Consider the following 57,671-nt stretch of genomic DNA (forward strand, 5'->3'; position numbering starts at 1 on the left):
ACAGCTGAAAAGTTAATGGAACTGTTCGAAGAGGTTATTTTAGTAACGAATGATAGTCAAAAATTTCCTAAGGCGTTTAGAAAATGCACAATCATTCAAGATATGTATCTTGGAAAGGGGCCATTAGGTGGGATTGTGACAGCAATGAACTATACTCAGAAAGCTGAAGTGTTTGTAATTGCCTGTGATATACCAACTTTTTCTCCTAAACTTGTGTATCAGTTAGCCTCTAAGCGTGGACAAAATCAAGTAACAATCTTTGATTTTGAAGGTCGTCAAGAACCATTATTTGGCTTTTATCGATGTTCTTGTTTACCAACATTTCAAAAACAGCTTGCGCAAAATAACTATCAGATTCGGCAAGAATTTGAGCATCTATCTGTAAAAACGGTGCAACTATCAAAAGAGAATCAACTTAAAAATGTCAATCGAAAAGAAGAATTGTCTCAGTGGTATCGATAAAAAGGAGGAATCGTAATGGATTTTTTCAGTAGTGAAGAAATAGTTGCAAGCTTAGGTGATAAGGCAAAAATGAAAGGGAAATTATCGTTTGTTCGACTCTGTATTTTAGGTATCATGGCTGGTTTTTGTATTGCACTAGGTTACTTGGCGTTTATTCGTATCACTGGAACTGCCCCCACAGAATGGGGAAGTTTTAACAACTTTCTGGGTGGAGCTTTATTTCCAATTGGATTGATAGCGCTTACTTTTGTTGGTGGTGAGTTAGCAACAGGCAATATGATGGTAATGACATTAGGCGTATTGCAGAAAAAGGTTGGAGTGGGCGCTCTTTGTTATAACTGGATAGTTGTTTTATTGACCAATTGTCTAGGCGGATTTCTTGTGGCGTATTTATTTGGCCATATTGTTGGGTTAACTGAAGGTGCGTTTCTGGATAAAACAGTCGCAGTTGCTCAGGCGAAAATTGCTGATCCACCGATAGTTGCTTTTGTTTCAGGGATTGGCTGTAATATTTTTGTTTGTTTAGCGGTTTATCTCGGAGCGTTGGCAAAATCATATTTAGGTAAAATGTTTGGCTTATGGTTTCCTGTCATGGTTTTCGTTGTTTGTGGGTTTCAACACGTGGTCGCCAATGCGTTTATTATTCCAGCGGCAATTTTTTCACAAAGTACCACAATCAGTTGGTGGGATTATTTGCAGAATACATTATGGGTATTTTTAGGCAATGCAGTAGGTGGCAGTCTTTTTATGGCCGTACCATTGATCTTTATGACAAAACCAGCAACTGTCAAACCAAGAGTTGAGAAAACGATTCAGACGGAGGAGCTCTATGGCAATTGAGATACCAAACATGATTCAAATTGGTTCTACTGGTCGGAATAGTGGCAAAACGACATTAGCCGAAGCCCTTATTAAACAGTACCAAGAAGTCTATCCAATTTATGGCTTGAAGATTATTACGATTAGTGGTCAACGAGGGGTGTGTCAACGAGGCACAAAAGGATGCGGAATTTGTACCAGTATTACAGCTGGTTATGAATTAGTAGAAGAGCAAGAGACGATTGGCAATAAAGATACCATGAAATTATTAGCTGCAGGTTGTCAAAAAGTTTTTCTATTGAAAGTTTTTCAAGAAAATTTGGCGGAAGCCATTCAGCAATTTCTGAAAGCTGTGCCGGCCCAAGCATTAATCATTTGTGAATCAAATTCATTACGTAATGTTGTGCAGCCAGGACTATTTCTTATGATGAATAACCAGAATCGCCAAAAAGAATCAGCAAAAAAAGTCATAGATAAAGCCGATTTTTGTTTACTATCTGCTGAAATACCAAAAGAATTGCGTATCTATTATCAAGGAGAACAACTTCAAGTTTCACTAAAAAGGGGGAATAAAAAGGAATGTGTGCATTAAGCTTAATTGAAAAAGAAGCGATTATTCTAGAAAACGATGCTGATCCACAACGAATTTTAAATATTTTAATTGAATTACAATTTGCTTCAGAGGAAGGGTATATCGATCAGGAGACAGCTCAATTAGTTGCAGAGCATCTACATTTAACGGAAGCGCGAGTCTATGAAATCGTCAGTTTTTATGCCATTTTAAAGACGGAACCGCAAGCGAAGTATGTCTTGAAGATTTGTAACAGCACACCGTGTCATTATACTGGTGGGGCGATGGTTGCCGAAGTTTTAGAAACCATTTTAGAAGTGCCAGAGAATCAGCCGACACCAGATGGCTTATTTATGTATCACAGTATTCCTTGTATCGGGGCTTGTGATTTAGGTCCAGTAATTAAAATTAAGGACACCGTTTTTAGTCAACTAACAGAAGAGAAAATTTATCAATTAATTCAACATTTACAAAATGATTGCTATGAAGGACTGTAGGAGGTGAGTCAATGCTTAAGAGAAACCAACCAATGTTATTAGAGAGAATGGGAAAAATGCAATCTGCGACCGATGTTGCTGAATATTGTAAATACGATGGATTTGATGGTTTAAAAAGAGCAATTTCACTATCGGATGAAGAAATTTTAAACGAACTGGATGTTGCTCACTTAAGAGGTCGCGGTGGAGCAGCCTATCCTTTAGGAAAAAAATGGCGCCATCTTTATCATGCAAAAGGAACCACAAAGTACATTGTTTGTAATGCTGATGAAGGGGAACCAGGGACCTTTAAGGATAAAGTACTTTTATCTGAAGATCCATTGAGTGTGATTGAAGGAATGATTATTGCTGGCTATTTATTTTCAGCAAAAGCAGGTTATATTTATATGCGAGGAGAATATCGCAGAATCCAAAAAACATTTCAAGAAGCACTCGATAATGCACGACAAGCTGGCTTTTTAGGGGAAAACATTTTAGGAATTGAAGGATTCAATTATGATATTACGATTATTTCTGGTGCTGGCGCCTATATTTGTGGGGAAAATTCAGCACTTTTAAATTCAATTGAAGGAAAAACGGGGCGGCCGCGTGTCAAACCACCACACTTAGCAGATGTTGGTTTATATTTGCAACCAACATTAGTAAATAATGTTGAATCATTTGCAAGTGTTCCTGTAATTTTAAGAGAAGGTGGACAAGCCTTTTTAGAGATGGGTACTGCCGATGGTGGCGGAACAAAGCTAATTTGTTTGTCTGGACATATTAAAAATCGGGGCTTATACGAGGTCAACCTTGGAACACCATTAGAAGAAATAATTTATGGCGAGCAATACGGCGGAGGCTCTGCAACTGGTCGAGCATTGAAATTTATTCACTTCGGTGGACAATCCGGTCCAATTGGTGCTGTCGCAACGTTAAGGGATTGTTTGTATTCCTACGAAGATTTATGGGCCCATGACTTATCTGTAGGCTCTGGTGCAATTGTAGTAATGGATGATTCAGTCAATGTTGTGGACTATTTAGTACACGTGGCGGCCTTTTTTGCTCATGAGTCCTGTGGTAAATGCACCCCTTGCCGATTGGGAACAACTAGGATTTTGGAATTATTGAGTAAATTCAATCGGAAAGAGGCAACAGCTAGTGATTTGCCACGATTGGAAAAGATGCTCACGCATGTCACGCGATTATCAGCTTGTGGTTTGGGCCAATCCGTCGCAAATCCAATGAAGAGTGCATTGGCTTTGTTTCCAGAAGAATTTGAAACGACTGCTGAAACAGAAATCTATGCCACCAGCAAAGGAGGTTGGTAAAAATGAAAACAAAGTTGCATACGCAAACAGTTACATTGTCTATTGATAACCAAGAAGTAACTGTGTCTAAAGGGACTACCATTCTCGAAGCAGCGAAAGGGCTAGGTGTTGAAATCCCAACGCTCTGTCATTTAAAGGAATTAGCGCCTGATGGTTCTTGTCGGATGTGCGTGGTTGAGGTGGAAGGCGGCCGACGTGGTGGCTTAACAACTGCTTGTACGGCACATTGTCAAGAGGACATGGTTGTGTCAACACATTCTGAAAAAGTTGCTGATTCCAGACGTTTTATTCTTGATTTATTATTGAGTAATCATAAATTAGAATGTTTTTCTTGTGGAAAAAACGGGGATTGTCAATTACAACAGTATGCGCTAGATTATGGGATTGATGCCACTAGCTTTACCGAGGGAAAAAGAATGCCTTACCATCAAGAAGATACCAGTAATCCATTTTTCTCTTATGATCCAGAAAAGTGTATCATGTGTCGTCGTTGTGCCCGTGTCTGTCAATTGCGGCAGGGAAGAGATGTACTTAGTATTGCTAATCGTGGCTTTGAAACAAAAATGATGCCAAGTTATGGGCAGGCGTTTGATCAATCTATCTGTGAATCATGTGGCAATTGCGTCTCTTCCTGTCCCACAGGTGCGTTAACAGCAAAAGATACGAAAGAGTACCGCAAATGGGAAACCCAGAAAATCCCTACAACTTGTCCGCATTGTGGGACAGGCTGTCAGATGAATTTACTCGTTAAAAACAATCGTTTGGTGGGTGTTGAACCCCTAGATGGACCAGCTAATAAAAATTTACTTTGTGTGAAAGGAAAATTTGCTTCATATAAATTTGTTGGGTCAGGAGATCGCTTAACGGAGCCATTAATTAAACGGAATGGCATTTTTGAACCTGCTTCTTGGGAAGAAGCCTTAACGCTTGTTTCGTCAAAATTTAACGAAATTAAAGCAGAAAACGGCGCGGATGCTCTTGCTGGTTTTTCGTGCTCTAGAGCAACAAATGAAGATAATTATGTCTTTCAAAAAATGGTGCGTGCTGCTTTTGGTACCAATAATGTTGATAACTGTGCCCGTGTTTGTCATTCGGCTTCGGTCCATGGTTTAGCCCAAACCTTAGGCTCTGGTGCGATGACTAATCCTATTGCTGATATCACTGAAGATGTCGACATGATTTTATTAGTAGGTTCCAATCCAGAAGAAGCTCATCCAGTTATTGGTGCGCAAATTCGCCAAGCCATCCAAAGAGGAACGCAAGTTGTTGTTGTTGATCCGCGGAAAATTAACTTAGTGAAGGATAGTGCGCTGCATTTACAAGTTCAGGCGGGAACGAATGTCGCATTTGCTAATGGCATGATGCATGTGATTTTGAAAGAAGGTTTAGCAGATCGCCACTTTATTGAAGAACGGACAGAAGGATTTTCAGATTTAGAAAAAATGGTGGCTGATTATACGCCGGAAAAAGTCGCAGAAATTTGTCATATTCATCCAGAAGATTTAATTCAAGCAGCACGCATGTATGCAAAAGCAGAGAAAGCACCAATCATTTATTGCTTAGGCGTAACGGAACATTCGACAGGAACTGAGGGTGTTATGAGTATGTCTAATTTGGCAATGTTGGTTGGTAAAGTTGGAAAACCAGGCTGTGGTGTCAATCCTTTGCGAGGTCAAAATAATGTTCAAGGTGCTTGCGATATGGGCTGTATGCCTTATGATTTCCCAGGCTATCAAAAAGTCAATAATCCAGAAGTGATCGACAAATTTGAAAAAGCTTGGCATGTGCCGTTAAATCGAAACACAGGTTTAACTTCTACTAAAGTCTTGCCAGCAGCAACGGCAGGAAATGTCAAAGGCCTTTATATTTTTGGAGAAGATCCAATTGTTACGGATCCAGACACAGGACATGTTCGTCAAGCTTTAGAAAGTTTAGACTTTTTAGTTGTTCAAGAATTATTTATGACAGAAACGGCTGCTTATGCAGATGTCGTTTTACCAGGCATCAGTTATGCAGAAAAAGACGGGACATTTACAAATACAGAACGGCGCGTGCAAAGAGTCCGTAAAGCTGTTGAACCAAGAGGACAAGCGCGAGAAGACTATGAAATTTTTTGTGAAGTCATGACACGAATGGGCTATCCTTGTGCGTATGAATCTGCAAAAGAAATTATGAAAGAAATTTCAGCTGTGACGCCTTCGTTTGGTGGAATTAATTATGAACGATTAGAGAAGGAGAGCTTACAATGGCCTTGTCGGAGCTTGACAGATCCAGGTACGCCGATTATGCATGTGGGCAGTTTTGCTCGTGGGAAAGGTTTATTTAAAGCAATTCCGTATAAGCAAGCACAAGAATTACCAGATGAAGAGTACCCGTATTTAATGTCGACAGGCCGAATGCTTTACCATTACAATACCCGAGCAATGACAGGACGAACGGAAGGGATTAACCAAATAGCGAATCACTCTTATATTGAGATAAATGCAGTCGATGCACAAGCTCTGGGAATCCAAGAAGGTGACAAAGTTGAAGTTCATTCTCGACGTGGCAAAATTGAAACCTATGCGGCTGTCGGAAATCGAGTATTTCCGCAAGAAGTCTTTATGACATTCCATTTTCCAGATGGGAATGTTAACGAAATCACCAATGCTGTATTTGATGATATCGCCACAATTCCTGAATATAAAGTTTGTGCCGTTGTGATTAAACCAGTGAATAAATAAAAAAGGATGGTTAAAACATGATCGAGTTGGAAGAAGCACGAGAGAAAATGACCCAACATATGAAGAGTCAATGTGAAACAGAAGAAGTGGCGCTGCTTGATTCCTTGGGACGGATTAGCGGAGAAACCATTTTTGCAGAGACAGCGATTCCTCATTTTCCTCGTGCCGGGATGGATGGGTATGCCGTTCGTGCAGTAGAAACACGAGGTGCGACTGCTGAAAGCCCAAGTTGTTTAAAAGTCGTCGGTTCTTTAGTGGCAGGGGATTCCATGTTTTATTGTAATCAGACGAATAACTGTGCGATTAAAATAACAACAGGTGCTTTTATTCCAACCGATTTTGATGCTGTAGTGCCACAAGAATGGACGGATTTTGGGCAAGACCATGTTAAAATTTTTCGCTCTGTCACTGCGGGCCAAAACTATGCGGAAATTGGAGAAGATATTGCTTTTCAGCAAAAAATTTTAGCAAAACATCAACAGATTAATAGTCGCATGATTGGTTTGTTGGCAATGCAAGGGATTGATAAAGTTGTTGTTTTGAAGCGCATGAAGATGGGGATTTTAGCGACCGGTAGTGAGTTAGTTTCTTTGGAAGAACCACTGTCAGTTGGGAAAATTTATAATAGTAATCTCTACATGTTAGCAGCTTTTGTCAAAGCGAGTGGCAATGAAGTAATCCACCTAGACCATTGTTCAGATGACCCTGAAGAATTAGCGAAGAGGCTGATTGAGATTTCACCAAAACTTGATGTATTAATTACTTGTGGTGGTGTTTCGGTAGGTGAAAAGGACAATTTACCTTTAGCGATTAAACGTATCGGAGGAACAGAGTTGTTTCATTTTGTAAATATGAAACCTGGAACCCCAGTTATGGGAAGTCAATTTCAAGAAACACTCATTTTAAGCGTTTCAGGCAATCCGTTTGCGGCAATGGTTAATTTACATCTTTTTTACTGGACATTATTAGCTACTTTTTTTAATTGTGTCGAGTTAAATCTCAAGGAACGAACAGTAATTTTAGCGCATGAATTAGCCCCCAGCAGACTACGTCGATTTTACCGAGCGAAAGAAATAGATGGCAAAGTAAATTTAGTGACAAAAAGTCATCTTTCATCCAATTTATCAAATACTTTAGAAACAAATTGCCTGCTAGAACAACCAGCTGGTGTACTACTCAAAAAAGGCGCGCTTGTAAAAGTCTATTATTGGCAAACTTGATGACAACCTGACCTAAGATTAGTATGAAAGTAAGAGCCTGGAACAAAAATCACTTTGGATTTTTGTTCCAGGCTTAAAAATTGATAAACGGCGGGAACAGAAGCAACACTACGCGTTGCTCCGATCTCAACAACTTCTAAGAGCTAAAGCTCTAAGAGTTGAAGGTCCTTCGGAAATAAGCCGAAATTCTCCAAAAATTAAAGAACACCGGGTAGGTATCATGCAACATCAACTCGTTCCTCGTTGTGTTTTATGACAATTTTCGGAAATTTCTTCTTATTGCTGAGAAACACTATTTGCAAAGCAAATAGATGTTGAACAGTACCTACTTGGTTCTCGGAGTTAAGCACTTCTGTCCCGACCTCTTATTGCTTATCAAGTTTTAAGACTTAGACAAAAGTCTGGTCAGGCTAAGCGAAGCACGTAATTTTTGTCGCTTAACTTTTTTAACTTCGATTTCTCGCTAAAAAAAATTATGGATGCCAGATTGTTTTTTTGATGCAAGAGTGATACACTTGAAAAAGAAGCATTGTGTAAACGTTAACAAATGTCAAATGTGAGGTGGAGAAATGGTTCAAAGTAAGGAATTTACGCACTTGAATACACAAGGAGAAGTGCATATGGTTGATATTTCGGAAAAAAATGACACTCAAAGAACAGCCCTCGCTTATGGAGAAATTCACATGTTGGAAGCGACAGCAGAAGCGATCCAGACCCAAATGATTAAAAAAGGTGAAGTATTACAGGTAGCAAGAGTAGCTGGGATTACCGCCGCAAAACGAACGTTTGAATGGATTCCTTTGTGTCATTTGGTTGCTTTGACAAAGTGTGAAATTCAGTTTGATTGGCGCAATCAAACTTGTTTAGAAGTACGTTGCTTTACAAAAACAGTGGGTTCAACTGGCGTTGAAATGGAAGCGTTAACAGGTGTGCAGGCAGCACTCTTAACAATTTATGACATGTGTAAAGCAATTGATCGAGGAATGACAATGACAAACATTGGTTTATTAGAGAAAAATGGTGGACGTAGTGGTCATTTCATTCGTTCTTCAATTAAATCAAAGGAAAGTGATGAGTGAACAGCATGAAAGATGCATTTAACCGTGAAATTGATTATGTTCGTTTGTCTTTAACAGATCGTTGTGACTTACGTTGCACGTATTGCATGCCAGCAACAGGTCTTTGCTTTTTAAAAAAAGAGCAGCTTCTAACAGATGATGAGATTATTTTTTTACTGAGGATATTAGCGAAAGAAGGCATCAAAAAAGTTAAATTAACAGGTGGTGAACCGCTTGTTAGACCGAATTTACTCTCTTTAATTAAAAGGATAAAGCAAATCTCAGGAATCGAAAAAGTAACCCTAACAACTAATGGCATGAAGTTAGCTCGTGAGGCTCAAGGGTTAAAAGAGGCGGGCTTGGACGGCATTAATATTAGCTTAGACACTTTGGATCCAGAAGAATTTCGAGAAATAACAAGAGTTGGTCAGTTAAGGAATGTTCTGGCGGGCTTAGAACAAGCGATTGATGTGGGATTACCTAATATCAAAATTAATACTGTAGCTAGGAAAGAGCTAAGTGAAGCAACAATTGTAGAACTGGCTGAAATCGCTAAGAAAGAGACTGTGCATCTTCGTTTCATTGAAATGATGCCAATTGGATTAGGGAAGGGGAATCCAGGTAAGCAACAAGAAGAAGTAGAAGACATTTTAACCAAACATTATGGAACGTTACAACCATACCAAAAACCATTGGGCAATGGCCCTGCTAGTTATTACGCCTTAAAAGATTTTAAAGGGAAAATAGGTTTTATTAGTGCATTAGGGCATTGTTTTTGCGAGACGTGCAATCGAATTCGAATTACTGCAGACGGCCATTTAAAAACGTGCCTGCATTCTGCAGACGGCTACTCGTTAAAGGAAGCTTTAGCTATGGAACAAACAGCAGAATTGTTAGGGATTATCAAGAGTGGCATTGCCTGTAAGCCTGAAAAACATCTTTTCTTGGAACGACAAGGAGAACAACGATTTATGTCACAAATAGGAGGGTAAGTATGAAAACAGGAGAAATTATTGCAATAAATATTAGCCCGCGAAGAGGCACACAGAAAAAGGAAATTCCTGAAGTCAACTTAATTAAAGGTTTCGGATTAGAAAATGATGCGCACGGCGGTAATTGGCATCGACAAGTCAGTTTGTTATCTTTTGAAGAAATAACGGCTTTCAATGAAAAAGGAGCTCGGGTTGGCAATGGTGCTTTTGGGGAAAATATAATCGTATCAGGGATTGATTTACGTCAATTACCTGTTGGAACGAAAATGAAAATAGGCGATTCCGAATTGGTGGTTACTCAAATTGGGAAAGAGTGCCATAAACACTGTCAGATTTACGCGCGAGTGGGCGATTGCATCATGCCTAGAGAAGGAATCTTTGCAGTCGTTGTGACAGAAGGTCATATTAAAAAAGGAGACCAGTTAGACGTTGTTTAAAGTGGGCATTGTAACATTAAGTGATCGTTGCTTTCAAGGGCTTGCTGTCGACCAATCGGGTCCCTTGATTCGTGAACAGTTACCTGCGCTCTACCAGGTAACCAAACAAACCATTTTACCAGATGAAGAAAATCAATTAGTAGAGCTATTGCAAGAGTGGTCTAAGACCTGTGATTTGATTTTAACGACAGGCGGCACAGGGTTGAGTGAACGGGATCGGACCCCAGAAGCTACCTTACGTGTAGCAGAGCGAATCATTCCTGGGATCAGTGAGGGCTTGCGTCAACTTAGCTTGAAAAAAACGCCATTTGCTATGTTAAGTCGAGGCGTTTCTGTTCAAAGAGGACGCACGCTCATTGTTAATTTGCCTGGTAGCCCGAAAAGTGTAACAGAACATTTGCATTTTTTGTTGCCTGTTTTGCCCCACGCTTTGGATTTAATCACAAACAAAAAAATCATACATGATGAGGAATAAACTATGAAAACAATTCGAACAGAAGAGGCAGTTGGCCTTCCGTTGAGTCATGATATTACGCGAATTGACTATGGAAAGACCAAGGAAGTGTGTTTTAAAAAAGGACATATAGTTGTTCAAGAAGATATTCCAATTCTTTTATCATTAGGGAAAAAACATCTATTTGTTGCCTTAGATCCAGCGGAAATACATGAAGAAGAGGCAGCGATATTTTTGTATAACCTGTTAACAGATGACTCATGTCAGCCGAGTGAAGTCCATGAAGGAAAAATTGTTGCTAAAGCTAGCACGAGAGGTCTTTTAAAAGTCAATAGAGAAAAATTAATTGCTTTAAATGAAATTGAAGGTCTCGCCTTGTCAACTAAAGTTACCAATATAGAAGTTCAGAAAGATGAAAAAGTTGCAGCCTTTCGAGTGATTCCACTAACAATTTCTAGAGGGCAATTAGAAAAGGCACGCCAGCTCAGCACGTCTGAGCCACTAATCTCTGTGAAACCTTTCAAAAAAATACGGGTCGGGATTGTAACTACTGGCAGTGAAGTTTACACAGGATTGGTTGAAGATGCTTTTTACCCTGTGTTAAAAGCCAAGTTCTCCGCGTATCCTTTAGTTACGATTGTCAAGCAAGAAATTGTCGATGATCAGCCGCAAAAAATTACTGTTGCGATCAAAAAGATGTTAGCACAAGGGCTTGATCTGATTGTTTGTACAGGTGGTATGAGTGTAGATCCTGATGATTTGACCCCGTTAGCAATTAAGCAGACAGGTGCTGAAATCGTAACCCATGGGACACCAGTCTTACCAGGCTCAATGTTTTTGCTGGCTTATAAAGGAGAGCAAACGATCATTGGCTTACCAGGTGGTGTTTTATTTTCAGAAAAAACTGTTTTTGATTTGTTGTTACCAAGATTAATGGCCAAAGAAGTGATTAAAAAATCTGAAATTATTGATTTGAGTTATGGCGGGTATTTATAAAAGAAAAGAGGCGTTCAAATGTCTAAACAAAAAAAGGCTGTGTTCCTGCTTAGTTTATTCAGTTTAGTTGCCCTAATTGCTGCATGTACAAATCAGCCGCAAAAAGAAACAGTTTCAACAAAAAAAGAAGAAATAACCCTTGCGGCAGCAGCTAGCTTAGAGTCAGTCATGGAGAATAAAATTATTCCAGCCTTTGAAAAAGAGCATCCAGATATTCAGGTAACTGGAACCTATGATAGTTCTGGAAAATTACAGATGCAAATTGAAAAAGGCCTAAAAGCCGATGTATTTTTCTCGGCTTCGACAAAACAAATGAATGCATTGGTTGCAGAAAAACTAATTAATAAGAAAAGTGTCGTTCCTTTATTGGAAAACCAGCTCGTTCTAATTGTACCTAACCAAGATCAAGCAAAATGGCACGATTTTTCTGATTTAAAAAAAGCCCAAATGATAGCAATTGGTGATCCTGCAAGTGTTCCAGCTGGTCAATATGCCGAAGAAGGCTTAAAAGCTTTAGGCGCTTGGTCTTATGTAGAAAAACACGCAAGCTTTGGCACGAATGTAACAGAAGTCCTTGAATGGGTAGCTAATGCAAGTGCAGAAGCTGGCTTGGTTTATGCGACAGATGCAGCAACCAATTCAAAAGTAGCGATTGTTGCGGCCATGCCTGAAGCTGCTTTGAAAAAGCCGATTATCTATCCAGTTGGTAAAGTTGCCGCCTCTAAGAAACAAAAATCAGCAGATGCTTTTTTAAATTTTTTACAGAGTCAACAATGCAGAAAATATTTTGAAAATATTGGCTTTAAGTTAACAAAGTAGGTGGGAAAATGGATGTTCGACCAATTCTTTTATCTTTTCAGACAGCAATAATCGCCATTTTATTTACTTTTGTTTTAGGAACAGGCGTTGCGTATATTGTTTTTCGTTTGAAAAATCGTAAATTAAAAATTCTTTTGAATAGTTTATTTACGTTGCCATTAGTTTTACCGCCGACTGTTTTTGGTTTTTTTCTCTTAACTATTTTTGGTGTTCAGCAACCAGTGGGTCAGTTTTTACTTGATTTTTTTGCCATTCAAGTTGTTTTTTCATGGCCAGCTACGGTTATTGCTGCCGTTGCTGTTTCATTTCCTTTAATGTATCGTTCAGCCTTAACGGCGTTTGAACAAATGGATAGTGAATTGTTGGCGGTAGCCCAGACACTCGGGTTTTCGGAAAGTCGATATTTTAGAAAAATTGCGCTACCTTTGTCGATGAACGGTCTCTTGGCCGGTGGCGTGTTAGCCTTTGCCCGTGGGTTAGGCGAATTTGGAGCGACGACAATGTTAGCAGGGAATATTGCTGGCAAAACAAGAACGCTTCCTTTAGCTATCTACTCTGCTGTAGCAAGTGGGGATTGGCGCTTAGCCAATCAATATGTTGTGATTATGTTATTACTTTGCCTGATTATTTTATTTTTTACGGAATTTTTTAGTCAGCGCGCTTGGAGAAGATCGGAATGAGATTAATTGTTGATATTCAAAAAGAATTGAAAAGTCATACTTTGCAAATTCAGTTTGAAACAAAGACGCAAACAACAGGAATTTTAGGTGCTTCTGGTTGTGGCAAGAGTATGTTATTAAAATGTATTGCGGGTGTTGAGAGTGCGGATAAAGGTCAGATTGTTTTAAATGATCAAGTCTTATTCGATGCTGAACAAAAGATCAATTTGTCGCCGCAACAACGAAAAATTGGTCTTTTGTTTCAACAGTATGCGTTGTTTCCTCATTTGTCGGTAGTAGAAAATCTGACGTGCGTGACAAAAGATTTACAATTGGTCACTCAATTGCTTGCATCTTTTCACTTAACTAAAGTCCAACAACAATATCCTAGTCAACTTTCTGGAGGACAAAGACAGCGAGTGGCTTTTGCGCGAATGCTAGCGGCTCAGCCGGCTTACCTGTTATTAGATGAGCCATTTTCCGCATTAGATGCACCCTTAAAGGAAGAGCTGCAAATTGAACTTCAACAGCGATTAAGTAATTTAAATCAACATGCCTTAATTGTGAGTCATAGTTTAGATGAACTGTATAAGTTATGTCAGAGTTTAGTGATAATCACAAAAAACCAAACACTTTTTGGTGCAACAAATCAATTATTTAACCAACCTCAAACGATTGAAGCAGCTAAACTCACTGGTTGTAAAAATATTTGGCCTGTCAAACGCATAGATGCGCACAGAGTCCAAGTGATTGGCTGGCAACAAACACTAACGGTTACACAAGAAGTTCCTATTTCTTGTCATTCTATTGGAATTCGGGCCCATGATTTCACAACAGAACCGCAGGCAACCAATCAGATCGAAGTGCATCACTTACAAACATTGTCAGCACCTTTTGAACAAAGTGCTTGGTTTCAACACCAACAAACCAAAATTTGGTGGAAAGGCAGCAATAGACTCAATCCGAAAGTTATTACTCAGTTATCCATTCCACCTACAGCAATTATGCCATTATGTCTATAAAATAGAAAAAGATTACGTGAAGCGGTTGACATATGATTGCATCTTCATTTATAATAGATTCATGAAAGGTTATTCATGTAAACGGAATAATCGCTATTATATAGGGAGTGAAGGTGTTTAAATGCAAAAGAGTTATAAACTAGAAGGACTTGATTGTGCAAGTTGTGCAGACAAAATTGAAAAATCTGTCCAAAAAATTCACGGAGTAGAAAAAGCGCGTGTGGACTTCATGGCTGAAAAAATGACACTGGAAGTTGAATCAGGACATGATTTAGAAGTCGAAAATGAAGCGCGTGCAGTGATTGGTAAGTTAGAACCAGATGTCAAAGTTATTTCTTTAAAAGATGTCAAAGAAGAAGAAGGACGTAATCCAAATAAGAATCGCTTAATTCGTATCATTATTGCATTTGTTTTATTTTTAGCACTTATTATCATTAAACCAAGTAATAATTGGGTTGCTTTGGCGTCTTATTTAGTCGTTTATGTCTTAATTGGTGGCGACATTGTCAAACGAGCGGTAACGAATATTTTTCGTGGGGAAGTGTTTGATGAAAATTTCTTAATGTCTGTGGCAACGATTGGGGCATTCTTTATTGGGGAATATCCCGAAGCTGTGGCAGTAATGTTATTCTACCAAGTCGGCGAATGGTTCCAAAGTGCTGCGGTTGATCAATCCAGAAAATCAATTGCCAAATTAATGGATATTCGTCCAGATTCAGCAAATCTTTTAGTAAATGGACAAATAAAAGCGGTCGCTCCAGATACAATTGAAATTGGGCAACAAATATTAGTGAAACCAGGTGAAAAAGTTCCGTTAGATGGCCACATTATTGATGGATCAAGCATGGTAGATACCTCTGCGTTAACTGGTGAATCCGTTCCAAGAACGGTCAAAGTCGGCGATGAAATCTTAGGTGGTTTTATCAATAAAAATGGGGCCTTGACCATTAATGTTACGAAAAAATTTGGGGATTCAACAGTTAGCAAAATTTTAGATTTAGTTGAAAATGCTAGCAGTAAAAAAGCCCCTGCAGAAAACTTTATTTCTAAATTTGCTCGTTACTATACACCAGTTGTCGTTGTTTTAGCTGTCTTATTGGCAGTGATTCCACCATTTATTTTCCCTGATACTTCTATTAATGAATGGGTTTATCGGGCATTAACGTTCTTGGTTATTTCTTGTCCATGTGCCTTAGTCATTTCTGTTCCTTTAAGTTTCTTCGGTGGAATTGGCGGAGCCAGCAAACTAGGTGTTTTAATTAAAGGAAGCAACTATTTAGAAATTTTAGCGAATACGGAAACGATTGTTTTTGATAAAACTGGTACGCTAACAAAAGGAAATTTTGTGGTTCAAAACATAACTAGTGTTGTTTTACCTGAAGAAGAGTTGTTACGTTTAACAGCAACAGCAGAACAATTATCCACTCATCCTATTGCTATTTCTATTAAAGAAAGCTATGGCAAAGAAACTGTTCCAGCAACAGCAATTGAAGAGGTTGCCGGACACGGTATCAAAGCCACAATTGAAGGCAAAACAGTTTTAGTCGGTAATGCGAAGTTAATGAAACAATTTGGTATCGAAGCACCAGAAGTGAAGGAAGCGGGAACTTTAATTTTTGTCGCTATTGATAATCAATTTGCGGGCTACTTAGTGATTGCGGATCAATTGAAACCAGACGCCATTTCAGCAATAAAAGAATTAAAAGCTGAAGGGGTCAAACAAACTGTTATGCTGACTGGAGACAATCAACAAGTTGCAGAAGCTATTGCAAAAGAAGTTGGTGTTGACAAAGTTTATGCAGAACTTTTACCAGATGGCAAAGTGGATCGTTTAGAAGAGTTGTTAAAAGCATCTTCACCTAAAAACAAAGTTGCCTTTGTTGGTGACGGCATGAATGATGCACCTGTTTTAGCCCGGGCTGATGTTGGGATTGCCATGGGTGGTTTAGGAAGTGACGCGGCAATTGAAGCTGCTGATGTGGTGATTATGAATGATGAACCAAGTCGTATCGCCTCTGCGATTAAATTATCAAGAAAAACATTGAGAATTGTTAAACAAAACATTATCTTTGCGATTGCTGTTAAAATCATTGTCTTGGCACTAGGTGCATTAGGCTTGGCTTCAATGCAAGCAGCAGTGTTTGCTGATGTTGGTGTAACTATTATCGCTGTTTTAAATGCTATGCGTTGTTTACGTGTAGAAAAGATGAAAGATAATAACTAAGCCATAAAAAGTACAGCTGAGACAAACCTTTTTAGCTGATTATCAGGTTTTGAGCGTGGGACAAAAATCACTTTGACTTTTTGTTCCACGCTTTTTCACCTACACAATTTCTATTCGTTCTTAAATTGCCAGAGTTCTTGTAAAGAAATCTTTAAATTTTTCGCTTTGTGGCATATAATAAGAGAGAATTTGTACGAAAATTGCGCTTCGCTTTTTTTTCATGGTACAATAAGCAAGAATGGATTGATTTACAGGAGGGAACCTCAACATGGCATCAAATGAAAAAACACGATATAAAGCAATCATTGCAGACCATACGTATACAATTATTGGCCAAGAGTCAAAACAACATATGGATTTAGTCACAAAAATTGTCAACGAACAACTGGCGGAAATTAAACATCTTTCTCCGCAAACTGATACGGAACAAGCTTCTGTTTTATTAGCAATTAATGCAATTTCAGATCAACTAAAAAAACAAAAATATGCTTTAAAATTGGAAAAACAAGTAGCAGATTTAAAACAGAAAACCATTCGTTTGGCTGAATTAGAGAATCGTGTGCGCCGAATGGAAATTATCGAAGAAGAAGCACGGGATGTTTTGAAAAAGAATGGACAAGAAGATGTAGAAATTCATAATCATGTGGAAGCCCAACAAATTTTGAATGAAAATCGAAAACAGCAGATTCAAAATAAAGGTGTTTCGGAGTAGTTCCTGAAAGGATGACAAGATGTTAACAATACTTATTTTATTACTTTTAGCCTTTGGATTTTATACAGGAGCTAAACGAGGCTTGATTTTACAAGTGCTCTATTCGGTAGGTTACTTAATTTCATATTTTGTTGCTCGAACCTATTACAAAGAGGTCGCCTCTCATTTAGAATTGTATATTCCATATCCATCGGTTACGCCAACGTCAAAGCTTGTCTTTTTTAATCAAGAGATTTCTTTAGACTTGGACAAAGCCTTTTATTCAGCGGTTGCGTTTCTATTATTGCTGTTTGCAGGCTGGTTGGTCGTTCGTTTTTTAGCGATCTTTTTACATGGATTAACATTTATTCCAGTTTTGAAACAGGTAAATGGACTATTAGGTGGCATATTAAGTGTTCTTGTGTTATACGTGGGTCTTTTTCTAGTGTTAGCTACGGCGTCAATGATTCCGTCAGATATTGTCCAAAATCAGTTTCGGTCAAGTGGCTTGGCACGAGGCATTGTAAAAAATACCCCAATTCTAACAAAACAAGCATATGAATTATGGGTTGAACCAATTACGAAATAAAGCTGAATGGGACTGAGATAGAGATAAGAAGTAAGTGAGCAAAGCGAAACTTCTTATGTTATGTCTCAGTCTTTTCAACAAATGAAAAAGTTTGAAAAGTAGGTGGAAAAATGAATCAGCGTATTCTATCAACATTAGGGTTTGATAAAGTAAAACAACAGTTGTTGCAATTTATTGTGACAGCTCAGGGGACAAACGAAGTTTCGGAATTATTACCGATTGCTGATGAAAATAAAATTCAAGCATGGCTAAATGAAACACAGGATGGTTTAAAAGTTCAACGATTACGTGGTGGAATCCCCATTCCTAAATTAGAAAATATCCAACCACACATGAAACGGATTGAAATTGGTGCGGATTTAAATGGCATAGAATTAGCACAAGTAGGCCGTGTCTTGTCGACTACTTCAGAACTGACTCGTTTTTTTGATGAGTTAAGTGAAAATGAAGTTGATTTTGAACGTTTATATATGTGGCGAGAGCAACTAGAAGTTTTGCCTGAATTAAATCGCCAACTCAAACAAGCCATTGATGATGATGGCTACGTCACAGATGAAGCTTCGCCAGCTTTAAAGGCAATTCGGCAAAATATTCGTCGTAGTGAGCAGACCATTCGAGAAGAACTAGATAGTATTATTCGTGGGAAAAACGCACGTTATCTGAGTGATGCCCTTGTTACTATGCGAAATGAACGCTACGTGATTCCAGTCAAACAAGAATATAAAAATGTTTTTGGTGGCGTGGTTCACGACCAAAGTGCTTCAGGTCAAACCTTATTTATTGAACCTAAACAAATTTTAGAAATGAATAATCGCTTGCGACAACAACAAGTTGCCGAAAGAAATGAGATTACTCGCATCTTGGCAGAACTGTCGGCCGAGTTGGTCCCTTATCGCCGTGAAATTACGCATAATGCTTATGTCATCGGTAAACTTGATTTTATTAATGCTAAGGCACGACTAGGAAAAGAACTAAAAGCAGTTGTTCCAGAAATTAGTCAAGCAAATCATGTAGTTTTTAAACAAGCCCGGCACCCGCTATTGGATCCAGAAAAAGCTGTAGCCAATGACATTGTGATTGGAGAAGAATATCAAGCAATTGTGATTACGGGGCCTAATACCGGCGGGAAAACCATTACTCTGAAAACGTTAGGTCTTTTACAATTAATGGGCCAAGCTGGATTACCTATTCCAGTTGAAGAAGAGAGTAAAATGGGTATTTTTACAGAAGTATTTGCGGATATCGGGGATGAACAATCGATTGAACAAAGTTTAAGTACTTTCTCTTCACATATGACGAATATCGTGTCTGTCTTAAAGAAAGTCGATCATCAAAGTTTAGTACTATTTGATGAATTAGGTGCTGGGACAGATCCGCAAGAAGGGGCCGCTTTAGCGATTGCCATTTTAGATTCATTGGGCGCTAAAGGAGCCTATGTGATGGCAACAACCCATTATCCTGAATTAAAAGTGTATGGCTATAATCGAGCTGGAACAATCAATGCCAGTATGGAATTTGATGTAGATACTTTGAGTCCAACCTATCGTTTATTAATTGGCGTGCCTGGCCGAAGTAATGCTTTTGAAATTTCGAAACGTCTTGGATTAGACAACAGTATTATTGAAGCTGCAAAACAAATAATGGACGGTGAAAGTCAAGATTTAAACGAAATGATTGAAGACCTGGAAAACCGTCGCAAAATGGCCGAAACTGAATATTTAGAAGCTCGCCACTATGTCGATGAATCGGCCGCTTTGCATAAAGAACTGAAAGAAGCCTATCAAGTATTTTTTGAAGAACGAGAAAAAGAATTACAAAAAGCGCGGAAAGAAGCGAATAAAATTATTGCAGAAGCGGAAGAAAACGCAGAAACCATTATTTCTGATATTCGCAAAATGCAATTGGAAAGTGGCCAACAAGGTGGTGTCAAAGAACATCAGTTAATTGATGCGAAAACACAGCTTTCTCAATTACACCATGAAGAAACCAAGCTTGCTAAAAACAAAGTGTTGAAGAAGGCCAAAGAACAGAAAAAATTAAAAGCTGGCGATGAAGTAATTGTCAATACTTACGGCCAACGAGGGACCTTATTAAAAGACAACGGCAAAGGACAATGGCAAGTCCAATTGGGCATTTTAAAAATGAACGTATCTGAAGAGGATATGACGCCTGTCGCTCCACAAAAAGAAGCAAAACCAAGAGTTACAACGGTTCGTTCTGCAGAAAGCAGCCATGTTGGCACACAACTAGACTTACGTGGCAAACGCTACGAAGAAGCATTGGCAGAAGTTGACCAATACATTGATGCTGCGATTCTAGCGGGCTATCCACAAGTAACCATTGTTCACGGCAAAGGAACAGGTGCATTAAGAACCGGAATAACGGAATTTTTAAAAAATCACCGCAGTGTGAAAAGCTATGAATTTGCGCCACAAAACCAAGGTGGTAATGGTGCGACTGTCGTAAAATTCCAATAAACAAGGACTTACAATAAGTAAGCAGAACACTCGCTATCTTAGAGATGACGTGTTATACTAAGCATGTAATAAGAGTAAAGAGTAGGAGGTTTGTGAAATGACACAAGCAATTACCGATAAAGATTTTGCAACAGAAACAGATGAAGGATTAGTCTTAATCGACTTTTGGGCAACTTGGTGTGGCCCTTGTCGTATGCAAGCACCCATCTTAGAACAATTATCTGAAGAATATGATGAAGACGAAGTAAAAATCGTCAAAATGGATGTGGATGAAAATCCTGCAACACCAGCAAGTTTTGGAATCATGAGCATCCCAACATTGCTATTGAAAAAAGATGGCGAAGTTGTTGAAAAAGCAGTCGGTGTTCATACAAAAGACCAATTGCAAGCAATGATTGCCAAACACTTATAAACGTTGATTAGTCATTACGAATAGTCTGATTCAGTCTGAAGAGAAATCATTAGCGATTGTCTTTTCAGGCTGTTTCTTTCGTACATAAAGTAGCGGCTTTTTTTGTTTAATTACAAAAAGAGGTGTATAATAGATGAAGCATTTTGTTAGAAAGGAAGTATCGTATGAACGAACGAATAAAAAATAAATTAGCACTGCTTCCTGATCAACCTGGTTGTTATTTAATGAAAGATAAAAACGGCACGATTATCTATGTTGGGAAAGCCAAAATTTTGAAAAACCGTGTCCGATCTTATTTTCGTGGTAGCCGTGATACTAAGACAGAACGATTAGTCAGTGAAATCGATGATTTTGAATATATTGTGACAGAATCGAATATTGAAGCACTTTTATTAGAAATTAATTTAATCCATAAAAATAATCCCAAATATAACATCATGTTAAAAGACGATAAAACCTATCCTTTTATCAAAATCACAAACGAAAAATATCCTCGTTTAATGATTACTCGAAAGGTTTTAAAAGACAAAGCGTTATATTTTGGCCCATATCCAGATGTAAATGCAGCGAATGAAACAAAGAAACTGTTAGATCGGCTTTTTCCTTTGCGAAAATGTAATCCGTCGCAAAAAACACCTTGTTTGTATTATCATTTAGGACAATGTCTGTGTCCCTATGCTTTTGATGTGGATCCGCAAGTCTACAAAGATATGGTGGAAGAGATTAAAGGGTTTCTCTCTGGTGGACATACAGAAATTCAGGACCGCTTACAAGAAAAAATGGCTTATGCAGCAGCACATATGGAATTTGAAAAAGCTGCAGAATTTCGCGATCAAATTAAAGCGATTGAAACAGTTATGACCCGCCAAAAAATGACGAATGTAGATTTAATTGATCGTGATGTGTTTGGTTATGCTGTTGATAAAGGCTGGATGTGTGTCCAAGTATTCTTTGTCAGACAAGGAAAATTAATCGAACGTGATGTATCGATTTTTCCATTTTATGATGATGCCAGTGAAGCATTTTTAACTTTTATTGGACAATTTTATCAAGAGAATGAGCATTTTGTGCCAAAAGAAGTCTTGATTCCTGATGACATTGATAAAGAAAGCGTTGAAGCTTTATTAGCTACGAAAGTCTTGCAGCCGCAACGGGGAGAAAAGAAAAAACTGGTTAAATTAGCCAGTAAAAATGCTGCAGTTGCTTTAAATGAAAAATTTGATTTGATTGTACGGAAACAAGAACGAACAATTGGCGCAGTTGAAAAATTAGGCAATGCGATGAACATACCTGCGCCCATTCGAATTGAAGCATTTGATAATTCAAATATTATGGGAACAAACCCTGTTTCTGCGATGGTTGTGTTTATTGACGGACGGCCAGCTAAAAATGAGTATCGAAAATATAAAATAAAAACTGTCCAAGGTCCTGATGATTACGCTTCTATGAGAGAAGTCATTTATCGCAGATATTCACGAGTTTTAAAAGAAGGCTTGCCTTTTCCTGATTTAATTTTAATCGATGGTGGTAAAGGTCAAGTCGATGTTGCTAAAGATGTGTTAGCCAATCAACTAGGAGTCGATATTCCTGTAGCTGGATTAGCCAAGAACGACAAGCACAAAACGAGTGAACTTTTATTTGGTCCAAACTTAGAAGTTGTACCATTGGAAAGAAACTCACAAGAATTTTTCTTGTTGCAACGAATCCAAGATGAAGTCCATCGTTTCGCCATCACATTCCATCGTCAATTACGTAGTAAAAATAGTTTTGCTTCCAAATTAGATAACGTTGAAGGTTTGGGACCAAAACGTAAAAAAAATCTTTTAAAAGAATTTAAATCGCTTAAAAATATTACGGCAGCCAGTGTTGAAGAATTAAGAAAAGCTGGGTTACCTGAAACTGTCGCAAAGAATGTGTATCGTCATTTGCACCAAGAAACAACCTCTGAGATAGAAAAATAGATGAAAATGAACCAGACAAATTAGGTGCTTTTCCTAATTTGTCTGTTTTTTTTTATTCAATTTTTTTATGAAAATTTGAACTCTCAAGAAAATATGATAACGATTTCTTTCGTGATATACTAATACTAACTTAAAAGAGAGGACGTCTGATCATGAAAATACTAACACCCGTTTATCAAATAAAATTTAAAAAAGTACCAAATCAATTACTGATTGATGAGCGTTTAATGAATGAATTGGGTACGTGGTTGAATCGTACAGGTCGAATTTGGGCCTGCCAATCATCAAAATCGGCAAAGGAATTTAAAAATAAATTTTATGAAAGCACAGGCTTGACCGCAAATGAAGTGCATATTTCTGCCGAGACGGATGGCCTTTTTCGCTTAGCAGAAAATAAAGCGTCTGATTAAAGTGCAGCATCTTTCCATAACAATTGTCATTGACAAGCCAACACAGGAAAGATACGATATGAGTAACTAAACAGCGGTTTAGAAAAAGTGAAGGGGGCGTTTATGTGTTAGAGGTAAAAGAGTTAGTCAAAACCTTTGGGGATTTTAAAGCAGTTGATCATGTATCCTTTACGATACCGGACGGGAAAATTTTAGGATTAATTGGCCAAAATGGTGCCGGGAAAACAACTACGTTTCGCTTGATTTTAAATTTTTTAACACAAGATAGCGGGTCAGTTTTATGGAATGGTCAACCATTAAACGAAAAAGAATACAATATTATTGGTTATTTACCAGAAGAACGGGGTTTATATCCTAAAATTACGATTGAAGACCAACTAATTTATTTCGCTTCATTGCGGGGGAAAACTAAAAAAGAAATTGAACCTAAAATTGACTTTTGGATGGAAAAATTTCAAGTTAAAGGCAAAAAAACAGATAAAGTTAAATCTTTATCAAAAGGAAATCAACAAAAAGTTCAATTGATTGCGACACTTATTCATGAACCGAAGTTAATTATTTTAGACGAACCATTCAGTGGCTTGGATCCAGTTAATGCAGAATTATTAAAAGACGGCATTATTGAATTGAAAAATCAAGGTTCTTGTGTCATTTTTTCCAGTCATAATATGGACAATGTGGAGAAAATCTGTGACCATTTAGTCATGTTAAAAAATGGACGCATGGTTTTAGATGGTCAGGTTCATGAAATTCGACAACAATTTGGTCGAACAAAATTATTCTTAGAATCACCGTTATCTGTTGAGGAAGTTGCTGCTACAGCAGGTGTGAAAGAAGCACACTTGCGACAAGATGGCGTCTTAGAAGCGACATTAGAAAACGCTGAAGTGGGCAAAGTGTTGTTTGATAAAGCGACAGCCAACGGCTACATTCCAATGTTTAATCAACAACCACCAACATTGGAAGAAATTTTCAAAATGAAAGTAGGTGGGCAAGATGAGTAAATTTTGGATTATTGCGACTGATGTCTATAAGAAAAATGTGAAGTCGCTGTCTTTCTTAATCATGATTTTAGCGCCATTTCTTCTTGTAGGAATTGTTTACTTAGCGGGCTCTCTAGCTAGCGGTTTTTCAGGAGATACTACCATTGGTCTGGTTTCGGAAAATCAAGCGCTCGTTAAAGAGTTGACAAAGAATAAAACAGAGGACTTTTCTTTCAAAGCTGTTTCTTCTGAGAAAAAGGCCCAAGAACAATTAAAAGACGAGAAAATTGATGCCTATTTACTTTTGGACACTACAGATAATCAGATTTCTGGTCAGCTTTACTCTGAACGCTCTTTAGGAAATGCAACCGAGATGCTAATTCCTCAAATGTTAAACCAATTACAAACAATGGCGAATGCCAATCGTTTAAACCTAACAGCTGAGCAAGTTGCCATGTTGAATCAACAAGCAACATTTAAAAAAGCCAAAATTAGTTTTGATGAAAATGGCAAAATAAAAACAGGAGAAGATAACACAGGGATTCAAATGGCGTTAGCAATGGGGATAACAATTTTGTTATTTGTCTTCATCAGCAGTTATTCTTCAATTATTGCCCAAGAGATTGCTTCTGAAAAAGGCACTAGAATCATGGAAGTTATTCTCTCTAGTACAAAAGCGCAAACCCATTTTTATGGCAAATTAACTGGGGTTATTCTAGTAGCTTTAACACAAATTTTCATTTACGGAGTGGCGTTTGTTCTCGGCTATTCTCAATTGAAAAATCTTGATTTTATGAAAAGTCTATTAAGTGGTATTTCACCACAAAGTATTTTTTCATCAACCTTTATTTTTACATTAGGCTTTTTCATTATTGGTATTCTCGTTTTTGCTGTTTTGGCAGCACTTTGTGGTTCTCTTGTTTCCAAACCAGAGGATACAGCAAAAGCAGTTCAGCCCATCATGTATATTGGTTTAATCGGTTATATGATTGGCATTACGTTTGGGACGAATGATCCACAAAATATCGTGGTGAAAGTGACTTCCTTTATTCCGCTGATTTCGTCATACATTATGCCAGTACGCTTGGCGACCGAAACGGCATCAACAATGGAAGCAATTGTCTCATTAGTGATTTTGGCAGTTTTTGGAATTATTTTAACAATCTTCTCTGCTCGTTTATACAAATCAAACGTTCTTGTATACAGCGAAGGCGGCATGATTCAATCCTTAAAACAGTCAATTTCTATTTTAAAAAATGAACAAAAGCATAAATAATTTTTGTTTAACTCTAAAAGGACCCGGTAAATCAGTCAAAGTGACTGATCTGCCGGGTCTTTTTTAGGCACCGTTCGTCGTTCAACTAGACGAACGGTTAATTTTTTTTCAGGAATGTTCGTCTGATTTAATTGGTTGTATAGGTAAATAAATGAGTTTTCGGCTTGATACTGAATGGCATAATCAACAGTCGTAATATGCATCAATTCACTGACATAACTATTATCAAAGCCAATGACAGCGACATCGCGAGGAACGGCATAATTTAGATTTTCAAGTTCTGAAATAAACTCAGCTGCTACGTGATCATTATAAAAGGCCAAAGCTTCTGGCTTTTCGGTTAATTGTTGCCAGTAATGGGCAATTTTGCGACCAGAATGGTTAGTATACTGATCATTAATCAGCCACTCAGCTTGCCAAGGTGCCTGAGTGTTTTCATAAAAATCTTTCATTGCACGTTTTCGTGCGTGCGTGTTTAAATTTTCGGGATTACCGAGGACATGACCAATTTTTTGGTATCCTTGTTGTTGTAAATATTCTAAGGAACGATAATAACCAGAGTAATGATCAATGTAGGAAGAGTATATATTAGGTGAATCGATACGATGCCAGGTTGCTAAAGGACCATACGCGCTGTAAGGCTCAATCACCGACCATTCATTTGTTCGTGTCAATAAAAACAAGCCATCTAATTGTTTGTATTTTAATTGGTTCAAGGCATCAATTTCTTTCTGCTGATCGCCATCTGTAAAAAATAAGGTTACGGAATAATTGTATTTTTTGGCAATTGAAATAAAGCGATTCAAGAAAATACCTAAGGAACCTAAATAGCTAGGGGCTAAAAAGCCAATGGTTTTTGTGGCACCTGCTCGTAAATTCCGCGCCACATAATTCGGGGTATAATTTAATTCTTTCATTGCTTTGAGAATTTTTTCTTGACTATCGGCACTTACATATCCTTTTCCAGAAATTAAGCGAGAAACAGTCGATTTCGAGACACCGGCAACTTTTGCTACATCAATGATAGACGTCATTTTTTACCTCCAAAGTGGAATGTATTCTTATAAGAAGTATAGCATACATTTTTTTGAAAATAGTGCTTGACATGGGAACATTCCCATAATTTATCCTAAATATGTAAACGATAACAATTTAATCAAGGAGGAAGAAGACGGATGACAAGAGGAGCATTAAAAATTGCAACAATTGGTGGCGGTTCTAGTTATACACCTGAATTAATTGAAGGATACATTAAAATAAAAGATGAACTGCCAATTAAGGAAATTTGGTTAGTCGATATTGAAGCTGGTAAAGAAAAATTGGAAATCGTAGGTGCAATGGCGAAGCGCATGATTAAAGCTGCTGGTTTAGATTGGGAAGTTCATTTAACATTGGACCGTGAAGCAGCCTTAAAAGGGGCGGATTTTGTTTCAACACAGTTTCGTGTAGGATTATTAGATGCTCGCATTAAAGATGAACGGATTCCTTTGTCCCATGGAGTATTAGGCCAAGAAACAAATGGCGCGGGAGGAATGTTTAAAGCATTTCGAACAATTCCTGTCATTTTAGCTATTATTGACGATATGAACCGCCTTTGCCCAGATGCTTGGTTAGTGAATTTTACTAATCCAGCTGGAATGGTTACGGAAGCTGCAATTAAACATGGCGGTTGGAAAAAAACAGTTGGCTTATGTAATGTGCCGATTGGTCATAGAAAACAAGCGGCCGAAATGCTGGGAATTCCAGAAGAAGACTTATTCTTTAAATTTGCTGGAATTAATCATTTCCATTGGCACCGCGTTTGGGACAAAGAAGGACAAGAGCGAACACAAGAACTCATTGATTTAATTTACGGACCTAAGCAAGAGCAAGAAAGTCATTTGAAAAATATTTTTGATGCGCCGTTCCATTATGAACAGTTAAAAGATTTAGGAATGTTACCATGTGGTTATCATCGCTATTATTATATTGAAGATGAGATGTTGAAGCATTCCATCGAAGAGTATGAACGGGGCGAAACAAGAGCACAAGTGGTTAAAGAAACGGAAGGTCGTCTGTTTGAATTGTATAAAGATCCCAAACTAGATTACAAACCAAAAGAATTAGAAGAACGGGGCGGCACACACTATAGCGATGCAGCTTGTGAAATGATTGCATCAATTTATAATGATAAACGAACGGATATGGTTGTTTCTACTGAAAATAATGGGACAATTACTGATTTACCGTATGATTGTGTTGTAGAAGTATCTGGACCTGTGACAGCTCATGGCCATGAACCTTACAACTGGGGGGCCTTTCCGCCAGCAGCACGAGGAATTATTCAAAATATGAAAGCTATGGAAGAAACGGTTATTCGAGCAGCCATCAATGGTGATTACGGCGCAGCATTGCATGCTTTCACTATTAATCCATTAGTTCCTGGCGGCGTCATGGCGAAGACCTTGTTGGACGAATTATTAATTGCCCACAAAGCGCATTTACCGAATTTTGCAGATGCGATTAATAAAATTGAAGAAACACAACCAGAAACAGTCACATATGTGGCCGAATTAATGAAAAGTAATTAAAAAATATCGCACGCTAAAGATTCGTTTAGTGTGCGATACTTTTTTTAGAATAGGAAGCAAAGGATTCCGTTTTTTTCTTGACAGTAAAATGATAGGTTTGTTGCCGGAACAGCCATTGAATACCAGAGTAAATTAAAATTTCAGCAATAATAAACGTCGAAAGTTTCTGTGCGGAAAGGAATAATAGCGTTAAAATTAAAAATAAGACGACACAGGTATAAAAAACGTGTTGCAATTTTTTAGAATTGATAATCGTGATTTCTTTGGTATCTTCAGTAACTTCAATGCGCCGATAAAACTGGAACCAGCCTTCATAGAACGTTAAAACATCCCCAGGATCAGCCTCAATTTCAATAGGTACATTAGTAAAAAGTTTCCCTTGATGCACACCATTTTTATAAAATGTAAAATAGCGTAACGCGCCCCAAGCTGATGTTTTTCGTGTCAATGTAATCTTCATGGTTTTCACCTCCGTCTTTATTTTGCCATAGTTTCGGTAAAATTGTATCCTACTAAAGTCCGATTCTCTCATTTTAGGGTCAGAATTGACAAAAGAAAGCAGAGGTGTTAATGTGGGAGTAATTAAACGAGGAGGTATAATTGTATGTTGGCATCTATCAGAATTTGGATTGACTTTTTGACAAAATAAATTGAATAAATCTTATCAAAAAGTCTGAAATTAAAATTCATGGGTGACGTGTGTACTTTTATACGAAACTACAAGGATAGCGATTAGGCTGTCCTTTTTTGCGTACCCAAGATTCTTTCGTTTCAGAAATGAAAGAAGAGGGCAAAATGAAAAAATTAAGTATTCATCTGAAAGAAGTAAGTATTCACTTTTCGGGAAAACCAATTCTAGAAATTGATGAATTATTTGTATATGAAAATGAAAAAATTGGGATTATTGGTAAAAACGGCGCAGGAAAATCAACACTGCTCAATTTAATTATGGGTAAGATTCAATCAGACAAAGGAAAAGTTCAAAGATTGAACGACTTTCATTACTTGGCACAAGTAGCTGAAGAAATAACGAATGAATCAGAGAAAACTGATAAAAACTGTTTGCTAAATCAGAAAAATCAAAAACTAAGTGGTGGCGAAAAAGTCCAAAAACGCTTAGCAACATTATTTTCAGAGTATCCAACCGGGGTTATTTTAGATGAACCAACCACACATTTAGATAAAGAACATCGTCAGTTGTTAGTGGCAGATTTAACGTATTATTATGGTACCGTTTTGTTTGTTAGTCATGATCGCTTTTTCTTGAATCAATTAGCAGAGAAAATTTGGGAAGTTTCGGATGGACATGTCAAAGAATATTTAGGGAACTACGATGCGTATTGTCGTCAAAAAGAATTGGAACAGCAAACACAATATAGTCTATCATCAATATCAAAAGGAAAAGAAAAAATTACAGGAATCTTACGCAAAGAAACAAGCACAAGCGCAAAAATCTAGTCATGTTTCAAAAAAACAAAAACAAAAGCAAAAGCAAATTAAACCTAGTCGTTTAGCTGGTTCTAAACAAAAAGATACCGTACAAAAAGCACTCCAAAAACAAGCGAAAGCGATTAATGCCAGAATTGACAGATTACCCGATGTTGCGCAAGCAAAACAAAAGCGAAAAATTATTTTTCCTACTAATAATCAGTTCTCTTTATACAATCCATATCCAATTAGAATTGAAAATTTAACTTTCGCTTATGAGAATCGAACAATTCTTAACCAAGTGAACGTTCAAATTCCTTTAAACGAAAAAATAGCACTTTGTGGAAAAAATGGTGCTGGGAAGAGTACCTTCCTTCAACAAATTGAAGCCCGTCACCCGGCCATTTACTTTTCTCCCAAAGTCAGGTTAGGAACGTATCATCAATTAGATTATCGATTAAAAAATGATGAACCACTGTTGACTTATTTATTGAAGCGGACAAATTATTCTGAAAAGATTGTGCGTTCACTTTTATATCGACTAGGTTTTCAACAAGAAAATTTACAGACAAAGATATCTTCTCTAAGTGGTGGCGAAGCCATAACAATTACTTTGGCGCAATTGTTTATAGAACCAAATAATATCATCTTATTGGATGAACCCACCAATTTTCTTGATTTAGAGACAATCCAAGCACTTGAAGAATTTATAAGTGCCTATCAAGGAACAGTAATTTTCACTTCGCATGATGAAACGTTTGTGGAAAAAGTAGCCACCCGCACTATTTATTTAGAAAACGGGAAAATTATTGATAAATAAAAAAAGCAAACAAAAAGTCGCTAAAATAGCGACCTTTTGTTTAGACTTCTTCAATTGGTAAATAGGTGTATTCTGCAATTTCTGCGGCATGGGAGCCAGCAACATGTCCAGTGACAAATGCAGCTGTAACATTGTAGCCTCCAGTATAGCCATTAATATCTAAAAGTTCACCAGCAAAAAATAAGCCATTGACTAATTTGCTCTCCATTGTTTTAGGAGTCACTTCTTTGAGGGAAATCCCACCGCCTGTGACAAAAGATTTTTCCAAAGGCAATGTTTTCGTAACAGTGAACTGAAAGTCTTTCAGTAGTTCCACAAAGGAAAGACGTTGCTTTTCTGTTAGTTGTTTGGCAGGCACTTCTTCAATTGCTAGTTTCTCTAGATAAAAAGTGAGCAGCCGTTCTGGTATTAAAGAATGAAAGGCATTTTTTGCCACTTTATTTGGCTGTTCCTCAATCATGTAATCAACGTTTTTCAGCACTTCTTCAAAAGATTTTGTCGGAAACACATCCAAGGCTACCGTGACAGGTTGGTTACCGTTGCGAGTTAATTCTTGGTTAATAAAACTAGAACAGCGGAGCGCGGCAGGTCCTGAAATGCCAAAATGTGTAAACAGCATATCCATTTGATGATTAACTAAAGGTTTTCCTTTTTGGTTCAAAACAGTTAAATTAACATCTTGTAAAGAGAGACCTTGCAACGTTTTATCAAGGATAAAAGGTTCTTCAGAAATAATAGGCGATTCGGTAGGGTAGAGTGGGCTGATGGTATGCCCCATTTTTTTGGCTAGTTTATAGCCATCACCAGTTGCTCCTGTGGAAGGATAAGTGCGGCCGCCAGTTGTTAATACAACACACGGTGCATAAATTTTTTCCAGTTCGGTTTCAACGCCAATTATTTGATCGTCTTTTCGTAGTAATTTTGTGACCTGTGTTTTTGTAAAAACAGTGACTCCTAATTCGTTAATGCGGTTAAATAGCGCATCAACAATTGACTTCGATTTATCTGTAACAGGGAACATGCGTCCGTGATCTTCTTCTTTTAAGTGAATACCATTGGATTCAAAAAAGTTCATGATATCATAGTTATCAAATTGTGAAAATGCGCTGTACAAAAATTTTCCATTCCCAGGAATAAATGAAATGATTTCTTCTGCGGGCCGATTATTGGTTACATTACAGCGACCGCCACCAGTCATTAATAATTTTTTCCCAACACGGCGATTTTTTTCAATCAATAATACTTGAGCACCAGCTTCTGCGGCCGCAATCGTGGCCATCATACCACTCGTCCCAGCACCGACAATAATTACATCAAATTTCTTCATAGTTCTCCTCCAATTCAATAGGTAGTGTACCATAATTACAGGATTTTTTCTGGATTTAAGGAAAAAATAAACGTTTGACTATGGTAATTTTTGAATTTTCAGTTAAAATAAACCTATAACAATGAGAGGATGATTAAATGGACGCAAAACAATATGTTAAAAATATTCAAGAAAAGATTCACCAATTAGACCAAGGTCAAACAGAATATTTACAAGCAGTCGATGAGTTTTTACCAACCGTAGAAGGTTTTTTAGAAAAAAATCCTCAATACATTGAAGCAAATGTTTTAGGTGTCTTGATTGAACCTGAACGTATTTTTCAATTTCGTGTGCCGTGGCAAGATGACCAGGGCAACTGGCATGTGAACAGAGGCTATCGTGTCCAATATAATTCAGCGATTGGACCATACAAAGGTGGTTTGCGGTTTCATCCAAGTGTGAATTTAAGTGTGATGAAGTTTTTGGCCTTTGAACAAATTTTTAAAAATAGTTTAACTGGTTTGCCAATCGGTGGCGGCAAAGGCGGTAGTGATTTTGATCCAAAAGGTAAGTCAGATGCTGAAGTGATGCGCTTTTGTCAAAGTTTCATGACCGAACTTCAAAAACATATTGGTCCAAGTACAGATGTTCCAGCAGGCGATATTGGCGTAGGCGCTCGTGAAATTGGTTATTTGTTTGGCATGTATAAACGCTTGCGCAACTATGATGCAGGAGTGTTGACTGGAAAACCTTTAGGATACTGGGGAAGCCAAGCAAGAACAGAAGCGACGGGTTATGGAACGGTTTATTTTGTTAAACATTTATTAGCAGATAAAAACGATACGTTTGAAGGCAAAAAAGTCGCTGTTTCTGGTAGCGGGAATGTCGCAATTTATGCCATGGAAAAAGCAACTGAGCTAGGCGCCACAGTAATCACATGTTCCGATTCGTCTGGTTTTGTCTATGATCCAGAAGGAATTGATGTGGCGTTAGTAAAAGAACTAAAAGAAAAAAATCGTGAACGCATTTCAAAATATGTTGAAACACGTAAAGGCGCAACTTATTATGATAAAGAATCTGTTTGGGATTTCGAAACAGCGTATGACATTGCGTTACCATGTGCAACACAAAATGAAATCAACGAAAAGCAAGCCGCTATTTTAGTGAAAAATGGAGTGAAAGTCGTGGCAGAAGGCGCAAATATGCCTTGTACACTAGAAGCAGTCGCCGTTTTTGCTAAATCAGCTGTAATTTATTGTCCAGGTAAAGCCGCTAATGCAGGTGGTGTTGCGGTTTCTGCATTAGAGATGAGCCAAAATGCTGAACGTTTAGCTTGGTCCTTTGAAAAAGTTGACGGTATGCTAGATCAAATTATGCAAAACATTTATGAGACTTGTCGTGATACAGCTAACGAATATCAGGCACGAGATAACTTTGTTTTAGGTGCGAATATTGCTGGCTTTGAAAAAGTAGCGGCAGCGATGCTGAGTCAAGGACTTGTTTAATAACAAAAAATGCTAGGATTTCCTAGCATTTTTTCTTGGTTTGTTTGATTAAGAGAATAAATATCTCTAATTAAATAGTTAAAATTAAACAATTGGTCTATCCAAAAGAATTTGCTTGAAAAAATGTCTAAAAACACGTAAAGTATACATGTAGTAAGTTTACTTTCGAGGAGGAAAAGGAATGTCACACATTCAATTAGATTATTCCAAATTAGCACCATTTGTTGCTGACCATGAATTGGAATACATGCAAACACAAGTCACTGCAGTGGACAAAGCATTACGTGAAGGTACAGGAGCTGGTAATGATTTTACTGGCTGGATTGATTTACCAGAAAACTATGACAAAGAAGAATTCGCGCGCATTAAAAAAGCAGCAGCAAAAATTCAATCTGACTCTGAGGTATTAGTAGTCATTGGTATCGGTGGTTCATATTTAGGTGCCCGTGCAGCAATTGAATTTTTGACACATTCATTTAATAATCTATTATCAAAAGAAGAACGGAAAGCGCCACAAATCTTCTTTGCTGGAAATAGCATCAGCTCAACTTATTTAGCTGATTTAATCAATGTGATTGGTGATCGTGATTTTTCTGTCAACGTTATTTCAAAATCTGGAACTACGACAGAACCAGCGATTGCTTTCCGCGTCTTTAAAGAGTTATTAATTAATAAATATGGCAAAGAAGAAGCCAATAAACGTATTTATGCGACAACTGACCGTGCTAAAGGAGCAGTAAAAGTTGAAGCCGATGCGGAAGGTTGGGAAACATTTGTGATTCCTGATGATGTGGGCGGTCGTTTCACTGTTTTAACGCCAGTAGGTCTTTTACCAATCGCTGTTAGCGGTGCGGATATTGATCGTTTAATGGAAGGTGCAAATGATGCACGTAAAGAATACGGCGCAACGAGCGACTTAAAAGAAAACAAAGCCTATCAATATGCTGCGTTACGTAACATTTTATATCGCAAAGGCAAAACAACTGAAATGTTAATTAACTATGAGCCTGGCATGCACTATTTCTCTGAATGGTGGAAACAATTATACGGTGAATCAGAGGGAAAAGATGGCAAAGGTATTTTCCCAGCAGCCGCAGACTTTTCAACTGACTTACATTCTATGGGTCAATATGTTCAAGAGGGTATGCGTAACTTATTTGAAACAGTGGTTAAAATTGAAAATCCACGCCATAGCATTTCAATTCCAGAACAAAATGAAGATCTAGATGGCTTAGGCTATTTACAAGGAAAAGAAATTGACTTCGTCAATACAAAAGCGTTCGAAGGTACGTTGCTTGCTCACACAGATGGTGGTGTGCCAAACATGATCGTTAAAGTGCCAACAATGGATGCTTATTCATTAGGTTATGTTATGTACTTCTTCGAAATTGCGGTGGGCATCTCAGGTTACTTAAATGGGGTTAATCCATTTGACCAACCAGGTGTTGAAGCTTACAAACGCAACATGTTCGCTTTATTAGGTAAACCAGGTTTTGAAGAATTAGCAAAAGATCTAAATGCACGTCTATAATTTGTAAATAACAGAAGAAAAGAGCCAGAAACACTTACGTTTCTGGCTCTTTTCTTCTGTTTAAATTATTTTTCCAATGGTTCGTTCCATTTTTTAGGACTCCAAATGGTTCCTTCCAATGCAACTTGAAGACTTTCATTATCATCTTCTAATTGTTCAATATATTTGATGGTTTCCTCGATAATAAAAGAATTGGGTTCTTCGCTGATTGACTGAAGTTGTTCTGCTAACCATGTATTTCTCATTTTTCTTCACCTCAAAATGTAGTCTATCATAGGTGAGCTTTTTAGTAATGAAACTTGCTTATTGGTTTTCCTTTAAAATAGCATAAATTCGTTCAATATCCGCTTGGGTACCTCTTAATTCATAGTCAGCTAAGAAGGGGAAGTTAAATTGTTCCGCATACTGTTTAGCTGTCAGGCAGTATTGGTGGTTAAAGTTTTTATTGCCGCTGCCCGCCACGCCAGAGCAATAACGATAATTATTTTCAAAAGCAAGATATTCTCGCATGACTTCTGTTAAAATTTCGGTATTGCCGTTGTTGATGCCATCGCCACCATCTAAATAGGTAGGCACAAAGGTAAAAAATGGTTCTGTTTCTACTTCTAACGGAGAATTTTCCGAAATTTCTTTGAAAGTAATCGTAGGATTTTTTTCGTTTTGCTGATGTTGCTCTTCAGCATAAGTTGTTAAACGTTGAACAAATGAGCGCGTATTACCAGAGATTGAAATATATCGTATATTCATCAGAGATCCCTCCAAATAAATTTAATTGTTTACGTAAGTATAGCACATCTATGTGAAAAAAATTCAAGATCAATAATTATAAAGCGAAAAAAATAATGCCTTTTTATTACCTATTATAAAAGTGAAAATTTGTTATTTTAATTCATTTGGGTAAGTATTGAATTTTGCGAAAAACTTTGCTAAGATGGTAGAGTATTGAATAAAGAATGGTTGGGCGAAAGCTTCAAGGATTCAGTTCTTCAAGGGGTGAGAAGAACAATTTTTGAGTTTGCGCCTTTTTGCATACCTAAAACAAAAGGGCTGAGCGTATCTCTATTTCGCTAGTCCTTTTTCTTATATGCTAAAGGTGTAAAAACTAAGGAGGTGGAGACAATGGTACAAGAAGTACTAGAGCAAATCAAGGCAGCGGAAGATGCGGTGGAAGAGCATCGGCAACAAGCTAAGATGAATTGTCGTTTATATGAAGAGCAGAAGCAAGAACGTTTAGCTGAACTACGTCAAAAGAGTGAAGAAGCTGTTGAAAAAGTGCTGACGGATTCACTAGCAACGCAAGAAAAGATGTTACAACTTGAAAAAGAACAACTTTTAGATGAAACAAAGCGCACCGAACAAGCGCTTCACGAACGTTACGAAGCGAACAAAGAACAAGTCATTGATTCAATTATTGAGAGGGTGAAAGACGTTTATGGCAGTTAGTAAAATGGAAAAAATGACAATAATTGCCGCTGCCGAAAAAGAAGCAGCAATTCTACAAGCCATTCAAGGCTTGCAAATTGTCGAAGTAAAACGGATTTTTCATTCGCCTGAAGAAGAACAAGCCTTAAAGAGTCAATATTCTTTTTTACAAGCAGAACAGTCAACTGAACAGCTACGTAAATATGAAACGATGCTACAACAATTGCAAGAGCTTCTTTTATTTTTGACACGCTCTTCAGGAAAAGGCTTAAAGATAAAAAGAAAAGTCTATACTTTGGAAGAGTTGGAACAAACCTTTGATGAAAAAACATTACAAAGCTATTTGATGGAATTAAAGAATATTCAAGAATCTTTGAAACAAATTCAAACGGATCGTCAAGGATTAGAAGCCGAAGAAGAATTATTAGGCCGCTGGCAATATCTGGATGTTCTACCGCACAAACAGCAGTTAAAAAGTAGTTATGTTGTTCATGGTTCGATAAATCTAGCCAATAAAGCCAGTTTCTTGAGCGCTTTGTCTCAATGGCCAACGGTTTATTTTGAAGAAATTTATCAAAGTATGCATCATAGTTACTTTACACTCGTTTACCTGAAGGAACATCAGCAGAGTGTAACCGAGTTATTAAACCAATATAGTTTTGAACCACTCCAATACCGTTATGATGTTCCGCCTAAAGAGGCATATCAACAAGTCAAAGAACGATATGAAATTTTACAAAAAGAAGAAAAAGCCTTAAAGCAACAACTGGCTTCTTATCATGATTTCTATGAAACGTTTTGCTTGGCTGAAGAAGTCTTATTGGCGGTTATCCAAAGAGAACAAGCACGTCAACATTTGTTAAATGCTTCATCATTTTTCATCTTGCAAACGTGGATTCCAGTCGAAGAAAAAGCCGATATTTTGACAGCGATTGAAGAAAAAGTTCCTAAGGACGAAATAGCTCTTACTTTTGAAAATCCTACGAAGGCGGAAATTGAGACGGATATACCAGTTAAACTAGCGAATAATAAATTGGTGCAGCCGTTTGAAATGTTAACAGAGATGTATAGCTTACCAAAATATGAAGAAGTTGATCCGACACCTGCGATGATGCCGTTTTATCTAGTCTTTTTTGGTATGATGGTAGCGGATATTGGCTATGGCTTACTGATGCTACTCTTGTCTATTATTGCTTTGAAAGCATTTGTTTTACCGAGAAGCATGAAACGTTTTGCCGACTTTTTCTTGATTTTATCATTTCCAACAATTATTTGGGGCTTCATTTACGGTTCGTTTTTCGGTGCAGCATTACCGCCAACAATGTTTGGAATCAAATCACCATTTCCGATTTTATCAACGACCGAAGATGTAAATACGATTCTTATTTTATCGGTTATTTTTGGGTTTATCCAATTGGTTGTCGGTTTAATGATTAATGGGATTCAGTTATCAAAACAAAAGCGCTATTTAGATAGTATTAACGAAAGTTACGCTTGGTTAGGGATTTTGTTTGGTTTAGCATTGTTAGTCGTTGGTAAATTAGTGGTTAAAAATGAAGGCTTATTTACAGCAGGTGCGATTTTAGCTAGCCTTTCTGCCATTGCAATTATTGTGATTCCAATGATTCAATCGAAGGCCAAATTAAAAGGTTTAGCCAAAGGACTGTATGGACTATACGGTGTGACAGGTTATGTCGGTGATTTAGTTAGTTATACACGTTTGATGGCGTTAGGAATTGCTGGGGGAAGTATTGCTTCAGCGTTTAATATGCTCGTAGAGTTCATGCCGCCAGTTGCCCGTTTTAGCGTGGGCATCTTGCTGTTAATTGTTTTACATGCGTTAAACATATTCTTATCGTTATTAGGTGCTTATGTTCATGGCGCACGTTTGCAATATGTTGAGTTCTTTGGAAAATTTTACACAGGCGGTGGCCGGGCGTTTAATCCGCTAAAAACAAAAGAAAAGTATGTCAATGTTGAGAAAAAATAGAAAATTATTTATTGGAGGAAAATAGAGATGATGGATTACTTAATTAATAATGGTGGAATTGTTTTTGCAGTATTAGGAATGGCGATGGCGACAATTTTTGCTGGGATTGGATCAGCCAAAGGGGTTGGCTTTACTGGGGAAGCAGCAGCAGCTTTAACGACGGAGCAGCCAGAAAAATTTGGTCAAGCGTTAATTTTACAGTTATTACCAGGTACACAAGGACTGTACGGTTTCGTTATTGCTTTCTTAATTTATATTAACTTAGGAAACGATATGAGTATGGTTCAAGGATTGAACTATTTTGTAGCAGCTTTACCAATTGCTTTTGCAGGATTGTTCTCTGGGATTGCCCAAGGTCGTGTAGCCGCTGCGGGGATCCAAATTTTAGCGAAGAAACCAGAACATGCAACAAAAGGAATTATCTATGCTGCCATGGTTGAAACTTATGCCATCTTAGGGTTCGTAATTTCCTTCTTACTTGTATTGAACGTCAAATAATTGAGGAGGCAGATGGATGGATGCCATTGAAAAAATCATCAGTGAAATTAAGCAACAAGGAAAGCAAGAAGTCGAAGCCTATGTCACCAGTGAACAAACGCGCATCGATCAAGAATTCCAAGCAGCACAACAAGAAATTTTGCTGAAGCAAGAACATGAAATAGAAAAACGACAACAACAATTATTAAAAGAATTTAAACAACGCCAACAACGGCAAACACTAGAAATTCGTCAGGATGCATTAAATAAAAAACAAGCATATCTTAACCAATTATTTGACGAAGTGGTCTTAAAGATGAGTGAATGGTCAGCGGAAGAATTTCAAGAATTCATGAAAGCACAATTAGGTTCACTTGAATTAACAGGAAAAGCAACCATTCTTTTAGGCGAGTATTCTCAAACGAAAGTGACGCAAGAATGGCTGACCGCCCTTTCTGATGCTACTGTTCAATGGGAGCTTTCAGAGGAAGTTGTTCCAAAAGAAAGTGGCTTTATCGTTGCAAAAGACGGTTTGGATTATAATTTTCTCTTTTCAGCATTAGTTGAAGAGATTCAAAAAACAGAAGGCTTTAAAGTAGCAGAAAAACTTTTCAGTTAAGAAGGGAGGACGTAGAATGAGAAAACCAACGTATCATCAAATTAATCCGCTGATTCGTTTAAAAGAAACGGAGCTGCTTTCTGAGCAACAGTTTCAACAACTTTTAGAAGCGGAAACAGTTGAAGACGTTAAAAATATGTTAAAAAGTACGGTTTATCAACCTTATTTAACCGAAACTTTTGAAGAAAAATTTGACTACCATTCTTCTGAAGCGCTGGGAAGTCTTTATCGCTGGTTATATGAAATGGCTCCAGAACCAGCTGTAGTAACGTTGTATACGATGCGTTTTACCTTCCATAACTTGAAAATTTTGACGAAAGCTGAGCGAACAGGTAAAGATTTTGATTATCTTTATTTAGAAGATGGTCGTTATTCTCTAAACACAGTCAAAAGTGCCATTCATACAAAAAACTCTTCCGAACTTGAGCCAGCATTATTAGAAGTGATCCGTGATGTTTTTGCCTATCTGGAAGAAGGCGGTTTGCCGCAAGCAATTGATATCCTTTATGATCGAGCATTTTTACAGCAACAACGAAAATTGGCGGATGAATTGGGCTGTGAAGAGTTAACGAAGGAAGTCATCGCTTTTATTGATTTAACCAATCTATCAACGATGGCTAGAGGGATTGTTCAACATCAAAACAGTAACTTTTTATCAACCGTGCTTTCTAGCGCTGGCAGTCTCTCAAAGAAAGAGCTGTTGACCTATGCGGAAAAGTCACTTGTAGAATTTACAGCATTTGTCAGAACAACGAATTACGGACAACTATTAGAAAAGATTATCAATAAAGAAACCAATGAATTAAATTTATTGGCTTTTGAAAAACTCAAAGATGATTACCTGACCTCAATGTATGAAAACGGTCGGACGGTTGCTTTTGGGCCGCTCCCATTACTAGCCTTTTTGAATGCGAAAGAGGTTGAATGGAAAAATCTACGTTTAATTTTGGTCGGAAAACATAGTGGGTTTTCAAATGAAAAAATTCGAGAAAGGATGCGAAAAGTCAATGGGGTATAAAATTGGTGTCATTGGAGACAAAAATTCAATCTTACCATTTAAACTGTTTGGCTTTGAGGTCCATCATGCCATTTCAGAAATGCAAGTTAGAGAAGCCATTGAAACTATGGCAAAAAATAAGTTTGGGGTCATTTTCATAACGGAAGAAGCCTCTGCTTTAGCAGAAGAAACGATTGAACGATACAAAGAACAAGTGACACCAGCGATTATTTTAATCCCAAGTCATAATGGTACAATCGGAATCGGTTTAAGTGAGATTGAAAAAAATGTTGAAAAAGCAATTGGACAAAATATTTTATAATGCAAAGGAGAATGAGCGTGCAAATTGGAAAAATTGTCAAAGTTTCAGGTCCTTTGATTTTAGCTGAAAACATGTCAGATGCTAGTATCCAAGACATTTGTCATGTAGGAGATTTAGGCGTTATCGGAGAGATTATTGAAATGCGAGGCGACGTCGCTTCGATTCAAGTATATGAAGAAACAACAGGCATTGGACCAGGAGAACCAGTTATTTCAACAGGAGAACCATTATCTGTTGAATTAGCCCCAGGTTTAATTGCCGAAATGTTTGATGGTATTCAACGACCATTGGATACATTTCAAGAAGTAACCCACAGTAACTTTTTAGGCCGTGGCGTTAAAATTGATGCGTTAGATCGTGAGAAAAAATGGACGTTTGAACCAACTGTGGCAGTTGGTGAAGAAGTGTCGGCAGGTGACATCGTCGGTGTGGTTCAAGAAACACCGATTATTCAACATAAAATTATGGTGCCTTTCGGCGTTTCAGGAACGATTGCCGAAATTAAAGCAGGTGACTTTGCCATTGATGAAACAGTTTACTCAGTGAAAACGGCTAAAGGAACGGAAAGTTTTAGCATGATGCAAAAATGGCCCGTTCGGCGGGGACGTCCCATTTTAGAAAAACTAAGTCCCAAAGTACCGATGGTGACCGGACAACGCGTAATTGATACCTTTTTCCCAATTACGAAAGGCGGAGCGGCAGCAGTTCCAGGACCATTTGGCGCTGGAAAAACAGTCGTTCAGCACCAAATTGCCAAGTGGGCCGATGTCGACTTAGTCGTTTACGTTGGTTGTGGGGAACGCGGGAATGAAATGACAGATGTTTTAAATGAATTTCCAGAATTAATTGATCCAACAACTGGTGAGTCTTTGATGAATCGGACGATTTTAATTGCGAATACGTCAAATATGCCGGTAGCGGCACGGGAAGCCTCGATTTATACAGGGATTACCATTGCAGAATATTTCCGTGATATGGGTTACTCAGTCGCAATTATGGCGGATTCTACTTCTCGTTGGGCAGAAGCGTTACGAGAAATGAGTGGTCGGTTAGAAGAAATGCCTGGTGATGAAGGCTATCCAGCCTATTTAGGTAGTCGCTTAGCTGAATATTATGAACGAGCAGGACAAGTCATCGCGTTAGGAAAAGATCATCGTGAAGGAAGCATTACGGCGATTAGTGCGGTTTCGCCATCTGGTGGGGACATATCAGAACCTGTCACACAAAATACGTTACGCGTTGTTAAAGTATTCTGGGGCTTAGATTCTCAATTAGCACAAAAACGTCATTTTCCTTCTATTAACTGGTTGCAAAGTTATTCTCTTTACTCCACAGAAGTAGGGCAATATTTAGACTTGGAATTGCAAGGAAACTGGGCCGCTATGGTAGCTGAAGGGATGCGGATTTTACAAGAGGAATCTCAATTGGAAGAAATTGTTCGTTTGGTTGGGATTGATTCCTTGTCGGATAAAGACCGTTTAACGTTGGAAACAGCCAAATCATTACGGGAAGACTATTTGCAACAAAATGCTTTTGATGACGTGGATACGTTCACTTCTCGAACCAAACAAGCGAAAATGTTGCAATTGATTCTAACTTTTGGTGAAGAAGGTCAAAAAGCCTTAAGTTTAGGCACTTATTTCTCTGAGTTAATGGCGGGAACAGTTGAAATCCGCGATCGCATTGCTCGTAGCAAGTATTTACCAGAAGAAGAATTAGAAAAATTGGATCGTTTACAAGCAGAAATTAAAACAACGATAAAAGAAATCATTGCTGAAGGAGGAATGACGAATGATTAAAGAATATCGTACAATCAATGAAGTCGTTGGTCCTCTGATGATTGTTGAAAAAGTGGCAGGCGTAAAGTACGAAGAATTAATTGAAGTACGCATGCAAAATGGCGAAATTCGCCAAGGGCAAGTTTTAGAAATCAATGGAGATAAAGCGATGGTCCAAATTTTTGAAGGAACGAGTAACATCAATATTCGTGATTCAAAAGTTCGCTTTCTGGGACATCCTTTAGAATTAGGGGTTTCGCCAGATATGATGGGGCGCGTTTTTGACGGCTTAGGTCGCTTAAAAGATAATGGACCAGAATTATTACCTGAGAAAAAATTAGATATTAACGGCGAAGTTATCAATCCAGTTGCTCGTGATTATCCCGATGAGTTCATCCAAACAGGGATTTCAGCGATTGACCATTTAAATACCTTAGTTCGTGGTCAAAAATTACCTGTTTTTTCAGCATCTGGCTTACCTCATAAAGAATTAGCGGCACAAATTGCCAGACAAGCCAACGTGTTAAATAGTGAAGAAGAATTTGCCGTAGTTTTTGCGGCCATTGGGATTACCTTTGAAGAAGCGGAATATTTTATGGAAGATTTCCGTCAAACAGGCGCAATTGATCGTTCAGTCTTGTTTATGAACTTAGCGAATGATCCAGCCATTGAACGGATTGCAACACCTAGAATGGCTTTGACAGCCGCTGAATATTTAGCTTATGAAAAGGGCATGCATGTCTTAGTTATCATGACGGATATGACCAATTATTGCGAAGCGTTGCGAGAAATTTCAGCAGCACGCCGTGAAGTTCCAGGACGTCGTGGTTACCCGGGTTATCTTTACACGAACTTAGCAACGTTGTATGAACGGGCAGGCCGAATTCGTGGCTCAAAAGGTTCCGTAACACAGATTCCTATTTTAACAATGCCAGAGGAGGATAAAACACATCCAATTCCCGATTTAACTGGCTATATTACAGAAGGGCAAATTATCTTGTCCCGGGAACTATATAAGAGCGGTATCCAACCACCAATTGATGTATTGCCATCACTTTCCCGTCTTAAAGACAAAGGAACTGGCGAAGGCAAAACGCGCGGGGATCATGCAGCGACGATGAATCAATTGTTCTCAGCCTATGCACAAGGGAAACAAGCCAAAGAATTAGCTGTCATTTTAGGAGAATCAGCTCTTTCCGATGTCGATAAAATTTACGCAGCTTTTGCCCAACGTTTTGAAGAAGAATATGTCAATCAAGGATTCGATACAAACCGTTCGATTGAAGAAACGTTAGATCTTGGGTGGGAACTATTAAGTATGCTACCGAGAACAGAACTAAAACGAATTAAAGAGGATATGCTCGATCAATATTTAACTGAAGGGAAGTAGAAAAATGGCTCGATTAAATGTTAATCCAACCCGTATGGAACTTTCCCGATTGAAAAAACAGTTAACTACGGCCACGAGAGGTCATAAGTTGCTGAAAGACAAACAAGATGAATTGATGCGACGGTTTATTGCGCTAGTCAAAGAAAACAATGAGTTACGTATTCAGGTTGAACAAGAAGTGACGGATGCGTTATCAAATTTTGTATTGGCAAACGCAACGTTGAACGAAGCCTTTATTGAAGAGTTAGTGGCAATTCCAGCCGAAAAAGTTGAATTAGAAATTATTGAACAGAACATCTTAAGTGTGCCAGTTCCTAAAATGATTTTTGATTACGATGAATCGGTTCAAGAAGCACCCTTAGATTATGGCTACGTGAATTCAAACAGCGAGCTTGATCAAGCTTTTGCTAAAATTTCAAGCATTTTACCGAAATTATTAGCACTTGCAAATGTTGAAAAGACGTGCCAATTATTATCAAAAGAAATTGAAAAAACGCGTCGTCGTGTCAACGCCTTAGAGTATATGACGATTCCGCAATTAGAAGAAACAATTTACTACATTCAAATGAAATTAGAAGAAAATGAACGTGGCGAAATTACACGTTTAATTAAAATTAAAAGCATGAACAAAGAAAATTAGTGGTTAGAAAGAACGAGTGCGAAGCCAGTTGGTAGCTTTCGTGCTCGTTTTTAATAAAAAAGGGAGTGGAAAAAATGAAAAATGAAGAACGCCGCAAAGCGATTGCACTGAATTGTCAAAAATACGAAAGTGACTATGCTCGCTTGGTGGAACCAATCAATGAGCTACTGTTAAACTTGGGAGCGGCTATTTCAGAAGAAGCCGCGAAGCAAATCATTCTGAATGTAAAACGATATCATCACGGCGTGAAATATCTTCCTGAGTGTCATTTAGATGAAAGTAACCAATTTATCGAAGATGGGCTTGAAGCTCTTAAAAAGGGAGATTTAGGCAACGGTGCGTTACAACTATTTGGGGCTGGCTTAAACTTTGCTAGTTTTGCAGCAAAAGCACAAGGAACCAAAAAAATTGATGCCCACCAAATGTTGGCAGAACGTTTTACGAAGTTGTTGTCTGTAAAGTAGCCAGCTACTCATTGTGAATTTTAGTATCTGGGACAGTAGTCAAAATGACTTTTGTCCCAGATATTTTTTTTATAAAAATATGAAACCTTTTACAGATACTTAACGTCTAATAGTTAGTTAAATGAAAAGAGGTGTTTTATGGATAAAATTTCAACAAAAAAATTAGTTCAGAAAGCAAAAAAAGGAGATGGACAAGCATTTGTTCACCTTTGTCAAAAATATGAAACAGTTTTATACAATGCTGCATATAAAATGCTATTAAACGAAGTCGACGTTGCTGATTGTTTACAAGAAACTGAACTATGTGCATGGGAAAAAATAACAACATTAAAAAATGAACATGCGTTTAATTCATGGATTTTTAAAATAATGTTAAACCAAGTTCAAAATATTTTTAGAGAAAAGCAGAGAACAACTCACTGGATGGATACTTATTCTTCTGTTCCTGCTTTTGATGATTTATATAATTTGGATAAAGGATTACATAAATTACCTGATAATTATCGCGTTCCGCTAGTTATGTACTATTATGTTGGCTTTAGTATAAAAGAAATCGCTCAGCAACTTGATGTTTCAACAAATACCATCAAAATTCGTCTTTCTCGTGGTCGAAAAAAATTAAGGACATATTTAAAGGAGACATGGTAAATGGATAGAAAACGAAGTGATATATTAAAATATGAAAAAAAGATGCCTTTAGAAACAGTGGAACGTTTAAACACACAAAGAACTAAGATATTAATGGGAGAAATAAAACAATACAGACAGCCAAAGAAAAAAATATCGCGTAAACATTTAATTATAGGGCTAATTAGTATTGCTACCACTTTTACTTTGATAGTAAAAACACCCATTGGACGTGCCATAGAAGAGGTATTGGGGATTAGTCAAGATACAGGTGTTCAAACAGTAGAATCTTCTGGTGTTCCAACAAAACTAGAATTGCGGAGTGTACAAAATGAGCGAGAAATCGTATTAACAAAATTTGTATCGACAAAAAATAAAATGGCGTTTGATTATCAATTTAAGATTAAAGATCAGAAATTAAAAGAGTTATTACAGAAAAAAATCGCTAGAAATAATTATTCTCAAGATATTCAACTAGGGTTATTTAGAGAAGGAAGCAAAGAAGATTTATTTGGGGGTGTAAGTTCAACATCGTTATATAGAATCGAGAAGGATGTTTTTTATGGTTCAGTGATTTCAACTTTCAATAAGCAAAAACTTGTTAGTCAAGATCAATTAACGCTTCATATCTACCGATTAGCTTGGGAAGATCAAGAACAGCATGATAATGAATTAAAAGAAGCAATCAAAGCAAGTAGCCGATCTTTTAGTGTTGAGAATGCATTAGAGTATCAAGGCGATTGGACGTTTAAAATTCCTTACCAACCCATTATGAAAGAAACGATACCTAGCATTAAAAACGTGAAAAAAATTAAAAATATTAAGGCCCAAAGTGATGCGCTTCAAACTACGCTGATTATGGATGTTCCAAATCCAGAAAAAAATAAAAAAGTCGTGATATTCTAATTTCAGTTTATAAAAACGGTCTTGAGATACCTATTGCACGTCAAATTGGTAGTGGCTTTAATAAAGGGGAAGATGCTACAATTAACATTTCTTTTGACTTAAGTAGTTTGGATCATAAGTCATTATATAAAGTAATCGTTAGAAATTCTTATGAAGATGATGCAGCAGGAAAAGAATTAGGTTCGTTGGAGTTAAAAAATACTCAGAAATAATTGCTAAAAAGGTTATGGGAAATACAAATATTTTAATTAATATAACTACTAAAAAAAGCATCTTTTTTATTGAGCGTTGTCATTAAAAAAAGATGCTTTTATTTTCATTATCAATGGTTATCATTAGGATATTCAGACACCTGTAATTGCCATAACTTATCTGTCACTGAAGCAATAAACGCAGCACTCTTAGCATTATCAGGTCCTTTAGTAAAAATTGCTAAAGCAAAGGGGTGAGGTGTTTCTAAAATCCCCATATCATGAATAAATTCATCATAGGAACCAATTTTATGAGCAACTTTTCCTTGAGTTGTGGGAGTTTCCATTCTTTCATGGAAAACACTTTGTTTCATAGAATCATAAATCGCTTGGTAATCTGGTTTTGTTGCTTTTTCAGTATATAATCTTTGTAGAATAACTAGCGCATCTTCCGAAGAAAATTGTGGTTCTTCAATCGAAGGTGACTTGTGCAAATAACGCTGATACATTTCTCGTTTTACTTTTGCATCACCACCCAATGTATCATAGAGCATATTTTTAGCGATATTATCAGAATAGGTGATGGCATATTCTTGTAACGTTTTTAATGGATATTCTGGTTGGATATTATAGGCAATGATCCCAGTTCCTTCTTCATAATCTTCTTCAGCGTTATAAGGAATCAGGTCTGTCCATTTTTTTTGACCAGAAGCAACCGTGTCGGCGACTAACATCGTCAGTGGCACTTTAATAGTACTAGCTGTATAAAATTCATGTTGGCCATTCACGGAACGTTGTTCGCCAGTTTCTAAATCTAAATAACTAATCCCGACCGTTCCTTCAAATTCTTTGACAGAAGCGACGAGCAGGTCATTTATTTTATCAAAAAATACTGTATTTGCTGAATTATTTTCTTCCTTGTCTTTCGTATGCTTCTCATGTTTGGCGGAATCAATTGTAACTTTTTGTTCAGATTCTTTGGCATAATCTTCGCCACGACTTGAGAAGAAGAAGCCCACAATTAGGAAAAAGCAAAGAAAGAAAATGGTGCCGTAAAGTGAGAGTTGCTGTTTCTTCAATGTAAAACCCTTTCCGTTTCTCTAATAGATATTTTTCTCAACTCCTCCATTTAATCATTTTTCGGATAAGAGCGCAAGCGTCTTTTTAACGGCACTACTGGTTTTGTTTCATTTGTTTTTGGAGTGCTTGCGATTGCTTTAATAGCTCTTTGCCGATAGTGGTATCTTTCACCAATAACCGCTGTAAGGGGCGATCGATGACTTGTTTGATGGAATGAATGTCTTGATTATTTAAAATGGCTGTTTCTTTACTAGAAAAAGATTTATGCGCGGTCAGTTGTAACCCGAACGAGTTGTACAATAATGTATAACCAGCAATTCCAGTAATTGTCTGATAAGATTTTGAAAAGCCGCCGTCAATTACGAGAAGTGTGCCATTTGCTTTGATCGGCGATTCGCCTTTTGTTCGTTTAACTGGTGTATGGCCATTAATGATATGTCGATTTTCACCAGTCACTTCAAATTCATCTAGGATTCTTTCACAAACTTCAACCGTATCACGCAAAGAGTAGTAAGGATTCTTTTCTTCGTAATGTGTTTCTTTTTCAGCGAGAAAATAACGCTCAAAGGTTTTCATAGCTCGTTTGCCAAATAATGAGGAACCTTCGCCACACCAAAGATACCATAAACAATCTGTCGCATAGTCATCTGTAATAGCAGGCTGAGTGTATGCTTCTTCTAACATTTTCTGAAAGAAGTCAACTAAAGCTTTTCCTGAATAGGAGTGGCCTTTAAATGTGTAAGCTTGAAAAGTACCGTCCGCATTCAGAGGCAGACAGCCGTGGATCAATAAATTTTGATTATACACAAGGTAAAGAGAAGCTTTTTCCATTAGAAAGCGCATGTGTTTTGTTAACCGCGGCGAAGACTGAAATTGCGTTAATAAATCATCAATTATCTGTTTTTCCTCACGTGTTAATTGGTAAGGCTGCTCTTCAGAAACGGTTTGGAAACAGCTGTTAATTAATGTATAACGACATTCGTCAAAAGTAATAGTTTCCCCTTGAATCTTATCTAAGCGTAGCCGATGTGCCAAGTTAAAATCAGGACGTCGACCAATAATTTGGCCTTCTAGTTTTTCTTGAATAATGGCAATGGCTTGTTGCACACGCATCGCTATTTGTTTTTCAGCTTCAGTTAACGCACGATAGGGATTTTTCTTGGGTGCAAAAGCAGGATTTTCTTTATACGTTTCTAAACTAAATTTTTTTAAGGCGGTTAAATCGATAGCATAACGTTCTTCTAACAAATCTAAATTTCCATAGCGAGCACAAATACGTACTACATTGGCTAAACAAGCCAGTGAACCACTATAAGCAGCCAGCCAAATCATATCGTGATTGCCTAGTTGAATATCCAAGGAGTGATAGGACATTAATCGGTCCATAATTTTATCTGGTGCTGGCCCCCGGTCATAGATATCCCCAATAACATGTAGGTGATCGATAATCAGACGTTGGATTAGATAAGCTAATTCTGTCACGAAACGTTTGGCTTCACCTAGTAAAATAATTTTTTCAATAATTTGTTGATAGTAACCATTTTTGGTTGTTGTTTCATCATATTGATAAATCAATTCTTCGAGAATATACCCATAAGTTTCAGGAAGGGTTTTACGAACTTTAGAACGTGTGTACTTCATCGAAGAAGAACGGACGATTTCAACCAGACGACGAATCGTTAATAGCCACCATTCATAAGAGAGGGCGCTTTCATTTTCTAAAAGTGTTAATTTTTCTTCTGGATAGTAGATAATAAAACAAAGCTCGTCCATCTGATGGGCATTTAATTCTTGTTTAAATAAAAATTGAACTTTTTCTCGGATTCGCCCAGAACCATTTCTTAAAATATGGTCAAAAGCTTCAAATTCACCATGTAAATCACTGACAAAATGTTCTGTTCCTTTCGGTAAATTCAAAATTGCTTCCAAATTAATAATTTCTTCAATTTGTTGATCGCGGTTCAGTGTAGCCAAGTCATCTGCCTTCTTTCTTTTTCGTATATACCAATTTTTATTTAAAAGATTAAAGTCTTGATAATAAAGGTTTTTTATTCGTATGCCAATTATTGTAGGCTATTTGGCGAAAAAAAGCAACAGGAGAAAGTCAGAGAAAAATGTGGAAAATTATAGGAAGCTACTGGGTTTTATGCTATGATTTTTAATAAAACGAAATGAAGGGGCGGGAAAACATGTTATTTGGTACAGCAAAAATGAATCGGGAAAATCATTTAGAAATCGGTGGTTGTGACACCGTAAAGTTGGCGCAAAAATTCGGGACGCCGTTATTTGTCTATGATGTCGCTCATATTCGCGCACAAGCACGTGGTTTTAAACAAACGTTAAATCAATTAGGTATCAAAAATAAAGTGGTTTATGCAAGTAAAGCATTTAGTTGTTTAGCTATTTATCAAGTGTTAAAGGAAGAAGATATTGCTTGTGATGTTGTCTCTGGTGGAGAACTATTCACAGCTTTAAAAGGGGGCATGGAGCCAGCGGAAATTGAGTTCCATGGAAATAATAAAACCCCTGAAGAATTACGTTATGCTTTGGATAACAAAATAGGTACAATTGTCATTGATAATTTTTACGAAATTGACTTGTTGGAAGAATTATTAACTACACGAAACCAAACACAAAAAGTTCTTTTTCGGGTGAGTCCTGGTGTGGATGCAGAAACACATGATTACATTTTGACAGGCCAAGAAGATTCAAAATTTGGTTTTGATGTTGCAAGTGGCCAGGCAACAGAAGCGCTCGTTCGCCTTTTATCAAATCCCTCTTTTGATGTGCAAGGGGTCCATTGCCATATTGGCTCGCAAATTTTTGCTGTGGAAGGCTTTTTAGCTGCTGTTGAAAAAATGTTCACTATTTTAGAAGACTGGCGGCAAGTCCATCAATTTACAGCACGTGTTTTAAATATGGGTGGTGGTTTTGGTGTGCAGTACACGCAGCAAGATGAGCCATTAGCACCAGCAACATTTGTTGAAAAAATTGTTTATTCCTTGAAAGGTCATTGTGAACAATTAGGGTATCCACTGCCTGAGCTTTGGATTGAACCAGGCCGCAGTTTAATTGCCGAAGCGGGCACAACGATATATACAGTTGGCGCGCAAAAAGAGGTTCCTGGTGTTCGTCATTTTGTTTCCGTAGATGGTGGCATGGGTGATAATATACGGCCTGCTTTGTATCAAGCAGTTTATGATTGTTTTCTAGCGAATCGTGATGGGCATGATTCAGTCAAGAAAGTCACAGTGGTTGGTAAATATTGCGAATCAGGAGATGTCTTACTTCGAGATATTTTATTGCCAGAAGTTAAAGCAGGGTATTTATTGGCCATTAGTAGTACTGGGGCTTACGGTTATTCAATGGCAAGTAATTACAACCGAAATCCTCGACCAGCGGTGGTTTTTGTCGAAGATGGACAAGCAAAATTAGTTGCTCGCCGTGAGACATATGAAGATATGACAACGTTGGATTGTTGATAGATTAAAAGTAGCCGCCTCTTTTTGAGACGGCTGCTTTTTTTTCAAAAAATAACAAAATGTAAGGGTGATTTCTTTCAGAAATGAAAAATCCATAGTATATTAAATGAAGAAGGAAATACTTTAGAAGAGGGTGTGATTTGCAGATGAAATGGCTCCTCGGGTTACTGATCATTTTTGCAATGATTGGCGTTGTTTTTTCTTTTTACATTGCCAATTATTTTTTGAAAATTGCGTTGCTTAAAGACAACCCTTGGTATCATAAAAAAGGGCATCGGTTATTAAATCCTGATAATTTTCAAGAACGTGAAACAAGATATACAAAAATAGAAGAACAACAAAAACAAGAAGGCGAAGCTTTTTGGACAGAGTCTTTTGCTGAAGATCGTTGGTTGAAAATTAAAGATGAAACATTGTATGCACGGTGCTTTATTCCTTATCCAGATAACCATCGTTGGGCGATTTGTGTGCATGGTTATCGTTCAAACGGAAAACGCGATATGGCATATACTGCATTACGTTTTGCAGAAGAAGGCTACAATGTTTTAGTTCCCGATTTGCGTGCGCACGGGAAAAGTTCAGGGAATAAAATTGGGATGGGATGGCTGGATCGGTTAGATTTATTAAGTTGGATTAGTGAAGTTCTTGCCATTGATATGGAAGCAGAAATTATTTTAGTGGGCGGTTCCATGGGAGCGGCTACTGTCATGATGGCAAGTGGTGAAAAGTTACCAACGAATGTCCGCGGATTAATAGTGGATTGTGGCTACACTTCTGTTTATGATGAATTTAAATATGTCCTACATGAATCTTTTCATTTACCCGCTTTTCCTATTTTAACAATTGCTAATCAATTAGCATTAAATAACTATGGCTTTCAATTGAAAACCGCTTCTTCCGTGAGACAATTACACAAAAATACGTTGCCCACATTCTTTATTCACGGTACAGGTGATCGCTTTGTTCCAATGATAATGTTTGAAGAAAATTTAGCGGCAACTCAGGGGATAAAAAAAGGCCTCATTGTTGCTAAAGCACCACATTTATCTTCAAGTGTCTACGAACCTGAAAATTATTACAGTAGTATTTTTGAATTTTTGGAAGAAAACTGTCCTGCAGTAAAAATAATATCCGACTAAAAAAGACATGGATTTTCATGAGTCCATGTCTTTTTTTGTCTGACTCGTTTAGCTAAATTTAAAGTGCTTAAAAAGAAAAATAACGGCGCCAAACTACCAAGGCAAAGGAACCATTTCATTGAATAAGTTAACTCTTGCTGTAAAAGAGATTCTCGTATATAGCTGAAACCTTCGCCATGGACCCGCAAATAAATATAAATGTAAGCAAAAAGAATCACTAAAGGCAAAATACAGACTTCTAATATTTCCAAAAGATAAGGAAAGGTTTTATTTAATAATTTGAGGCGTGTCTTATTCAATAGATAAGCAAAAATGAAAATTGACCATAAAAAACCAAAAAAACTAATCAAATAAAAAATCAGATTCGCACTTCCTGCATTCATAAAAGCTTTCGGGAAAAGTAGTCTGCCGATGAATGTATTTTTAATTGTAAAAGGCACATCAAAAATGGAAATATAAAGACAAAAAAGTACTAATGTTAACAAGGCATGCCAAATCTTTTTCTCCATTTCATTTAAAAAATATCTAATTACTTGGTACATTTCCATAAACTGTCGCTCCGTGTTTGAAATAATCGTAGTTTTGACTATACCATAGCTGTTCTCAATTTTCTTGAAAAAAATACACGCAACCAGCCTCGACTATACGAAACACACAGAGTGTCTAAAAAATAAGTTGCCGATCGCATTTTTTCGCATGCTAGTGTTGCACTTCTGTTTCGTTGGTGTTTTCTAATTGCTGATTTGTTGATTAAAAAAGGGCAGGAGGGAGCGTTTTTCTAGTATAATAATATAAAAGAATATAGAGAAAATCGTAGGATGGGAGTTATTCAAAGTGGCGGAGATTACAGTTAAGACAATTTCAGCGAAAGATGATTTAAAGAAGTTGCTTTTGGGTCAAGAGTATGACCAACAGCAGCCAGTTAAAAATATTTTAAAAGCTAGAACATCGAATGTCCATATTGAAAAGTACGAGGTTGTGGAGGATGTTTTTTTAAAGTTAACTGGGAAGGCGACCGCGCACAAAGATATTATGAACTCATTTTGGACAACGTATAAAATTATGTTACAACTTGTTTATCCCGATTTCTTTAGACCAGCGGAAGTAATTGGGGAAAATCAAGAAAGCTATTTAGAAAAACCTTCTGAACAGAATTTGCTTGCAGTAAATAGCAAGTATCCGCCTCATGATTCCGGGGCATCGGCTGTGATTTCGGACCAATATTTAACTTATTTTGACCAAGTTTTTCCTGACTATTTACCAAATCCTGTACCCAAAAAATATACATGGAATGAATTCCTTCTCGACAATTTTACTAAATTTGATCGAGTTCATCAGGACCCACAATTAAAGCGTTTTGCCGAGCTTACCCATTCAATTGGAAACATTACAGTAGTTCCACTAGGGTTTAACAGGGGAAGAAGTTTATCGTTTAAAGATTATTGGGATTATTCTTTAGAACAACTTTCGATATTTTTAGCTTCATTTCATTCATGGGAAAGCTACGTTCATACGTATGAGATGCAACCATTTTTAAATGAACAGTATCAACCAGTAGCGCTATGGAAAAATCATTTGAAAAAAGACTCGTTTATCTTACCTCAGAATATAGAGGAGATAAATGAATATTTAGTTCAAGTAAATCAACGAATAGAAAAAAGAGGGCAGCGAATAGTGAATCGGTTGTAATGAAATAAGAATCGCCTTTTCGCTAAATGTTGAAAGACTCGAATCTTGTGCTCTTTTATTGACTCAGAAACAGAGAACAATTAAACTACTAGATTAGTATCAAAAAATAATTGCGTATAGGGATAACCAGTCGCATGTTTAAATAACTTTTAGGTCTTATGTAAGTAACAAAAGTTATTAGTACGAAGCAATCATTTTAGAAAGGAGCTTTTATGCAATTCACATTATTAAATCAAGAAAATCAAGCCTATTGGGAAGCAACCTACATAGAAGCTTTTCCAGAAGAAGAGAGACTGCCGTTTGATCAATTATTGACGTCTTCTCAAGCAGGAAAATTTCATTTGTTTGTTATTCAAGAGGCGGATGAGAACGTGGGGATTTTGTTAAATAGTCAAATTGCACCTGAAGCAACCTATGTCTTTTTCTTTGCAATTGATCAGCACCACCGAAACAAACGATTAGGTTCAACCGTGTTAGCGTTATTGAAGACACGTTATCCTAAGGGGGTTCTTTTGGAGAGTGAAGAAATTGGCAAAAATGCAGCGAATGAAGCCCAAAGAGAAAAACGTTATCAGTTTTATGAAAGAAATGGCGTGCTGGATACAGGGTATCTGATTATGGATAGAGGGCTCACTTTTCATATCATGTTTGCTGGAGCGTCAGGCTTCGGTGGAACGCAGCTACAGTTTTTATTAGACTTCCATCCAGTAGCAAAAATTTGGAAAAAGCCAAGTATTGATAGCATCAGGTAGTTTTTTTCAAATAAGTAAATTAAACAAACAAAAAAACATATGAAAGAACGGACCAATCAGTTCTTTCATATGTTTTTTATCATTAGCCTCGAAATAACTAGCGAATACCCAAAGCAATTCGTGCGTAACGGCTCATTTTATCCGTTGTCCAAGCAGGGTACCAGACTAATTTTACTTCGATATTATTCACTTCAGGAATATCTTTTAAAACACCATGGATTTGTTCTGTTAAAACATCTGCTAACGGACAACCCATTGTGGTTAAGGTCATTTTGATGACAGTATCACCAGTTTCTTCTGCAAATTCAACTTCATAAATTAGTCCTAAATTAACAATATCGATGCCTAATTCAGGGTCAATCACTGTTTCTAATGCAGTTAAAATATCTTCTTTAATTGCTTCAACTTCTTCGGTTGAACGTTGTTGAGGTTGTTCACTCATTCGTCTTCTACTCCTTTGCAAGTTGCCTCTTTACTATCATACCTTTTTTAAGAATGTTTGTAAATGAGAAGTATCTCACATGTCATGGAATTTACTGATTTATTAAAAAAGCTCATAAAATTCGAAATTCATTTTATTTTAATCAAAATCTCATTATTTTGTTGACATTAGAAAACAATGAGTTTAGAATGATCGATAACAATCTAAATTTAATTTTTGGATATTTTTAAAAAACTGAATTTTCAGTCAATTGAAAATATCAAAGGGAGGATTTTATGAAAATTAAGCAGGTACATGTTAGGGCATCAAAAATCAAGCTGAAAGAAACATTTACAATCGCTTTGGGGACGATTGAATCCGCGGATAGTGCAATTGTGGAAATTGAAACAGAAGAGGGACTTATTGGATATGGAGAAGGAGGCCCAGGCATTTTTATTACCGGTGAAACGTTAGCTGGCACGCTTGAAACGATCGAATTATTTGGCCAAGCAATCATTGGCTTAAACCCCTTTAATATTGAGAAAATTCATGAAGTAATGGATAAAATATCTGCTTTCGCTCCAGCGGCAAAAGCAGCTATCGATATTGCTTGTTATGATTTGATGGGTCAGAAAGCCCAACTGCCTCTTTATCAATTGTTAGGCGGCTATGATAACCAAGTAATAACGGATATTACACTAGGTATTGATGAACCAAATGTGATGGCACAAAAAGCCGTCGAAAAAGTCAAACTAGGTTTTGATACATTAAAAATTAAAGTCGGAACAGGAATTGAAGCTGATATCTCAAGAGTAAAAGCGATTCGTGAAGCAGTTGGCTTTGATATCAAGCTCCGCTTAGATGCGAATCAGGCTTGGACGCCCAAAGATGCAGTTAAAGCGATTCAAGAATTAGCAGATTATCAAATTGAATTAGTGGAACAGCCAGTTAAAAGACGCGATTTAGAAGGTCTAAAATACGTTACTTCACAAGTTAATACGACAATTATGGCTGATGAAAGCTGTTTTGATGCTCAAGATGCGTTGGAATTAGTTAAAAAAGGCACAGTCGATGTTATCAATATAAAATTAATGAAGTGTGGCGGCATTCATGAAGCGCTGAAAATTAATCAGATTTGTGAAACAGCAGGCATCGAATGCATGATTGGTTGCATGGCGGAAGAAACAACCATTGGCATCACGGCTGCTGCCCATTTAGCTGCTGCTCAAAAGAATATCACACGAGCAGATTTAGATGCGACATTCGGTTTAGAAACTGCGCCCGTAACTGGGGGCGTATCCTTAGAAGCAAAACCATTATTGGAATTAGGAGAAGCAGCTGGATTAGGCATTTCTCATTAAAAAAGGAGTAAAGCAAATGAAGTATGATTTAAAGTATCTTAGTGTCCCTTTGCCTGAGGAAATTCAAAGGGTGAAAGAATTTGGCGATTTTGCAAGTGCGGATATTGCCATTGATTTTTGGTTGACAAAAGAACTTCCGCAGGCATTAAAAGAACGTTTGATAATTGAAAAAGATGTCATTAAAATGATGCGTATGAATGAGTATCCTCATAGCTTTGCAAAAGCTGATCAAATGATGAGAGACACTTTTCAGGATTATCAAACAGAGGAATTAATTCGTTTAAAAGAAACGGGATTAGTGGACTGGGTTTATATTGATGGTGAACCGTATTTCCAACTTCGATTTTTGGCCAATTTAATTAAAACAAATGCGGCATATGTTGCACGTTTGCGGGAAGCAGAAAGCAATCAATTAGAAATTCTCCGCAAAAAAGAACTAAAAGAGAACATCGAACAAATGCAAAAAAACGGTGGTAGAAAAGTGAGAACAACAATTAAAGCCACCATTCAGGTGGAAAAAGAATTTGAGCGTCCAGGTGAGCGTGTTCGTGTCCATTTGCCGCTGCCCAAAGCGTGTCAACAACAATCAGAAATTGAAATCCTAGCTACGTCACCTGAAGCAACCTATATTGCGGCAGAAGATGCGCCTCAACGAACACTGTGTTTTGAAACAATCTTAAAAGAAAATCAAACGTTTACAGTTGAATATTGTTATGTTAATCGGATGGTTTACCAACAGTTAGAAGAAAATAACGTAGACAAAATGCAACCAAGCTTTGATTTAGAGGAACAGTTACCGCATATTCAATTCACGCCTTATTTAAGAAATTTAGCAGATGAGATTGTGGGCGATGAAAGTAATCCCTTAAAAAAGGCACGCTTGATTTATGACTTTGTGACGACAAAGATTCATTATTCTTTCATGCGTGAATATTTTACAATTTCCAATATTTCAGAGTATGCTGCAACTAATTTAAAAGGTGACTGCGGCGTGCAAGCGATTTTGTTTATCACGCTTTGTCGGATTGCAGGGATACCAGCCAAATGGCAATCGGGATTATATGTTTCTACACATTATACAGGCTGTCATGATTGGGCACAATTTTATATAGAACCGTACGGCTGGCTCTTTGCGGATTTATCTTTTGGCGGAGGTGCTTACCGAGACGGGGATAGACAGCGGTGGAATCATTATTTCGGCAATTTAGATGTTTTTAGAATGGTCGCAAATAGTGAGATCCAGGCAGACTTTCAGCCGGCGAAAATGCAATTGCGTGCAGACCCAATTGACAACCAGCGGGGAGAATTTGAGTACGAAAATGAGGGCTTGCCCTACGCATGCTTGATAGTTTCGCAAGAACGGCTTTCCATGGAAGAGTTGCCGTTTGATTGACACATAGGGGGAATAGTATGAAAAAGTTAAAAATGATGGGGATTATGTTATTTGTTAGTACGGTCTTGGTAGGTTGTGGCACAACAGCAGAAACAAAAATAGACGAGAAAGCAACTGAGAAAACCAGTGTCTCGAAAAAAGTTTTAAATTTAATGGAGAACTCGGAAATCGGTTCAATGGATTCTATTTTTACACAAGATGAAGCCAGTATTAACGCACAGTCCAATGTCTTTGAAGGGCTATATCAATTAGATGAGAAGGATCAACTGATACCTGCTGCCGCTAAAGAGATGCCAGAAATTTCTGAGG

General features: G+C 37.4%; 54 protein-coding genes, 2 pseudogenes and 1 other annotated feature (2 of these 57 cut by a window edge). Of the genes and pseudogenes, 47 read left to right on the top strand and 9 right to left on the bottom strand.

Features of this window, described 5'->3' with window-relative positions; all coding sequences use genetic code 11:
* From mobA to IGI63_RS01750, 24 genes are all read left to right on the top strand, one after another.
* On the top strand, positions 1-462 hold the 3' portion of the coding sequence (gene mobA / locus IGI63_RS01635) for a molybdenum cofactor guanylyltransferase (protein ID WP_002361748.1). It extends 114 nt beyond the left edge of the window; only the last 462 of its 576 coding nucleotides appear in the window; the start codon falls outside the window, past its left edge; its stop codon occupies positions 460-462.
* Between the two features lie 15 nt (positions 463-477).
* The gene (locus IGI63_RS01640; RefSeq protein WP_429975188.1) at positions 478-1,302 is read left to right on the top strand and encodes a formate/nitrite transporter family protein; all 825 of its coding nucleotides are present in this window, start codon (positions 478-480) and stop codon (positions 1,300-1,302) included.
* Positions 1,292-1,873 carry a hypothetical protein gene (locus IGI63_RS01645; RefSeq protein ID WP_002357724.1) on the top strand — a complete coding sequence of 194 codons (582 nt, stop codon included), beginning with the start codon at positions 1,292-1,294 and terminating at the stop codon, positions 1,871-1,873. Before IGI63_RS01640 ends, IGI63_RS01645 begins: the two co-directional genes overlap by 11 nt.
* Entirely contained in the window at positions 1,861-2,349 is a 489-nt protein-coding gene (locus IGI63_RS01650; protein WP_002357722.1) for an NAD(P)H-dependent oxidoreductase subunit E, read from the top strand. The genes IGI63_RS01645 and IGI63_RS01650 overlap by 13 nt, the downstream gene beginning before the upstream one ends.
* A gap of 11 nt (positions 2,350-2,360) precedes the next feature.
* Entirely contained in the window at positions 2,361-3,659 is a 1,299-nt protein-coding gene (locus tag IGI63_RS01655; protein ID WP_010715160.1) for a complex I 51 kDa subunit family protein, read from the top strand.
* A gap of 2 nt (positions 3,660-3,661) precedes the next feature.
* Entirely contained in the window at positions 3,662-6,382 is a 2,721-nt protein-coding gene (gene fdhF, locus IGI63_RS01660; protein ID WP_429975189.1) for a formate dehydrogenase subunit alpha, read from the top strand.
* 17 nt (positions 6,383-6,399) lie between these two features.
* Complete coding sequence (locus IGI63_RS01665) at positions 6,400-7,602, top strand: molybdopterin molybdotransferase MoeA (RefSeq protein ID WP_429975191.1); 1,203 nt, start codon at positions 6,400-6,402, stop codon at positions 7,600-7,602.
* Between the two features lie 569 nt (positions 7,603-8,171).
* Entirely contained in the window at positions 8,172-8,681 is a 510-nt protein-coding gene (gene moaC / locus IGI63_RS01670) for a cyclic pyranopterin monophosphate synthase MoaC (RefSeq protein WP_002369470.1), read from the top strand.
* Entirely contained in the window at positions 8,678-9,652 is a 975-nt protein-coding gene (moaA, locus tag IGI63_RS01675; RefSeq protein WP_429975192.1) for a GTP 3',8-cyclase MoaA, read from the top strand. Before moaC ends, moaA begins: the two co-directional genes overlap by 4 nt.
* Before the next feature lie 2 nt (positions 9,653-9,654).
* Positions 9,655-10,089 carry an MOSC domain-containing protein gene (locus IGI63_RS01680; RefSeq protein ID WP_002357714.1) on the top strand — a complete coding sequence of 145 codons (435 nt, stop codon included), beginning with the start codon at positions 9,655-9,657 and terminating at the stop codon, positions 10,087-10,089.
* Positions 10,082-10,564 carry a MogA/MoaB family molybdenum cofactor biosynthesis protein gene (locus IGI63_RS01685; protein ID WP_002363886.1) on the top strand — a complete coding sequence of 161 codons (483 nt, stop codon included), beginning with the start codon at positions 10,082-10,084 and terminating at the stop codon, positions 10,562-10,564. The genes IGI63_RS01680 and IGI63_RS01685 overlap by 8 nt, the downstream gene beginning before the upstream one ends.
* 3 nt (positions 10,565-10,567) lie before the next feature.
* Entirely contained in the window at positions 10,568-11,539 is a 972-nt protein-coding gene (locus IGI63_RS01690; RefSeq protein ID WP_002408540.1) for a molybdopterin-binding protein, read from the top strand.
* Between the two features lie 18 nt (positions 11,540-11,557).
* Positions 11,558-12,358, top strand: coding sequence for a molybdate ABC transporter substrate-binding protein (gene modA, locus IGI63_RS01695; RefSeq protein ID WP_002361758.1), 801 nt, complete (start codon positions 11,558-11,560; stop codon positions 12,356-12,358).
* A gap of 8 nt (positions 12,359-12,366) precedes the next feature.
* The gene (gene modB / locus IGI63_RS01700; RefSeq protein ID WP_002357709.1) at positions 12,367-13,038 is read left to right on the top strand and encodes a molybdate ABC transporter permease subunit; all 672 of its coding nucleotides are present in this window, start codon (positions 12,367-12,369) and stop codon (positions 13,036-13,038) included.
* Entirely contained in the window at positions 13,035-14,039 is a 1,005-nt protein-coding gene (locus tag IGI63_RS01705; RefSeq protein ID WP_429975193.1) for an ATP-binding cassette domain-containing protein, read from the top strand. Before modB ends, IGI63_RS01705 begins: the two co-directional genes overlap by 4 nt.
* A 121-nt stretch (positions 14,040-14,160) precedes the next feature.
* Positions 14,161-16,263 (top strand): heavy metal translocating P-type ATPase, encoded by a 2,103-nt coding sequence (locus tag IGI63_RS01710; RefSeq protein ID WP_429975194.1) that lies wholly within the window; start codon positions 14,161-14,163, stop codon positions 16,261-16,263.
* Positions 16,264-16,531: 268 nt separating this feature from the next.
* Complete coding sequence (gene zapA / locus IGI63_RS01715; protein WP_429975195.1) at positions 16,532-16,975, top strand: cell division protein ZapA; 444 nt, start codon at positions 16,532-16,534, stop codon at positions 16,973-16,975.
* 19 nt (positions 16,976-16,994) lie between these two features.
* Positions 16,995-17,543 (top strand): CvpA family protein, encoded by a 549-nt coding sequence (locus IGI63_RS01720; protein ID WP_010819976.1) that lies wholly within the window; start codon positions 16,995-16,997, stop codon positions 17,541-17,543.
* A 110-nt stretch (positions 17,544-17,653) separates the two neighbouring features.
* Positions 17,654-20,020 (top strand): endonuclease MutS2, encoded by a 2,367-nt coding sequence (locus IGI63_RS01725; RefSeq protein ID WP_429975196.1) that lies wholly within the window; start codon positions 17,654-17,656, stop codon positions 20,018-20,020.
* A gap of 97 nt (positions 20,021-20,117) precedes the next feature.
* A complete protein-coding gene (gene trxA / locus IGI63_RS01730; protein ID WP_002357703.1) occupies positions 20,118-20,432 on the top strand; it encodes a thioredoxin in 315 nt (104 codons plus the stop codon).
* A gap of 164 nt (positions 20,433-20,596) precedes the next feature.
* Complete coding sequence (uvrC, locus tag IGI63_RS01735; RefSeq protein ID WP_429975197.1) at positions 20,597-22,393, top strand: excinuclease ABC subunit UvrC; 1,797 nt, start codon at positions 20,597-20,599, stop codon at positions 22,391-22,393.
* Positions 22,394-22,545: 152 nt separating this feature from the next.
* Entirely contained in the window at positions 22,546-22,803 is a 258-nt protein-coding gene (locus IGI63_RS01740; protein WP_002378312.1) for a DUF3884 family protein, read from the top strand.
* A 104-nt stretch (positions 22,804-22,907) separates the two neighbouring features.
* Complete coding sequence (locus tag IGI63_RS01745; protein ID WP_002357699.1) at positions 22,908-23,807, top strand: ABC transporter ATP-binding protein; 900 nt, start codon at positions 22,908-22,910, stop codon at positions 23,805-23,807.
* Positions 23,800-25,062, top strand: a complete 1,263-nt coding sequence (locus tag IGI63_RS01750; protein WP_002357698.1) for an ABC transporter permease — start codon at positions 23,800-23,802, stop codon at positions 25,060-25,062. Before IGI63_RS01745 ends, IGI63_RS01750 begins: the two co-directional genes overlap by 8 nt.
* Before the next feature lie 35 nt (positions 25,063-25,097).
* Here the strand turns inward: IGI63_RS01750 and IGI63_RS01755 are convergent, their stop codons facing one another.
* Positions 25,098-26,096 carry a LacI family DNA-binding transcriptional regulator gene (locus tag IGI63_RS01755; protein WP_002360405.1) on the bottom strand — a complete coding sequence of 333 codons (999 nt, stop codon included), beginning with the start codon at positions 26,094-26,096 and terminating at the stop codon, positions 25,098-25,100.
* Positions 26,097-26,237: 141 nt separating this feature from the next.
* On the opposite strand from IGI63_RS01755, the gene IGI63_RS01760 reads away from it, so the two are divergent.
* Positions 26,238-27,632, top strand: a complete 1,395-nt coding sequence (locus IGI63_RS01760) for a 6-phospho-beta-glucosidase (RefSeq protein ID WP_429975198.1) — start codon at positions 26,238-26,240, stop codon at positions 27,630-27,632.
* 25 nt (positions 27,633-27,657) lie between these two features.
* Here the strand turns inward: IGI63_RS01760 and IGI63_RS01765 are convergent, their stop codons facing one another.
* A complete protein-coding gene (locus IGI63_RS01765) occupies positions 27,658-28,164 on the bottom strand; it encodes a hypothetical protein (RefSeq protein WP_002357693.1) in 507 nt (168 codons plus the stop codon).
* 245 nt (positions 28,165-28,409) lie between these two features.
* Between IGI63_RS01765 and abc-f the strand changes: the two are divergent.
* Positions 28,410-29,880 (top strand): annotated as a pseudogene (gene abc-f, locus IGI63_RS01770) (ribosomal protection-like ABC-F family protein).
* Positions 29,881-29,920: 40 nt separating this feature from the next.
* Here the strand turns inward: abc-f and IGI63_RS01775 are convergent.
* Entirely contained in the window at positions 29,921-31,207 is a 1,287-nt protein-coding gene (locus IGI63_RS01775) for an NAD(P)/FAD-dependent oxidoreductase (protein ID WP_002357691.1), read from the bottom strand.
* Positions 31,208-31,344: 137 nt separating this feature from the next.
* Between IGI63_RS01775 and gdhA the strand changes: the two genes are divergently transcribed.
* Complete coding sequence (gdhA, locus tag IGI63_RS01780) at positions 31,345-32,691, top strand: NADP-specific glutamate dehydrogenase (RefSeq protein WP_002360402.1); 1,347 nt, start codon at positions 31,345-31,347, stop codon at positions 32,689-32,691.
* A 181-nt stretch (positions 32,692-32,872) separates the two neighbouring features.
* The gene (locus IGI63_RS01785) at positions 32,873-34,222 is read left to right on the top strand and encodes a glucose-6-phosphate isomerase (protein WP_429975199.1); all 1,350 of its coding nucleotides are present in this window, start codon (positions 32,873-32,875) and stop codon (positions 34,220-34,222) included.
* A 65-nt stretch (positions 34,223-34,287) separates the two neighbouring features.
* Here IGI63_RS01785 and IGI63_RS01790 read toward each other — a convergent pair whose 3' ends face one another.
* Together IGI63_RS01790 and nrdI are read right to left on the bottom strand one after the other, a co-directional pair.
* Entirely contained in the window at positions 34,288-34,467 is a 180-nt protein-coding gene (locus IGI63_RS01790) for a hypothetical protein (RefSeq protein ID WP_002357684.1), read from the bottom strand.
* A gap of 58 nt (positions 34,468-34,525) precedes the next feature.
* Positions 34,526-34,969: a class Ib ribonucleoside-diphosphate reductase assembly flavoprotein NrdI gene (nrdI, locus tag IGI63_RS01795; RefSeq protein ID WP_289855169.1), complete on the bottom strand. Its 444-nt coding sequence runs from the start codon at positions 34,967-34,969 to the stop codon at positions 34,526-34,528.
* Between the two features lie 208 nt (positions 34,970-35,177).
* Positions 35,178-35,225 (top strand) — a sequence feature (sodium ion sensor (DUF1646 type); this cis-regulatory element may regulate processes involved in with the transportation of sodium ions).
* Between the two features lie 116 nt (positions 35,226-35,341).
* On the opposite strand from nrdI, the gene IGI63_RS01800 reads away from it, so the two are divergent.
* From IGI63_RS01800 to IGI63_RS01855, 12 genes and pseudogenes are all read left to right on the top strand, one after another.
* The gene (locus tag IGI63_RS01800) at positions 35,342-35,665 is read left to right on the top strand and encodes an ATPase V (RefSeq protein WP_429975200.1); all 324 of its coding nucleotides are present in this window, start codon (positions 35,342-35,344) and stop codon (positions 35,663-35,665) included.
* Positions 35,655-37,634, top strand: coding sequence for a V-type ATP synthase subunit I (locus IGI63_RS01805; RefSeq protein ID WP_429975201.1), 1,980 nt, complete (start codon positions 35,655-35,657; stop codon positions 37,632-37,634). The genes IGI63_RS01800 and IGI63_RS01805 overlap by 11 nt, the downstream gene beginning before the upstream one ends.
* A gap of 27 nt (positions 37,635-37,661) precedes the next feature.
* Positions 37,662-38,132 (top strand): V-type ATP synthase subunit K, encoded by a 471-nt coding sequence (locus IGI63_RS01810; protein WP_429975202.1) that lies wholly within the window; start codon positions 37,662-37,664, stop codon positions 38,130-38,132.
* 16 nt (positions 38,133-38,148) lie between these two features.
* Positions 38,149-38,730 carry a V-type ATP synthase subunit E gene (locus tag IGI63_RS01815; protein WP_002357678.1) on the top strand — a complete coding sequence of 194 codons (582 nt, stop codon included), beginning with the start codon at positions 38,149-38,151 and terminating at the stop codon, positions 38,728-38,730.
* 16 nt (positions 38,731-38,746) lie between these two features.
* Entirely contained in the window at positions 38,747-39,748 is a 1,002-nt protein-coding gene (locus IGI63_RS01820; protein ID WP_429975203.1) for a V-type ATPase subunit, read from the top strand.
* Positions 39,738-40,049 (top strand): V-type ATP synthase subunit F, encoded by a 312-nt coding sequence (locus tag IGI63_RS01825; RefSeq protein ID WP_125180756.1) that lies wholly within the window; start codon positions 39,738-39,740, stop codon positions 40,047-40,049. Before IGI63_RS01820 ends, IGI63_RS01825 begins: the two co-directional genes overlap by 11 nt.
* Positions 40,050-40,066: 17 nt before the next feature.
* Positions 40,067-41,848: a V-type ATP synthase subunit A gene (locus tag IGI63_RS01830; protein ID WP_002357675.1), complete on the top strand. Its 1,782-nt coding sequence runs from the start codon at positions 40,067-40,069 to the stop codon at positions 41,846-41,848.
* Positions 41,841-43,217 (top strand): V-type ATP synthase subunit B, encoded by a 1,377-nt coding sequence (locus IGI63_RS01835; RefSeq protein ID WP_002357674.1) that lies wholly within the window; start codon positions 41,841-41,843, stop codon positions 43,215-43,217. Before IGI63_RS01830 ends, IGI63_RS01835 begins: the two co-directional genes overlap by 8 nt.
* 4 nt (positions 43,218-43,221) lie before the next feature.
* Complete coding sequence (locus tag IGI63_RS01840) at positions 43,222-43,857, top strand: V-type ATP synthase subunit D (RefSeq protein ID WP_002357673.1); 636 nt, start codon at positions 43,222-43,224, stop codon at positions 43,855-43,857.
* A 74-nt stretch (positions 43,858-43,931) separates the two neighbouring features.
* Positions 43,932-44,321, top strand: coding sequence for a hypothetical protein (locus tag IGI63_RS01845; RefSeq protein ID WP_002357671.1), 390 nt, complete (start codon positions 43,932-43,934; stop codon positions 44,319-44,321).
* Between the two features lie 138 nt (positions 44,322-44,459).
* A complete protein-coding gene (locus IGI63_RS01850; protein WP_429975204.1) occupies positions 44,460-44,969 on the top strand; it encodes an RNA polymerase sigma factor in 510 nt (169 codons plus the stop codon).
* Positions 44,970-46,066, top strand: a pseudogene (locus IGI63_RS01855) (hypothetical protein).
* Positions 46,067-46,176: 110 nt separating this feature from the next.
* On the opposite strand, the gene IGI63_RS01860 reads toward IGI63_RS01855, so the two are convergent.
* Positions 46,177-47,064, bottom strand: a complete 888-nt coding sequence (locus IGI63_RS01860; RefSeq protein WP_429975973.1) for a serine hydrolase — start codon at positions 47,062-47,064, stop codon at positions 46,177-46,179.
* Positions 47,065-47,218: 154 nt separating this feature from the next.
* Entirely contained in the window at positions 47,219-49,099 is a 1,881-nt protein-coding gene (locus IGI63_RS01865) for a fructose-1,6-bisphosphatase (RefSeq protein WP_429975205.1), read from the bottom strand.
* Positions 49,100-49,296: 197 nt separating this feature from the next.
* Here IGI63_RS01865 and lysA point away from each other — a divergent pair, with 197 nt between their 5' ends.
* Both lysA and IGI63_RS01875 read left to right on the top strand, forming a co-directional pair.
* A complete protein-coding gene (gene lysA, locus IGI63_RS01870) occupies positions 49,297-50,607 on the top strand; it encodes a diaminopimelate decarboxylase (protein WP_429975206.1) in 1,311 nt (436 codons plus the stop codon).
* 146 nt (positions 50,608-50,753) lie between these two features.
* On the top strand, positions 50,754-51,746 hold the full coding sequence (locus IGI63_RS01875; RefSeq protein ID WP_429975974.1) for an alpha/beta hydrolase: 993 nt from the start codon (positions 50,754-50,756) through the stop codon (positions 51,744-51,746).
* On the opposite strand, the gene IGI63_RS01880 is transcribed toward IGI63_RS01875, so the two are convergent.
* Complete coding sequence (locus tag IGI63_RS01880; RefSeq protein ID WP_429975207.1) at positions 51,743-52,294, bottom strand: hypothetical protein; 552 nt, start codon at positions 52,292-52,294, stop codon at positions 51,743-51,745. The genes IGI63_RS01875 and IGI63_RS01880 overlap by 4 nt on opposite strands.
* Before the next feature lie 286 nt (positions 52,295-52,580).
* Here IGI63_RS01880 and IGI63_RS01885 point away from each other — a divergent pair, with 286 nt between their 5' ends.
* Positions 52,581-53,435 carry a hypothetical protein gene (locus IGI63_RS01885; RefSeq protein ID WP_429975208.1) on the top strand — a complete coding sequence of 285 codons (855 nt, stop codon included), beginning with the start codon at positions 52,581-52,583 and terminating at the stop codon, positions 53,433-53,435.
* 212 nt (positions 53,436-53,647) lie between these two features.
* Positions 53,648-54,187 (top strand): GNAT family N-acetyltransferase, encoded by a 540-nt coding sequence (locus IGI63_RS01890; protein ID WP_104845209.1) that lies wholly within the window; start codon positions 53,648-53,650, stop codon positions 54,185-54,187.
* A 97-nt stretch (positions 54,188-54,284) separates the two neighbouring features.
* Here the strand turns inward: IGI63_RS01890 and IGI63_RS01895 are convergent, their stop codons facing one another.
* A complete protein-coding gene (locus IGI63_RS01895) occupies positions 54,285-54,629 on the bottom strand; it encodes a metal-sulfur cluster assembly factor (RefSeq protein ID WP_002357660.1) in 345 nt (114 codons plus the stop codon).
* A 275-nt stretch (positions 54,630-54,904) separates the two neighbouring features.
* Here IGI63_RS01895 and IGI63_RS01900 point away from each other — a divergent pair, with 275 nt between their 5' ends.
* The 3 genes in view from IGI63_RS01900 to IGI63_RS01910 are tightly spaced (at most 17 nt apart) and all read left to right on the top strand, a layout consistent with a single transcriptional unit that may run on beyond the window.
* Positions 54,905-55,969 carry a dipeptide epimerase gene (locus IGI63_RS01900; RefSeq protein ID WP_429975209.1) on the top strand — a complete coding sequence of 355 codons (1,065 nt, stop codon included), beginning with the start codon at positions 54,905-54,907 and terminating at the stop codon, positions 55,967-55,969.
* Between the two features lie 16 nt (positions 55,970-55,985).
* Entirely contained in the window at positions 55,986-57,362 is a 1,377-nt protein-coding gene (locus tag IGI63_RS01905) for a transglutaminase-like domain-containing protein (RefSeq protein WP_429975210.1), read from the top strand.
* A 17-nt stretch (positions 57,363-57,379) separates the two neighbouring features.
* Positions 57,380-57,671, top strand: the start of a protein-coding gene (locus IGI63_RS01910) for a peptide ABC transporter substrate-binding protein (protein WP_429975211.1). 1,361 nt of this gene lie beyond the right edge of the window; 292 of the gene's 1,653 nt are visible here — the first part of the coding sequence; its start codon is at positions 57,380-57,382; its stop codon lies off the right edge, out of view.

The sequence above is a fragment of the Enterococcus sp. DIV0086 genome, assembly GCF_050498705.1.
In the GTDB taxonomy this organism is placed as follows: domain Bacteria; phylum Bacillota; class Bacilli; order Lactobacillales; family Enterococcaceae; genus Enterococcus; species Enterococcus faecalis.

Bases quoted from the DNA above. Each gene is read 5' to 3' on its own strand.
- IGI63_RS01900 (WP_429975209.1), top strand. From the start codon at position 54,905: ATGAAAATTAAGCAGGTACATGTTAGGGCATCAAAAATCAAGCTGAAA.
- trxA (WP_002357703.1), top strand. From the start codon at position 20,118: ATGACACAAGCAATTACCGATAAAGATTTTGCAACAGAAACAGATGAA.
- IGI63_RS01825 (WP_125180756.1), top strand. From the start codon at position 39,738: ATGGGGTATAAAATTGGTGTCATTGGAGACAAAAATTCAATCTTACCA.
- modA (WP_002361758.1), top strand. From the start codon at position 11,558: ATGTCTAAACAAAAAAAGGCTGTGTTCCTGCTTAGTTTATTCAGTTTA.
- IGI63_RS01725 (WP_429975196.1), top strand. From the start codon at position 17,654: ATGAATCAGCGTATTCTATCAACATTAGGGTTTGATAAAGTAAAACAA.
- IGI63_RS01645 (WP_002357724.1), top strand. From the start codon at position 1,292: ATGGCAATTGAGATACCAAACATGATTCAAATTGGTTCTACTGGTCGG.
- IGI63_RS01810 (WP_429975202.1), top strand. From the start codon at position 37,662: ATGATGGATTACTTAATTAATAATGGTGGAATTGTTTTTGCAGTATTA.
- IGI63_RS01895 (WP_002357660.1), bottom strand. From the start codon at position 54,629: ATGAGTGAACAACCTCAACAACGTTCAACCGAAGAAGTTGAAGCAATT.
- IGI63_RS01705 (WP_429975193.1), top strand. From the start codon at position 13,035: ATGAGATTAATTGTTGATATTCAAAAAGAATTGAAAAGTCATACTTTG.
- IGI63_RS01750 (WP_002357698.1), top strand. From the start codon at position 23,800: ATGAGTAAATTTTGGATTATTGCGACTGATGTCTATAAGAAAAATGTG.
- IGI63_RS01640 (WP_429975188.1), top strand. From the start codon at position 478: ATGGATTTTTTCAGTAGTGAAGAAATAGTTGCAAGCTTAGGTGATAAG.
- IGI63_RS01680 (WP_002357714.1), top strand. From the start codon at position 9,655: ATGAAAACAGGAGAAATTATTGCAATAAATATTAGCCCGCGAAGAGGC.
- IGI63_RS01815 (WP_002357678.1), top strand. From the start codon at position 38,149: ATGGATGCCATTGAAAAAATCATCAGTGAAATTAAGCAACAAGGAAAG.
- lysA (WP_429975206.1), top strand. From the start codon at position 49,297: ATGAAGGGGCGGGAAAACATGTTATTTGGTACAGCAAAAATGAATCGG.
- IGI63_RS01820 (WP_429975203.1), top strand. From the start codon at position 38,747: ATGAGAAAACCAACGTATCATCAAATTAATCCGCTGATTCGTTTAAAA.
- zapA (WP_429975195.1), top strand. From the start codon at position 16,532: ATGGCATCAAATGAAAAAACACGATATAAAGCAATCATTGCAGACCAT.
- IGI63_RS01665 (WP_429975191.1), top strand. From the start codon at position 6,400: ATGATCGAGTTGGAAGAAGCACGAGAGAAAATGACCCAACATATGAAG.
- modB (WP_002357709.1), top strand. From the start codon at position 12,367: ATGGATGTTCGACCAATTCTTTTATCTTTTCAGACAGCAATAATCGCC.
- nrdI (WP_289855169.1), bottom strand. From the start codon at position 34,969: ATGAATATACGATATATTTCAATCTCTGGTAATACGCGCTCATTTGTT.
- IGI63_RS01875 (WP_429975974.1), top strand. From the start codon at position 50,754: ATGAAATGGCTCCTCGGGTTACTGATCATTTTTGCAATGATTGGCGTT.
- IGI63_RS01720 (WP_010819976.1), top strand. From the start codon at position 16,995: ATGTTAACAATACTTATTTTATTACTTTTAGCCTTTGGATTTTATACA.
- IGI63_RS01785 (WP_429975199.1), top strand. From the start codon at position 32,873: ATGTCACACATTCAATTAGATTATTCCAAATTAGCACCATTTGTTGCT.
- IGI63_RS01805 (WP_429975201.1), top strand. From the start codon at position 35,655: ATGGCAGTTAGTAAAATGGAAAAAATGACAATAATTGCCGCTGCCGAA.
- IGI63_RS01905 (WP_429975210.1), top strand. From the start codon at position 55,986: ATGAAGTATGATTTAAAGTATCTTAGTGTCCCTTTGCCTGAGGAAATT.
- IGI63_RS01845 (WP_002357671.1), top strand. From the start codon at position 43,932: ATGAAAAATGAAGAACGCCGCAAAGCGATTGCACTGAATTGTCAAAAA.
- IGI63_RS01790 (WP_002357684.1), bottom strand. From the start codon at position 34,467: ATGAGAAATACATGGTTAGCAGAACAACTTCAGTCAATCAGCGAAGAA.
- fdhF (WP_429975189.1), top strand. From the start codon at position 3,662: ATGAAAACAAAGTTGCATACGCAAACAGTTACATTGTCTATTGATAAC.
- IGI63_RS01760 (WP_429975198.1), top strand. From the start codon at position 26,238: ATGACAAGAGGAGCATTAAAAATTGCAACAATTGGTGGCGGTTCTAGT.
- IGI63_RS01840 (WP_002357673.1), top strand. From the start codon at position 43,222: ATGGCTCGATTAAATGTTAATCCAACCCGTATGGAACTTTCCCGATTG.
- IGI63_RS01710 (WP_429975194.1), top strand. From the start codon at position 14,161: ATGCAAAAGAGTTATAAACTAGAAGGACTTGATTGTGCAAGTTGTGCA.
- IGI63_RS01740 (WP_002378312.1), top strand. From the start codon at position 22,546: ATGAAAATACTAACACCCGTTTATCAAATAAAATTTAAAAAAGTACCA.
- IGI63_RS01690 (WP_002408540.1), top strand. From the start codon at position 10,568: ATGAAAACAATTCGAACAGAAGAGGCAGTTGGCCTTCCGTTGAGTCAT.
- uvrC (WP_429975197.1), top strand. From the start codon at position 20,597: ATGAACGAACGAATAAAAAATAAATTAGCACTGCTTCCTGATCAACCT.
- IGI63_RS01650 (WP_002357722.1), top strand. From the start codon at position 1,861: ATGTGTGCATTAAGCTTAATTGAAAAAGAAGCGATTATTCTAGAAAAC.
- IGI63_RS01880 (WP_429975207.1), bottom strand. From the start codon at position 52,294: ATGGAAATGTACCAAGTAATTAGATATTTTTTAAATGAAATGGAGAAA.
- IGI63_RS01755 (WP_002360405.1), bottom strand. From the start codon at position 26,096: ATGACGTCTATCATTGATGTAGCAAAAGTTGCCGGTGTCTCGAAATCG.
- IGI63_RS01850 (WP_429975204.1), top strand. From the start codon at position 44,460: ATGGATAAAATTTCAACAAAAAAATTAGTTCAGAAAGCAAAAAAAGGA.
- IGI63_RS01890 (WP_104845209.1), top strand. From the start codon at position 53,648: ATGCAATTCACATTATTAAATCAAGAAAATCAAGCCTATTGGGAAGCA.
- IGI63_RS01765 (WP_002357693.1), bottom strand. From the start codon at position 28,164: ATGAGAGAATCGGACTTTAGTAGGATACAATTTTACCGAAACTATGGC.
- gdhA (WP_002360402.1), top strand. From the start codon at position 31,345: ATGGACGCAAAACAATATGTTAAAAATATTCAAGAAAAGATTCACCAA.
- moaC (WP_002369470.1), top strand. From the start codon at position 8,172: ATGGTTCAAAGTAAGGAATTTACGCACTTGAATACACAAGGAGAAGTG.
- IGI63_RS01655 (WP_010715160.1), top strand. From the start codon at position 2,361: ATGCTTAAGAGAAACCAACCAATGTTATTAGAGAGAATGGGAAAAATG.
- IGI63_RS01800 (WP_429975200.1), top strand. From the start codon at position 35,342: ATGGTACAAGAAGTACTAGAGCAAATCAAGGCAGCGGAAGATGCGGTG.
- IGI63_RS01835 (WP_002357674.1), top strand. From the start codon at position 41,841: ATGATTAAAGAATATCGTACAATCAATGAAGTCGTTGGTCCTCTGATG.
- IGI63_RS01775 (WP_002357691.1), bottom strand. From the start codon at position 31,207: ATGAAGAAATTTGATGTAATTATTGTCGGTGCTGGGACGAGTGGTATG.